This is a genomic window from Streptomyces corchorusii (genome assembly GCF_001514055.1).
GTDB classification, from domain to species: Bacteria; Actinomycetota; Actinomycetes; order Streptomycetales; family Streptomycetaceae; genus Streptomyces; species Streptomyces olivaceoviridis.
Genome location: NZ_KQ948364.1, coordinates 56,171 through 111,368 on the forward strand (window position 1 = coordinate 56,171; position 55,198 = coordinate 111,368).

The 55,198-nt window shown below is 74.0% G+C and carries 56 protein-coding genes and 2 pseudogenes (2 of these 58 cut by a window edge); 26 read left to right on the plus strand and 32 right to left on the minus strand.

Annotated features, from left to right (window positions below):
- Positions 1 to 1,470: the 5' portion of an apolipoprotein N-acyltransferase gene (gene lnt / locus AQJ11_RS31695; protein WP_014671368.1), read on the minus strand. It extends 105 nt beyond the left edge of the window; 1,470 of the gene's 1,575 nt are visible here — the first part of the coding sequence; the start codon lies at positions 1,468 to 1,470; the stop codon falls past the left edge of the window.
- Positions 1,471 to 1,633: 163 nt separating this feature from the next.
- On the minus strand, positions 1,634 to 2,098 hold the full coding sequence (locus AQJ11_RS31700; RefSeq protein WP_208616660.1) for a nuclear transport factor 2 family protein: 465 nt from the start codon (positions 2,096 to 2,098) through the stop codon (positions 1,634 to 1,636).
- A gap of 96 nt (positions 2,099 to 2,194) precedes the next feature.
- On the opposite strand from AQJ11_RS31700, the gene AQJ11_RS31705 reads away from it, so the two are divergent.
- The gene (locus AQJ11_RS31705; RefSeq protein ID WP_059265448.1) at positions 2,195 to 2,815 is read left to right on the plus strand and encodes a DUF4291 domain-containing protein; all 621 of its coding nucleotides are present in this window, start codon (positions 2,195 to 2,197) and stop codon (positions 2,813 to 2,815) included.
- A 54-nt stretch (positions 2,816 to 2,869) separates the two neighbouring features.
- Here AQJ11_RS31705 and AQJ11_RS46655 read toward each other — a convergent pair whose 3' ends face one another.
- From AQJ11_RS46655 to AQJ11_RS31715, 3 genes are all read right to left on the minus strand, one after another.
- Complete coding sequence (locus AQJ11_RS46655; RefSeq protein ID WP_078611701.1) at positions 2,870 to 3,049, minus strand: hypothetical protein; 180 nt, start codon at positions 3,047 to 3,049, stop codon at positions 2,870 to 2,872.
- A 195-nt stretch (positions 3,050 to 3,244) separates the two neighbouring features.
- Positions 3,245 to 4,120, minus strand: coding sequence for an undecaprenyl-diphosphate phosphatase (locus AQJ11_RS31710; protein ID WP_014671364.1), 876 nt, complete (start codon positions 4,118 to 4,120; stop codon positions 3,245 to 3,247).
- 96 nt (positions 4,121 to 4,216) lie between these two features.
- Positions 4,217 to 4,687, minus strand: a complete 471-nt coding sequence (locus AQJ11_RS31715) for a winged helix-turn-helix transcriptional regulator (protein WP_058079743.1) — start codon at positions 4,685 to 4,687, stop codon at positions 4,217 to 4,219.
- 106 nt (positions 4,688 to 4,793) lie between these two features.
- Here AQJ11_RS31715 and AQJ11_RS31720 point away from each other — a divergent pair, with 106 nt between their 5' ends.
- Positions 4,794 to 5,963 (plus strand): thiolase family protein, encoded by a 1,170-nt coding sequence (locus AQJ11_RS31720; RefSeq protein WP_059265449.1) that lies wholly within the window; start codon positions 4,794 to 4,796, stop codon positions 5,961 to 5,963.
- 516 nt (positions 5,964 to 6,479) lie between these two features.
- Here AQJ11_RS31720 and AQJ11_RS31725 read toward each other — a convergent pair.
- Both AQJ11_RS31725 and AQJ11_RS31730 read right to left on the minus strand, forming a co-directional pair.
- The gene (locus AQJ11_RS31725; RefSeq protein WP_041665008.1) at positions 6,480 to 7,247 is read right to left on the minus strand and encodes a TVP38/TMEM64 family protein; all 768 of its coding nucleotides are present in this window, start codon (positions 7,245 to 7,247) and stop codon (positions 6,480 to 6,482) included.
- A 147-nt stretch (positions 7,248 to 7,394) separates the two neighbouring features.
- A complete protein-coding gene (locus tag AQJ11_RS31730; protein WP_058083752.1) occupies positions 7,395 to 8,546 on the minus strand; it encodes a glutathione-independent formaldehyde dehydrogenase in 1,152 nt (383 codons plus the stop codon).
- Between the two features lie 371 nt (positions 8,547 to 8,917).
- On the opposite strand from AQJ11_RS31730, the gene tuf reads away from it, so the two are divergent.
- Positions 8,918 to 10,087, plus strand: coding sequence for an elongation factor Tu (tuf, locus tag AQJ11_RS31735; RefSeq protein WP_059265450.1), 1,170 nt, complete (start codon positions 8,918 to 8,920; stop codon positions 10,085 to 10,087).
- A gap of 33 nt (positions 10,088 to 10,120) precedes the next feature.
- Complete coding sequence (locus tag AQJ11_RS31740; protein WP_059265451.1) at positions 10,121 to 10,966, plus strand: spermidine synthase; 846 nt, start codon at positions 10,121 to 10,123, stop codon at positions 10,964 to 10,966.
- Here AQJ11_RS31740 and AQJ11_RS31745 read toward each other — a convergent pair.
- Positions 10,928 to 12,226 (minus strand): MFS transporter, encoded by a 1,299-nt coding sequence (locus tag AQJ11_RS31745; RefSeq protein ID WP_059265452.1) that lies wholly within the window; start codon positions 12,224 to 12,226, stop codon positions 10,928 to 10,930. The two genes, AQJ11_RS31740 and AQJ11_RS31745, sit on opposite strands and share 39 nt — an antisense overlap.
- 81 nt (positions 12,227 to 12,307) lie before the next feature.
- Positions 12,308 to 13,366: a DUF8017 domain-containing protein gene (locus tag AQJ11_RS31750; protein ID WP_059265453.1), complete on the minus strand. Its 1,059-nt coding sequence runs from the start codon at positions 13,364 to 13,366 to the stop codon at positions 12,308 to 12,310.
- A gap of 61 nt (positions 13,367 to 13,427) precedes the next feature.
- On the opposite strand from AQJ11_RS31750, the gene AQJ11_RS31755 reads away from it, so the two are divergent.
- A complete protein-coding gene (locus AQJ11_RS31755; RefSeq protein WP_244218434.1) occupies positions 13,428 to 13,889 on the plus strand; it encodes a DUF4442 domain-containing protein in 462 nt (153 codons plus the stop codon).
- A 114-nt stretch (positions 13,890 to 14,003) separates the two neighbouring features.
- Here AQJ11_RS31755 and AQJ11_RS51450 read toward each other — a convergent pair.
- Together AQJ11_RS51450 and AQJ11_RS31760 are read right to left on the minus strand one after the other, a co-directional pair.
- Positions 14,004 to 14,226: pseudogene (locus tag AQJ11_RS51450) on the minus strand (VOC family protein); the annotation flags it as partial.
- Positions 14,227 to 14,282: 56 nt separating this feature from the next.
- A complete protein-coding gene (locus AQJ11_RS31760) occupies positions 14,283 to 15,344 on the minus strand; it encodes a lysylphosphatidylglycerol synthase transmembrane domain-containing protein (RefSeq protein WP_059265455.1) in 1,062 nt (353 codons plus the stop codon).
- 250 nt (positions 15,345 to 15,594) lie between these two features.
- Between AQJ11_RS31760 and AQJ11_RS31765 the strand changes: the two genes are divergently transcribed.
- The gene (locus AQJ11_RS31765; protein WP_059265456.1) at positions 15,595 to 16,239 is read left to right on the plus strand and encodes a DedA family protein; all 645 of its coding nucleotides are present in this window, start codon (positions 15,595 to 15,597) and stop codon (positions 16,237 to 16,239) included.
- Positions 16,240 to 16,269: 30 nt separating this feature from the next.
- On the opposite strand, the gene AQJ11_RS31770 is transcribed toward AQJ11_RS31765, so the two are convergent.
- The gene (locus tag AQJ11_RS31770; RefSeq protein ID WP_059265457.1) at positions 16,270 to 16,797 is read right to left on the minus strand and encodes a gamma carbonic anhydrase family protein; all 528 of its coding nucleotides are present in this window, start codon (positions 16,795 to 16,797) and stop codon (positions 16,270 to 16,272) included.
- A gap of 109 nt (positions 16,798 to 16,906) precedes the next feature.
- Here AQJ11_RS31770 and AQJ11_RS31775 point away from each other — a divergent pair, with 109 nt between their 5' ends.
- Positions 16,907 to 17,671 (plus strand): acyltransferase, encoded by a 765-nt coding sequence (locus tag AQJ11_RS31775; protein WP_059265458.1) that lies wholly within the window; start codon positions 16,907 to 16,909, stop codon positions 17,669 to 17,671.
- Positions 17,672 to 17,682: 11 nt separating this feature from the next.
- Here AQJ11_RS31775 and AQJ11_RS31780 read toward each other — a convergent pair whose 3' ends face one another.
- Entirely contained in the window at positions 17,683 to 18,540 is an 858-nt protein-coding gene (locus AQJ11_RS31780) for an EamA family transporter (RefSeq protein ID WP_059265459.1), read from the minus strand.
- A 109-nt stretch (positions 18,541 to 18,649) separates the two neighbouring features.
- Here AQJ11_RS31780 and AQJ11_RS31785 point away from each other — a divergent pair, with 109 nt between their 5' ends.
- Both AQJ11_RS31785 and AQJ11_RS31790 read left to right on the plus strand, forming a co-directional pair.
- A complete protein-coding gene (locus tag AQJ11_RS31785; protein ID WP_058079731.1) occupies positions 18,650 to 19,222 on the plus strand; it encodes a helix-turn-helix domain-containing protein in 573 nt (190 codons plus the stop codon).
- A 33-nt stretch (positions 19,223 to 19,255) separates the two neighbouring features.
- Positions 19,256 to 19,813: a YbaK/EbsC family protein gene (locus AQJ11_RS31790; protein ID WP_059265460.1), complete on the plus strand. Its 558-nt coding sequence runs from the start codon at positions 19,256 to 19,258 to the stop codon at positions 19,811 to 19,813.
- A gap of 40 nt (positions 19,814 to 19,853) precedes the next feature.
- Here the strand turns inward: AQJ11_RS31790 and AQJ11_RS31795 are convergent, their stop codons facing one another.
- A complete protein-coding gene (locus AQJ11_RS31795; protein WP_059265461.1) occupies positions 19,854 to 20,909 on the minus strand; it encodes a cation diffusion facilitator family transporter in 1,056 nt (351 codons plus the stop codon).
- Between the two features lie 61 nt (positions 20,910 to 20,970).
- Between AQJ11_RS31795 and AQJ11_RS31800 the strand changes: the two genes are divergently transcribed.
- Positions 20,971 to 21,336, plus strand: coding sequence for an ArsR/SmtB family transcription factor (locus tag AQJ11_RS31800; protein ID WP_244218435.1), 366 nt, complete (start codon positions 20,971 to 20,973; stop codon positions 21,334 to 21,336).
- 5 nt (positions 21,337 to 21,341) lie between these two features.
- On the opposite strand, the gene AQJ11_RS31805 is transcribed toward AQJ11_RS31800, so the two are convergent.
- The 3 genes and pseudogenes from AQJ11_RS31805 to AQJ11_RS31810 form a co-directional block, all read right to left on the minus strand.
- Positions 21,342 to 22,562 (minus strand): 4-hydroxybenzoate 3-monooxygenase, encoded by a 1,221-nt coding sequence (locus tag AQJ11_RS31805; protein WP_059265569.1) that lies wholly within the window; start codon positions 22,560 to 22,562, stop codon positions 21,342 to 21,344.
- 200 nt (positions 22,563 to 22,762) lie between these two features.
- A pseudogene (locus AQJ11_RS51455) lies at positions 22,763 to 23,139 on the minus strand (hypothetical protein); the annotation flags it as partial.
- A gap of 134 nt (positions 23,140 to 23,273) precedes the next feature.
- On the minus strand, positions 23,274 to 23,681 hold the full coding sequence (locus AQJ11_RS31810) for a CoA-binding protein (RefSeq protein ID WP_059265463.1): 408 nt from the start codon (positions 23,679 to 23,681) through the stop codon (positions 23,274 to 23,276).
- A gap of 141 nt (positions 23,682 to 23,822) precedes the next feature.
- Here AQJ11_RS31810 and AQJ11_RS31815 point away from each other — a divergent pair, with 141 nt between their 5' ends.
- The 5 genes from AQJ11_RS31815 (at position 23,823) to AQJ11_RS31835 (ending at position 30,509) form a co-directional block, all read left to right on the plus strand.
- Positions 23,823 to 24,584: a hypothetical protein gene (locus AQJ11_RS31815; RefSeq protein ID WP_059265464.1), complete on the plus strand. Its 762-nt coding sequence runs from the start codon at positions 23,823 to 23,825 to the stop codon at positions 24,582 to 24,584.
- Between the two features lie 462 nt (positions 24,585 to 25,046).
- A complete protein-coding gene (locus tag AQJ11_RS31820; RefSeq protein WP_014671340.1) occupies positions 25,047 to 25,589 on the plus strand; it encodes a SixA phosphatase family protein in 543 nt (180 codons plus the stop codon).
- Between the two features lie 35 nt (positions 25,590 to 25,624).
- The gene (locus AQJ11_RS31825) at positions 25,625 to 26,251 is read left to right on the plus strand and encodes a YigZ family protein (protein ID WP_014671339.1); all 627 of its coding nucleotides are present in this window, start codon (positions 25,625 to 25,627) and stop codon (positions 26,249 to 26,251) included.
- Positions 26,252 to 26,358: 107 nt separating this feature from the next.
- Positions 26,359 to 27,522, plus strand: coding sequence for an exonuclease SbcCD subunit D (locus tag AQJ11_RS31830; RefSeq protein ID WP_014671338.1), 1,164 nt, complete (start codon positions 26,359 to 26,361; stop codon positions 27,520 to 27,522).
- Positions 27,519 to 30,509: an AAA family ATPase gene (locus tag AQJ11_RS31835; protein ID WP_059265465.1), complete on the plus strand. Its 2,991-nt coding sequence runs from the start codon at positions 27,519 to 27,521 to the stop codon at positions 30,507 to 30,509. Before AQJ11_RS31830 ends, AQJ11_RS31835 begins: the two co-directional genes overlap by 4 nt.
- Before the next feature lie 14 nt (positions 30,510 to 30,523).
- Here the strand turns inward: AQJ11_RS31835 and AQJ11_RS48500 are convergent, their stop codons facing one another.
- Together AQJ11_RS48500 and AQJ11_RS31840 are read right to left on the minus strand one after the other, a co-directional pair.
- Complete coding sequence (locus tag AQJ11_RS48500; protein ID WP_244218436.1) at positions 30,524 to 30,667, minus strand: hypothetical protein; 144 nt, start codon at positions 30,665 to 30,667, stop codon at positions 30,524 to 30,526.
- Between the two features lie 113 nt (positions 30,668 to 30,780).
- A complete protein-coding gene (locus AQJ11_RS31840; RefSeq protein ID WP_059265466.1) occupies positions 30,781 to 31,227 on the minus strand; it encodes an Lrp/AsnC family transcriptional regulator in 447 nt (148 codons plus the stop codon).
- 94 nt (positions 31,228 to 31,321) lie between these two features.
- Here AQJ11_RS31840 and AQJ11_RS31845 point away from each other — a divergent pair, with 94 nt between their 5' ends.
- The 5 genes from AQJ11_RS31845 (at position 31,322) to AQJ11_RS31865 (ending at position 35,086) form a co-directional block, all read left to right on the plus strand.
- Positions 31,322 to 31,801 carry a rhodanese-like domain-containing protein gene (locus tag AQJ11_RS31845; protein WP_059265467.1) on the plus strand — a complete coding sequence of 160 codons (480 nt, stop codon included), beginning with the start codon at positions 31,322 to 31,324 and terminating at the stop codon, positions 31,799 to 31,801.
- An 82-nt stretch (positions 31,802 to 31,883) separates the two neighbouring features.
- Entirely contained in the window at positions 31,884 to 32,387 is a 504-nt protein-coding gene (locus AQJ11_RS31850) for a GNAT family N-acetyltransferase (RefSeq protein WP_059265468.1), read from the plus strand.
- Positions 32,388 to 32,544: 157 nt separating this feature from the next.
- A complete protein-coding gene (locus AQJ11_RS31855; RefSeq protein ID WP_059265469.1) occupies positions 32,545 to 33,201 on the plus strand; it encodes a histidine phosphatase family protein in 657 nt (218 codons plus the stop codon).
- Between the two features lie 134 nt (positions 33,202 to 33,335).
- Positions 33,336 to 33,989, plus strand: a complete 654-nt coding sequence (locus AQJ11_RS31860) for a response regulator (protein WP_014671330.1) — start codon at positions 33,336 to 33,338, stop codon at positions 33,987 to 33,989.
- Positions 33,986 to 35,086, plus strand: a complete 1,101-nt coding sequence (locus AQJ11_RS31865; RefSeq protein WP_059265470.1) for a sensor histidine kinase — start codon at positions 33,986 to 33,988, stop codon at positions 35,084 to 35,086. Before AQJ11_RS31860 ends, AQJ11_RS31865 begins: the two co-directional genes overlap by 4 nt.
- Positions 35,087 to 35,099: 13 nt before the next feature.
- On the opposite strand, the gene AQJ11_RS31870 is transcribed toward AQJ11_RS31865, so the two are convergent.
- From AQJ11_RS31870 to AQJ11_RS31885, 4 genes are all read right to left on the minus strand, one after another.
- On the minus strand, positions 35,100 to 36,338 hold the full coding sequence (locus AQJ11_RS31870) for a cytochrome P450 (protein WP_059265471.1): 1,239 nt from the start codon (positions 36,336 to 36,338) through the stop codon (positions 35,100 to 35,102).
- Between the two features lie 36 nt (positions 36,339 to 36,374).
- Positions 36,375 to 37,766, minus strand: a complete 1,392-nt coding sequence (locus tag AQJ11_RS31875; protein WP_059265472.1) for an NAD(P)/FAD-dependent oxidoreductase — start codon at positions 37,764 to 37,766, stop codon at positions 36,375 to 36,377.
- Positions 37,756 to 37,986 carry a ferredoxin gene (locus AQJ11_RS31880; protein ID WP_014671326.1) on the minus strand — a complete coding sequence of 77 codons (231 nt, stop codon included), beginning with the start codon at positions 37,984 to 37,986 and terminating at the stop codon, positions 37,756 to 37,758. Before AQJ11_RS31880 ends, AQJ11_RS31875 begins: the two co-directional genes overlap by 11 nt.
- 161 nt (positions 37,987 to 38,147) lie before the next feature.
- Positions 38,148 to 38,822, minus strand: coding sequence for a hypothetical protein (locus AQJ11_RS31885; protein WP_059265473.1), 675 nt, complete (start codon positions 38,820 to 38,822; stop codon positions 38,148 to 38,150).
- 136 nt (positions 38,823 to 38,958) lie between these two features.
- On the opposite strand from AQJ11_RS31885, the gene AQJ11_RS31890 reads away from it, so the two are divergent.
- Entirely contained in the window at positions 38,959 to 39,801 is an 843-nt protein-coding gene (locus tag AQJ11_RS31890) for an SDR family oxidoreductase (protein WP_059265474.1), read from the plus strand.
- A 52-nt stretch (positions 39,802 to 39,853) separates the two neighbouring features.
- Here AQJ11_RS31890 and AQJ11_RS31895 read toward each other — a convergent pair whose 3' ends face one another.
- A complete protein-coding gene (locus tag AQJ11_RS31895; protein WP_059265475.1) occupies positions 39,854 to 41,545 on the minus strand; it encodes a DUF885 domain-containing protein in 1,692 nt (563 codons plus the stop codon).
- 53 nt (positions 41,546 to 41,598) lie between these two features.
- Entirely contained in the window at positions 41,599 to 42,084 is a 486-nt protein-coding gene (locus AQJ11_RS31900) for an Lrp/AsnC family transcriptional regulator (RefSeq protein WP_058083750.1), read from the minus strand.
- Between the two features lie 60 nt (positions 42,085 to 42,144).
- Here AQJ11_RS31900 and AQJ11_RS31905 point away from each other — a divergent pair, with 60 nt between their 5' ends.
- Positions 42,145 to 43,347: a trans-sulfuration enzyme family protein gene (locus AQJ11_RS31905; RefSeq protein WP_059265476.1), complete on the plus strand. Its 1,203-nt coding sequence runs from the start codon at positions 42,145 to 42,147 to the stop codon at positions 43,345 to 43,347.
- A gap of 111 nt (positions 43,348 to 43,458) precedes the next feature.
- On the opposite strand, the gene AQJ11_RS31910 is transcribed toward AQJ11_RS31905, so the two are convergent.
- The 4 genes from AQJ11_RS31910 to AQJ11_RS31925 form a co-directional block, all read right to left on the minus strand.
- A complete protein-coding gene (locus AQJ11_RS31910) occupies positions 43,459 to 44,871 on the minus strand; it encodes a GNAT family N-acetyltransferase (RefSeq protein ID WP_244218437.1) in 1,413 nt (470 codons plus the stop codon).
- Positions 44,872 to 45,015: 144 nt separating this feature from the next.
- Positions 45,016 to 46,602 (minus strand): alkaline phosphatase D family protein, encoded by a 1,587-nt coding sequence (locus tag AQJ11_RS31915; protein ID WP_059265478.1) that lies wholly within the window; start codon positions 46,600 to 46,602, stop codon positions 45,016 to 45,018.
- Positions 46,603 to 46,719: 117 nt separating this feature from the next.
- Positions 46,720 to 47,550, minus strand: a complete 831-nt coding sequence (locus tag AQJ11_RS31920) for an alpha/beta fold hydrolase (protein WP_059265479.1) — start codon at positions 47,548 to 47,550, stop codon at positions 46,720 to 46,722.
- A gap of 188 nt (positions 47,551 to 47,738) precedes the next feature.
- Positions 47,739 to 48,392 carry an NADPH-dependent F420 reductase gene (locus tag AQJ11_RS31925; RefSeq protein ID WP_059265480.1) on the minus strand — a complete coding sequence of 218 codons (654 nt, stop codon included), beginning with the start codon at positions 48,390 to 48,392 and terminating at the stop codon, positions 47,739 to 47,741.
- 121 nt (positions 48,393 to 48,513) lie between these two features.
- On the opposite strand from AQJ11_RS31925, the gene AQJ11_RS31930 reads away from it, so the two are divergent.
- Positions 48,514 to 49,398, plus strand: a complete 885-nt coding sequence (locus tag AQJ11_RS31930; protein WP_059265481.1) for an RNA polymerase sigma-70 factor — start codon at positions 48,514 to 48,516, stop codon at positions 49,396 to 49,398.
- A gap of 264 nt (positions 49,399 to 49,662) precedes the next feature.
- Positions 49,663 to 50,424 carry a GntR family transcriptional regulator gene (locus AQJ11_RS31935; protein ID WP_059265482.1) on the plus strand — a complete coding sequence of 254 codons (762 nt, stop codon included), beginning with the start codon at positions 49,663 to 49,665 and terminating at the stop codon, positions 50,422 to 50,424.
- 357 nt (positions 50,425 to 50,781) lie between these two features.
- Here AQJ11_RS31935 and AQJ11_RS31940 read toward each other — a convergent pair whose 3' ends face one another.
- The 3 genes from AQJ11_RS31940 to AQJ11_RS31950 form a co-directional block, all read right to left on the minus strand.
- Positions 50,782 to 51,939 carry an ROK family transcriptional regulator gene (locus AQJ11_RS31940; RefSeq protein WP_059265483.1) on the minus strand — a complete coding sequence of 386 codons (1,158 nt, stop codon included), beginning with the start codon at positions 51,937 to 51,939 and terminating at the stop codon, positions 50,782 to 50,784.
- 97 nt (positions 51,940 to 52,036) lie between these two features.
- Positions 52,037 to 52,693: a response regulator transcription factor gene (locus tag AQJ11_RS31945; protein ID WP_058079707.1), complete on the minus strand. Its 657-nt coding sequence runs from the start codon at positions 52,691 to 52,693 to the stop codon at positions 52,037 to 52,039.
- Between the two features lie 14 nt (positions 52,694 to 52,707).
- The gene (locus AQJ11_RS31950; RefSeq protein ID WP_059265484.1) at positions 52,708 to 53,862 is read right to left on the minus strand and encodes a sensor histidine kinase; all 1,155 of its coding nucleotides are present in this window, start codon (positions 53,860 to 53,862) and stop codon (positions 52,708 to 52,710) included.
- Positions 53,863 to 53,969: 107 nt separating this feature from the next.
- On the opposite strand from AQJ11_RS31950, the gene AQJ11_RS31955 reads away from it, so the two are divergent.
- Positions 53,970 to 54,890: an ATP-binding cassette domain-containing protein gene (locus AQJ11_RS31955; protein ID WP_059265485.1), complete on the plus strand. Its 921-nt coding sequence runs from the start codon at positions 53,970 to 53,972 to the stop codon at positions 54,888 to 54,890.
- 2 nt (positions 54,891 to 54,892) lie between these two features.
- On the plus strand, positions 54,893 to 55,198 hold the 5' portion of the coding sequence (locus AQJ11_RS31960) for an ABC transporter permease (protein WP_059265486.1). 405 nt of this gene lie beyond the right edge of the window; only the first 306 of its 711 coding nucleotides appear in the window; its start codon is at positions 54,893 to 54,895; its stop codon lies beyond the right edge, outside the window.

The window sequence follows — 55,198 nt, forward strand, 5'->3', positions numbered from 1 at the left end:
GCACAGCGTGGCCAGCACCAGCAGCGCCCCGTCCACCGGCCAGTCGCCGTAGCGGACGTACGGCGTGACGCCGTGCGCGAGCGGTACGTCGTACACGCGCGCTGCGCTCGCGTCGGCGGTGAGCCACGGGCCGAGGCGCTGCCCGGCCGGGCCGTACACCGCCGAGACGCCCGTGAGGGTGGCGTGCACCATCGGGCGGCCGGTCTCCGCGGCGCGCAGCGCGGCCAGCGAGGCGTGCTGCTCGGGCGCCCAGCTGTGCTGGAAGGACGAGGTGGACGACTGGCCGAGCAGGACGTCCGCGCCGTCCTCGGCGAGGTGCCGGCTCATGTCGGGGAACGCGGTCTCGAAGCAGATCAGCGGGCCGATCCGCAGCCCGTGCCCGACGTTCATCACGGTCTGTTCGGTGCCGCGGTGCCGGTCCTCGCCGGCCGCCCGGCCCACCGAGGTGGCCCAGCCGAGCAGCGAACGGGCCGGTATGTACTCGCCGAACGGGACCAGCCGCATCTTGTCGTACCGGTCGCCGGTCGGGCCGTCCGGGCCGACCAGCACCGAACTCTTGTAGATGCCGGGCCGGTCGGAGCGCCGGGCGTCCACGTTCACCAGCACATCGGCGCCGGTCTCGCGGGACAGAGCGGCGAGCCGCCGGGACAGGTCGGGGCGGTCGTCCAGGTCGAAGCCGACGCTGGACTCGCCCCACACCACCAGGTCGGCGCCCTGCCCGGCGAGCCGCCGGGTCAGCCGCTCCTCCTGGTCGAAGCGTTTGTCGCCGCTGTCCTGCCCGGCCACGATCCCCGGCTGCACGACGGCGATCCGCACCCGCCCGTCGACGTCCGGGCGCGGCGCCCAGGCCCACGCGGCCGAGGCCACGGCGGCCGTGGCGGCCAGCGAGGCCACGGCCGGCACCCGCGACGCGCGGACGGCGAGCAGCACCGCCACGGCCACGTTGACGGCCACCACCAGGAAGCTGAGCAGCCAGACCCCGCCGACCGAGGCCAGCCGCAGCGCCGGGCCCACCTGCCACTGGCTGGCGCCGAGCATGCCCCACGGCCCGCCGAGCCCCTGCCAGGACCGGACCAGTTCCACCGCCAGCCAGGCGGACGGGAGCACCACCAGCGCGGCGGCGCATCGGCCCGCCGACGGCACCCCGCCCAGGAACCGGCGCACCAGCCGGCCCCACGGCGCCCACAGCAGCCCCAGCAGGGCGGCGATCAGGAAGATGAACACGTGCAGGCTCGGCAGCAGCCAGTGGTGGACGGCTGTGAGGAAGCCGATGCCGCCCCACCAGCCGTCGTACGCGGCCCGCCGTCCGGTCGGCGCGGAGCGGGCGAGCAGGATCCACGGCACCAGCGCGATGTACGCGAACCACCACAGCGAGGGAGCCGGGAACGAGAGCACCGGCAGGGCACCGGCGAGGGCGGCGGCGGCCGAGCGGCGCCAGGGGGAGGTCAGCCAGCGGTTGATCGTCCTCATAGGGAGCCTCCCTACCCAGCGATAGGTCCAGTGTGCGCGGTGAGTGGGAGGCCGTGTGTCTTCCGGCCAGGGTGGGGCGGTCGTACGGCGTCCGTGGGCAGGCGGGGGCGCGCCGCCGGGCCGCGTGGCGGTGCGGCCCCGCGCCGCTCGGGGGCTCCCGGCGTTATGGGGCGCCCGGCCCCCGGCGCCACTTCTCGTGTACGACGACCTCGCTCAGGCGCCAGCCCTCGGCGGTGCGCAGGAGCCCGAAGTCGTAACGGCCGCCGCACACCAGGTCCGGGGCGGCCAAGCCGTCGGGGCCGGTGAAGCGCATGGGGTTGAGGTAGTCGGCGCGGACGCGGGCGGTGTCGCCGGTGTCCTGGTCCAGGACGCCGAAGCGGACCTGCCGGTTGACGATCAGGTGCTGGCGCACGGCGAACTGGGTCAGGCTTCCGGCCAGCCAGACGGCGACCTTCCCGGCGTCGCCCTCGATTCCGCCCGCCGAGCGGTAGTCGGCGCGTCCGTCCGTCGTGAACAGCCCTCGGTACCCCGTCCAGTCGCCGTCGTCCATCGCCACCGCGTACGCGGTGACCAGGTCGTCCACGGCCAGGCGGTCCCTCACGGTCGCGAACTCCGCACGCTGCGTCATCGGCACAGTGTTGGGCACGGCGGGCGCGGAGCCAAGAGGGCGTGCGGGGTGAATATTCGGTGGTGCCGGGCGGGCCGCTCGGCCGAACCTGTCCCGGTGAACGAACAGAACGAACAACTCGCCGGCACCGAGCCCAGGTTCCGCGTCCGCGCCCGGTACACGGAGAGCACGGTCACCGTCTACCAGGCCTACCGCCCGGAGATCGGCCGTGCCGCCGTCCGCACCGGACGCTTTCCGTCCGCCTGGAAGCGGGACCGGATGACGTGGATCAAGCCGTCGTTCCTGTGGATGATGTACCGCTGCGGCTGGGGCACCAAGGAGAACCAGGAGACCGTCCTGGCCGTCGAGATCGGCCGGGACGGCTTCGAGTGGGCCCTGCGCCACGCCTGCCTGTCCCACTACGTTCCCGCGCTCCACGCGGACCAGGCCGCCTGGAAGGCGGAGTTGGCGCGCTGCCCGGCCCGGGTGCAGTGGGACCCGGAGCGCGATCTGCGCTTCGCCCCGCTGCCGTACCGGTCGTTGCAGCTCGGCCTCGCCGGGGAGGCGGCGGCCCGGTACGCGGACGAGTGGATCGTCGGCATCGAGGACGTCACACCGCTGGCCGCGGAGATCCACGGGCTGGTGCGGGCGGGGGAGCCGGAGCGGGCGAAGGGGCTGCTGCCGAAGGAGCGGCCGTATCCGGTGGCCGACGAGGTGCTGGCGCACCTGCGGGCGTAGGCCGGTGGCGGGGTGCCCGCGGGGTGGGGCGCCGGACGGGGGAGCGGGGCCGGGTCAGGCCGCCTCGATGACCTGACCGCGGATCGCCTCGGCCCACTCGATCACCAACAGCTCGTACTCCGCGCGCTCCTGGGCCGACAGGGTGCCGCCCGCACGCAGCCACAGCGCCCGGATCTGCTCGTTCACCTCGGCAGCGGAGCGCACGGAACCAGGGGTCAGGGATTCGGGGGACATGCCGACCAGCCTAGGGGCAAGGTCTGACCGTGCGCTACCGCGCGGCTACGCAGAAGGTATGGGGTTGGTCACCAGCGCCGCCCGGTCATCCGTCCGTGGCCGCGAACAGCCCGGCGCCCGCGGGGAGTTGCCCAGGTCCTGGGCGGGCCGCCGCGGGCGCGAAGATGTCCGGAACAGAGGTGGTGGCGCGGGCCGTCAGCCCGCCGACTCCGCCGCGTGGGGGCTCAGCACGCCGGCGCCGACCAGGGCGATGATCGCCACGCCGAGGGCGATGCGGTACCAGACGAACGGCATGAAGCTCTTGTTGGAGATCCACTTCATGAACCACGCGATGACCGCGTATCCCGAGGCGAACGCGATCACCGTCGCGAACAGGGTGGGCGGCCAGTCCACATGGCCCTCGCCCAGCGAGTCCTTCACCTCGAAGGCGCCGGAGGCGAGGACGGCCGGGATGGCGAGGAGGAAGGAGTACCGGGCCGCGGCCTCGCGCCGGTAGCCCATGAACAGGCCGCCGCTGATGGTCGCGCCGGAGCGGGAGACGCCGGGGATGAGGGCGCAGGCCTGGCAGAGGCCGAAGATCAGGCCGTCCTTGACGCCGAGGTTCTCCAGGGTCTTGCGCTGCTTGGGCGCCCGGTGCCGGCCGCCGGTCTCGTCGCGGGCCGCCATCCGGTCGGCGATGCCGATGACCACGCCGATGACGATGAGCATGGTGGCGGTGATCCGCAGATCGCGGAACGGCCCCTCGATCTGGTCCTTCAGCGTCACGCCCAGCACCCCGATCGGGATGGAGCCGACGATCACCAGCCAGCCCATCTGCGCGTCGTGGTTGTGCCGCATCGCCTTGTCGAACAGCGAGCGGAACCAGGACGAGATGATCCGGCCGATGTCCTTGCGGAAGTAGATGAGGACCGCGGTCTCCGTGCCGATCTGCGTGATGGCCGTGAAGGCCGCCCCCGGGTCCTTCCAGCCCGAGAACGCCGCGGTCAGCCGCAGGTGCGCGCTGGAGGAGACGGGCAGGAACTCGGTCAGCCCCTGGACGAGTCCGAGGACGAGGGATTCAAACCAAGACATGGAGGTATGGCGTCCAAGCGCTGAGGGGAGAAGAGGTGATCATGTGACGGAGGAAGCGTAGCGGGCCCCGCCGACAGCGCGGCGGCGAGGTCCCTCCTATGCGGCCGACGGCCCGGTGACGCTCCAGCCCGGGGTCTGCGGACGGGCCGTCAGGTCCTCGTGGCGCACGGGATCGCCGCAGGCCCGGCACGTGACCACCGGCACCAGTTCCTCGCCGCAGCGGTGCTCGACGACCATGGGCAGGTCGACGCCCTGGCGCAGATGCCGGTCGCCCCACTCCTTGAGGGTCATCAGGACGGGCTCCAGCTCCAGCCCGGCCTGCGTGGGCAGGTACTCGAAGCGCTGGGGGCGCTCGCTGTAGAGGCGCTTGGTGAGGACGCCGGCCTCGACGAGGCGGCGCAGCCGGGTGGACAGGATGTCGCGCGGGGCGCCGGTGTTGCGCACGAGCTGGTCGAAGCGGCCGTTGCCCAGGCACACCTCCCGCAGGACGAGCAGGGAGTACTTCTCGCCGACGATCGCGAGGGCGTCGGCGATGGAGCAGGGGCGCGAATCCTTCGTGGCGGCCATGGGCCCCAGTCTAGAGGAGGGTTTGAATTTCCAACCCAAGGGGTTATGGTGAGTTCGCATTTCCTACTCACCGGTAGCTCGTCCGATCAAGCTGGAGGCCGGCGCCATGCGAGACGCGGTCATCGTCGAAGCCGTACGCACCCCCGTCGGCAAGGGCAAGCCGAACGGCTCCCTCGCCCACGTCCACCCCGTGCAACTCCTCGCCCACACCCTGCGCACCCTGGTCGAGCGCTCCGGCGTCGACCCGGCGTTGATCGACGACGTGATCGGCGGCACCGTCGACCAGGTCGGTGAGCAGGCCATGAACACCACCCGGTACGCCGTGCTCGCCGCCGGCCTCCCCGAGTCCGTCCCCGCGACCACCGTGGACCGCCAGTGCGGCTCCTCCCAGCAGGCCGTCCACTTCGCCGCGCAGGGCGTGATCTCGGGCGCGTACGACCTCGTGGTCGCCTGCGGTGTGGAGTCGATGAGCCGGGTGCCGATGTGGTCCAACGTCCCCGTCGGCAAGGACCCGTTCGGGCCCGGCGTCGCCGAGCGCTACCCGGACGGCCTGGTGCCGCAGGGGATCAGCGCCGAACTCATCGCCGCCAAGTGGTCCCTCACGCGCGCGCGGATGGACGAGTTCGCCGTCTCCTCGCACCACAAGGCCGCCGCCGCGTGGCGGGCCGGGCTCTTCGACGCCGAGGTCGCCCCGCTCGACGGCGTCGCCCGCGACGAGTGCGTCCGCCCGGACAGCACGCCGGAGATCCTCGCCGGGCTCAAGCCCGCCTACTACGACCCCGGCTTCGCCGAGCGCTTCCCGCAGATCGAGTGGAACGTCACCGCGGGCAACGCGAGCCCCATCAACGACGGCGCCTCCGCCGTCCTGATCACCTCCAGCGACACCGCGGCCCGGCTCGGCCTGCGCCCGCTGGCCCGCCTCCACAGCTTCGCCGTGACCGGCTCCGACCCGCTGCTCATGCTGACCGGGGTCATCCCGGCCACCGAGAAGGTGCTGCGCCGGGCCGGGCTGACGCTGGACGACATCGACCTGTTCGAGGTCAACGAGGCCTTCTCCAGCGTGGTGCTCGCCTGGCAGCAGGAGACCGGCGCCGACCTCGCCAAGGTCAACGTGCACGGCGGCGCCATCGCCCTCGGTCACCCCCTCGGCGCCAGCGGCACCCGCCTGACCACGACCCTGGTCCACGCGATGCGCGAACGCGGCGCCCGCTACGCCCTCCAGACCATGTGCGAGGCGGGCGGACTCGCCAACGCGATGATCCTGGAAGGCGTCTGAACCGGGACTCCGGCCGGGGGACCCGACGGGCGCAGGGCGGCGCCGAGCGGTGTCCCGGCGCCGCCGGGCGGCGTGCTGGCCACCGGGCCATGACCCGCCCGGCGGCGGCCACCGTCACGGCGCGGTGCGGCGAACGGAGTCACGGGGTCGAACACGGCGGGCCGCCTGCCCCGCCGGTCGGTCCGGGGCGCGCCGAGGGGCGGACCGCGACCAGGGAGCGGTCACCGGGGAGCGGGCCGCGTGGGACGCCGGCCGTGCCGCCTCGGTGGCGTCCTGGCTCGCGCCGTTCAGAGGCGACGAAGGTCCTCGCGGCGCCACAGGGCCGCCGGCGGTCACCCGGGGCCGCCACCAGCTCGTCCGGCGCCCCGTGCAGTGCCTCGGCCCTCGCCCGGCGCGGGCGGCCCGCTCACGCCGGGACCGGGGCAGTGCGGTGAACACGCCGCCGAGCGGCCTGCCGGGCACGGCGATGACGCCGGACCACATGAGGGGCCCTCCTCGGTGGACGGGTGGCCGTGCTCACCGTCCCCGCAGCTGGTGGCGTTTGCGCCAGGCCAGCGCCGTGCCCGCCAGCGCCGGTACGGCGATGCAGGCCATCGCGATCAGGAAGGCGGGGGAGGTCGGCGCCGAGGCGCGGGCGCCGGCCACGGCGTAGGCGGCGGTGTTCGGGACCGAGCCGAGACCGGTGGCCAGCAGGAAGGGCAGCCAGCCCATGCGGGAGACGGCCGCGCAGTAGTTCGCCGCCCAGAACGGCACCCCCGGGAAGAGCCGCAGGGCCAGCATGGACCGCAGTCCGTGCCGGCTGAGCTGCCCGTCGGCCGCGCGCAGCCAGCGCCCCCGCAGCAGCGGGCGCAGCGCGTCCTGCCCGAGCAGCCGGCCCAGCCCGAAGGCCACCCCGGCCCCGAGCACCGTGCCCGTCAGCGCCGTCGCCAGCCCCACCTGCGAGCCGAACAGCGCGCCCGCGGCCAGGTTCAGCAAGGGGCGCGGCACGAACGCCACGGTGCACAGCCCGTACGCCGCCGCGAACACGACGGCCGCCGCGGCCCCGCCGAGCTGCGGCGGCCAGCCGTGCGTCAGCAGCCGCTGCGGCTCGAAGAGCAGCACGCACGCGGCGGCACCCACGAGCAGGGCGACCAGCAGCGACAGCCGTGCGTACGGGGACAGCAGCACGCGGGTGCAGCGGGCGGCCAACCCCGTGGGGGGAAGGGGGAGAACGGGGGCGACGAGCTCCTGGGCGGCGGCCCGGGGAGAGGCCGTGGCGGTGCCAGAGCGGTTGGCATCGAGCATCCGTCGACAGTAACCGACGAACGTGTGTGATCGCCGTCAGCTGTGTCCCACGACCGTCACAGCACGGCACCTGCGTCCCCACGAGAAGGGTCCAGGCGTCCGTGACGCCTGGACCCGTGCCTCACGCGGCGAGCCGGACCGCGTGCCTCACGCGGCCAGGGCGTGACCAGGGTGCAGGACCACCTTGGTGTAGCCCTCGATCCGCTTGTCGAACTTCTCGTACGCCTGCGGTGCCTGGTCCAGCGGCAGCTCGTGGGAGACCACGAAGCTGGGCTTGGCCCGCCCGGCGATGATCATGTCGCGCAACTGGCGGTTGTACCGCTTGACGTTGCACTGACCGGTGCCCATCTGCTGGCCCTTCTCGAACATCCGGCCGATGGAGACCAGCAGCTGGCCGTGCTTGGCGTGCTCGTCGGGGCCGCCGGGGTCCGAGGGCACGTACAGACCCGGTACGCCGAGCATGCCCGTCGGCCGTACCGTCTCGACCAACTCGTTGAGGACGATGGCGGGTTCCTCGTGGCTGGCGTCGTGGCTCTGGGCCTGGTAGCCGACGGCGTCGACGCCCTTGTCGGTGCCCTCACCTCCGGTCTGTTCCTTGATCTGCTCCGCCGGGTCGCCCTTGGTGAAGTCGATGGGGATGGCTCCCATCTCCTCCGCCTTGGCCAGCCGCTCGGGCACCCGGTCGACGGAGAAGACCTTCGCCGCGCCGCGCAGCAGTGCCGAGTAGGCGGCCATCAGGCCCACCGGTCCGGCGCCGTAGACGGCCACGGACTCGCCGGGGGACACCTGGGCGAGTTCGCAACCGTGGTAGCCGGTCGGGAAGATGTCGGCGAGCAGCACGAAGTCCGTCTCGAACTCCTCGCCCGGCGGCAGCTTCAGGCAGTTGAAGTCGGCGTACGGCACCCGCAGCCGCTCGGCCTGGCCGCCGATGAACGGCCCCATCGCCACATAGCCGTAGGCCCCGCCGGCGAATCCGGGGTTGACCGTCAGGCAGAAACCGGTCTTTCCGACGAGACAGTTCTTGCAGAATCCGCAGGCGACGTTGAACGGCATCACGACGCGGTCGCCCTGGGACAGGGAGGTCACGCCGTCGCCGACCTCCTCGATGATGCCCAGGTTCTCGTGTCCGAAGACGATACCCGCCTGGGCCGCCGTGCGTCCCTCGTACATGTGCAGGTCAGAGCCGCATATGGCGGTCGAGGTGACCCGTACGAGGACATCGTTGGGGTGCTGGATCTGAGGGTCCTGGACCTCCTTCACCGTCACGCTGAAAGGCTCTTCGTAGACGACGGCTTTCACGTCTGTCACCTCCGCGTCGAGCGCCACCCCCTCTTCCAGGGAACGCCCGTCCGGAAGGGGTTGCAAGCCACGTCGAGAATGACCGGTGTATCGGGCATCGAAATCGCGGACCGCGAACGAATGGGAAAACCATTCGACGCCGGACGTGGCCGTCGGCGATGATCGACGGCATGTTCCGGTACGCCTTCCTCGTCGCTGCGTCCGCCGTCGCGGATGCTCCGAAGGCTGCCGTCCCGCACCTCGTGGCCGCCGTCGACGGCGCCCGAAGCTGACCCTCTCCGGATCGTCCGGCGGACCCCGCAGGGGGAGGGTCGGCCGGTTCCCGGGGTCCCGCGTCTTCTGTCACGGCTGAGAGGCTTCGAGGTACAGCCATGTCCAAAACGGCCTACGTGCGCACCAAGCCGCACCTGAACATCGGCACCATGGGTCACGTCGACCACGGCAAGACGACCCTGACCGCCGCCATCACCAAGGTCCTCGCCGAGCGCGGCACCGGCACCTTCGTACCGTTCGACCGCATCGACCGCGCCCCGGAGGAGGCCGCCCGCGGCATCACCATCAACATCGCCCACGTCGAGTACGAGACCGACACCCGGCACTACGCCCACGTCGACATGCCGGGCCACGCCGACTACGTCAAGAACATGGTCACCGGCGCCGCCCAGCTCGACGGCGCCGTCCTGGTCGTCTCCGCGCTCGACGGGATCATGCCGCAGACCGCCGAACACGTCCTGCTCGCCCGGCAGGTCGGCGTCGACCACATCGTGGTCGCGCTGAACAAGGCCGACGCGGGGGACGAGGAGCTGACCGACCTGGTCGAACTGGAGGTCCGCGACCTGCTCACCGCCCAGGGGTACCCGGGCGACGCCGTCCCCGTCGTCCGCGTCTCCGGGCTGAGGGCACTGGAGGGCGACCCGCGCTGGACGGCGTCCATCGAGGCGCTGCTCGACGCGGTGGACACCTACGTGCCGGTGCCGGAGCGGTATCTGGACGCGCCGTTCCTGCTGCCGGTCGAGAACGTGTTGACCATCACCGGGCGGGGCACGGTCGTGACCGGCGCCGTGGAGCGCGGGACCCTTCGGCTGGGCGACCGGGTGACGGTGCTGGGCGCGGACACCGAGACCGTGGTCACCGGGATCGAGACCTTCGGCAAGCCGATGGAGGAGGCGCAGGCCGGCGACAACGTGGCGCTGCTGCTGCGCGGGGTGCCCCGGGACGTCGTCCGGCGCGGACACGTGGTCGCGGCGCCGGGCAGTGTGGTGCCGGGCCGGCGGTTCACGGCGCGGGTGTACGTGCTGTCCGCGCGCGAGGGGGGCCGTACGACGCCGGTCGTCAGCGGCTACCGGCCGCAGTTCTACATCAGGACGGCGGACGTCGTGGGCTGCGTCGACCTCGGCGAGGTGGCCGTGGCCCGGCCCGGGGACACGGTCGTGATGAGCGTCGAGCTGGGACGGGAGGTGCCGTTGGAGCCGGGGCTCGGCTTCGCGATCCGTGAGGGCGGGCGGACCGTGGGAGCGGGGACCGTCGTCGCCGTGGGGTGAAGGGACGGGGACGCGGACACCGACAATGGAGAAGTGAACGCATCGATACCCGTCACCCGCACCACCGACCACGGCACCGCCAAGCTGATGCCCGACGTCGACCGTGAGCGGGCCTGGCTGCTCACGGTCGACGGGGCACCGCAGTCGTACGTCGACCTCGACGACCCGCGGTACCTGGAGTTCGAGTACGCGCGCCGGCTCGGGTACGTCCTGGACACCGTCGCCGAGGCCGGGCGGGCGGTGGACGCGGTGCACCTGGGCGGGGGCGCGCTCACGCTGCCGAGGTACCTCGCAGCCACCCGCCCCGGTTCCCGGCAGGACGTCGTCGAGGCCGACCGGGGGCTGCTGGAGCTGGTCACCGAGCGGCTGCCGCTGCCGGACGGCTCGGGCATCGCGCTGCACGCCGCCGATGCCCGGGCCTGGCTGGAGGGCGCGCCGGACGACCACGCCGATGTGCTGATCGCCGACGTGTTCGGCGGCTCCCGGGTGCCGGCGCACCTGACCACGCTCGCCTACGTCCGTGAGGCCGAGCGGGTGCTGCGGCCCGACGGGTTGTATCTGGCCAACCTGGCGGACGCGGCGCCGTTCGCGTTCCTCCGGTCCCAACTGGCGGCGCTGGCGGCCGTGTTCGAGGAGCTGGCGCTGATCGCCGAGCCGGGCGTGCTGCGCGGTCGGCGGTTCGGGAACGCGGTGGTCGTGGCCTCGCACCGGCCGCTGGACACCGCCACACCGGCCCGGCGCGCCGCGGCGGACGCATTTCCGGCGCGGGTCGAACACGGGGCGGCGGTGCGGGAGTTCATCGGCGCGGCGCGGCCGGTCGAGGACATCGACGCCGTGCCGTCACCCGAGCCCCCCGACGGGGCGTTCGGCATCGGCTGACGGCGCCGGGGAGCCGGCGACCGGGTGCGTGCGGCGGGTGAGGTCGCGGACGTCCGGGACCAGCAGCACCAGGGCGGTCACCAGGACCACCAGACCGGCGCAGCCCCACAGGGCGGCCGTGCGGCCGACGGCGGCCTCGGCCGGGCCGGCCAGGGCCGTGGCGAGCGGCATGAGGGAGACCGAGCCGAACCAGTCGTAGGCCGAGACCCGGGAGAGCTTGTCCTCGGGGATCTCCTGGTGCAGCGCGGTCATCCAGGAGACGCCGAACACCTCCACCGTCGTACCCGCGACGAACATCACCCCGTACAGCACGCCCGCCGGCACCGGCACGGCCAGCGCGGCCCCCGGCAGGGCCAGCGGGAAGACGCACAGCGTGCCGGCGAGCAGCAGGCGGCGGGGCTTCCAGCGGGTCATCAGCAGGGCCCCGGCCACCGTGCCCGCGCCGAACGCGGCCAGGGCCAGGCCCCACGGGCCCGCGCCGCCCAGGCTGTCCCGGGCGACGAGGGGGCCGTAGACCGCGTCGGCGGCGCCGACCACCGCGTTGGCGATCGAGAACTGCACGACGATGGCCCACAGCCAGGGTCGGCCGGTGACCTCCCGCCAGCCCTCGCGGAGATCGGCCAGCATGCCCCCGCCCGGCGCGCGCGGCGGGATGTGGCTGACGTCGAGGAAGGAGCGCAGTGCCGCGGCGACGGCGAAGGCCGCCGCGTCGAGGGCGAGCACCCAGCCGGGGCCGACGGCCGCGACCAGGGCGCCGCCCAGTGCCGCGCCGCCGAGGGCCGCGCCCTGGGTGGCCATGCGGAACACGGCGAACGCCCGGCCCGCCTCTTCGCCCGCCACGGAGGACATCAGCATGCCCTCCGCGGCGGGGCCGAAGAACGCCTGACCGGTGCCGCCGAGCGCGGTGAGCAGCATCATCTGCCACAGCCGGGGCTCACCGGCGAGGACGAGGGCCGCGAACGCCGCCTGGGAGAGGCAGTTGAGCGTGTTGGCGGCGACCATCACCCGGTGCCGGGGGAGCCGGTCCGCGACCGCGCCGCCGATGAGCAGGAAGACCACCAGCGGCAGGGTCCGGGAGGCGGCGACCAGGCCGACGTCCCCGCCGTCGCCGCCCGCCTCCAGCACGGCGAACGCGGCGGCGATCAGCGAGCCGTTCGCACCGAGGCCCGTCACGATGGCCGCCGCGGTCAGCAGGGAGTAGTTGCGCCCCGCCCAGGCGGGTCCGCGGGGGCGGGCGGGGGAGCCGGAGGTCTTCGTCACCGGCCGACTATCCCCGCCCGGCCTTTGCCGTGCCAAGTGGTTTCGCGGACGCCGTGAGGCGGGTCGCGGACCGCGTGGTGGTCAGTCCACGATCGGGTCGCCGTGCAGCCGCACCGTGCTGAGGATCTTGTTCATCGTCGCGTCGGGCACTTCGTCCTTGACGCCCTTCGCGCCGTAGAACGTCCACGAGACGAAGCTGCCCGTGGAGTTCTTGAAGGCGAAGGTGGTGGCCTTGCCGTCGGTGTCGCACTCGTTCTTCTTCGGCACGCCGATGACGTACGACGTCGCGACGCTGCCCTTCACACCCGACGCCGTGGTGAAGGACTTCGCCTTGCCGATGCGCAGGTACTTCTTGGCGGCCTCCGACTGGTCGGTGTAGCCGCCGAAGGCGAAGGCGGCCGAGTCGCCGCGGGCGATGCTCGCGGTGTCCTTGGCGCCGTTCTCGCCCTTCGTGCCGCCGGCCGCGAGCGCGTGCGACTCCTTGGTGCCGCTGTCGTCGGAGGTGCAGTAGTCCGGCTTCAGCAACGTGGAGCCGGAGAAGCCGATGTACGCGGAGCCGTCGCCCTTCGTCTCGTCCTCGAAGAAGGAGAAGACGCCGGGCCGCTCGACCTCCCAGTCGGCGGGCACGTCGAAGGCCGTGCCGTACTTGGGGTTGACCACGACCTTCCAGCCCGCCACGGTCGGCTTCTCGGTCTCGTTGCCGCGCGGGTCGCCGGTCGCGGACGACGCGGGGGAGCCGGACCCGGTGGCCGTCGGCGACGGGCTCGTGTGCTGTCCGCCCTTGCCGTCGTCCGCCTCGTCGTCCTTCGAACCGCCCAGCACCAGGTAGCCGGTCACGGCGGCGGTGACGACGACCGCCGTGGCCGCGACGATCGCGACGAGCTTGGTGCGACCGCCACCGCCCTGCGGGGGCTGGGGCACGGGCGCGCCGGGGGGCTGCCCCGGCTGCCCCCACTGCGGCTGCTGTCCGTACGGGCCGCCCTGCGGCTGCTGTCCGTAGGGGCCGGCCTGCGGGTACTGCTGGTAGCCGGGCTGCTGGTACGGGTTCGGCTGCTGGTAACCAGGCTGCTGGTACGGGTTGTTCTGCTGGTTGTCCTGCGGGTTGGGCGCGCCCCCTGGCGGCTGCTGATCTGGCCACATGGCCAGTAACCCTAGTGGCTTCCCTGGTCAGGCTCGGCTACTCATGAGTAACATGACGGCCATGAGCGCAGACCAGATGTCGATCGGCGACATGCTCGCCGCCACCGTGCCCATGGCCCGGACCCTCAACCTGGAGTTCCTTCAGACCGCGCCCGACAAGGCCGTGGTCTCCCTGCCGGACCAGAGCGCCTACCACAACCACGTGGGCGGCCCGCACGCCGGTGCGATGTTCACCCTCGGGGAGTCGGCCAGCGGTGCCATCGTGCTGGCCGCCTTCGGAGACCAGCTCTCGCGTGCCGTGCCGCTCGCCGTGCGGGCCGACATCGCCTACAAGAAGCTGGCCATGGGCGTCGTCACCGCGACCGCGACGCTGGGCCGCCCGGCCGCCGAGGTCGTCGCCGAACTGGACGCCGGGCAGCGCCCCGAGTTCCCGGTGTCGGTCGAGATCCGGCGCGCGGACGGCGCCGTGACCGGCGAGATGACCGTCGTGTGGACGCTGCGCCCGGCCGACCCGCAGAAGTGAGCACCGCGCCCCCGCGGAAGGTGGCGCGGCAGGCGCTGGGCGACGTGCCCAGCGCCGGGTGGACGTGCTGCCGCGGAGGGGCGCGGGCCTCTTCAGACCCTTGATGCAAGCCGCTCAGTCGAGGCGGAACTCGTCGCCCTCGATGTCCCGCATGCCGATGCACGCGTCGGTGCCGTCGTACAGGAGCCGCTCGCGTACCGCGCCGAGCGCGACCAGTCGTGCACACTCCGCCTCAAGCGCGGCCAGGCGCTCTTCACCCGAGCCCGGTACCGACCCGCACGTCGAGATGCACCCGGTTCTTGACGACCTTGCCTTCGGGGCTTCGGAAATACCGACGGCAATTCTCGTGCCGAGGTGAGCCGGCCCGGAGGGTGCCTGAGTGGGAAGGCCGGTTCACAACACCTTCGCCCGGATCAGCGCCGACAGCACCAACGCCCCGGGCAGCAACGGCATCCAGTCCGACAGCACCCGGTACCCGATCACCGTGGCCGTCGCCGCCGCAGGCGCCGCGCCGAACGTGACCAGCGTCCACACCAGCGCCGCGTCGACCGCCAGCCCGCCCGGCGCCGGCACCGCCCCGACGGCCGTGCCCGCCGCCAGATGGGCGAGCACCACCTGCTCCCACGGCAGCCCCAGCCCGAGCGAGGCCCCGACGCAGGCCAGCGTGCCCGCCTGCACCAGCGGCATCGCGACCGCCCCGCCCCACAGGGCGAGCACCCGGCAGGGCCGGGAGTGCACCGCGCACACGTCGGCCAGGGCGGAGCGCAGCAGCCCGGTCACCGGCCGCCGTAACGGCCGTACGACCGTCAGCAGCACCCCCGCCACCGCGACCGCCCCGCCCGCGACGGCGGCGAGCGGCACCACCAGCCGGCCGTCCGGGACCAGGTCCCCGAGGCGCCGCCAGGCCGGGGACACCGCCAGGAACACCAGCAGGACCAACGTCTTCGCCGTGGACCTGGCCAGCGAGTACAGCCCGATCGACGCGGTCGCCCGCTCCAGCGGCACCCCCCGCCCGCGCAGGAAGCGCAAGGTGACCGCGTGGGCGCCGAGCCCGGCGGGCAGCGCGTGATTGGCGGCGCCGGCCGCGAACTGCGAGGCCAGCAGCAGCCCCGGCGGCAGCCGGTCGGGCAGGGCGCCCTGCCGGACACAGGAGGCGGCCACCCAGGTCAGACAGGTGAAACCGGCTCCGGCCAGCAGCCACCCCGGGTCGGCCGCGACCAGCCGCCGCACCCCCTCGTACACCATGGGCCGGTTGGCCACGGCCCAGCCGGCGGCGAGCAGCAGAGGAGCCAGGCACAGGGCCAGCCGTACCGGCCGGGCGGACCTGCGGGACGCCGGCCGGGCCGTGGCCGTGGACCCGGGACACGCCCCGGTGACCGACGGGGCCGGTGCGGCGCCCTCGGGGCGGGCAGCCGCGCCCGGGGGCAGCGAGCCGGACGGGGACGGTGAGGGCACGGGGACGTCGTCCTTCCGCGGCGGGCCCCACGGGGGGCCTGGGGGGAGGCGGGCCGGGCGGAACCGCGGAGAGCCTTCCCCTCCCCAGTGACACCGGGATGGCCGGAAACGTAAGAGGCGGGGGCGGGACGGTGCCGCGGACCGGGCGCGGGCAAGCGGCCGTTCACCGCCGACCAGGTAGCCTTCCCTTGGGACGCGCTTTACATGCGGCGACCCGACGGGCAGGGACAGCGACAGGGGAGGACCGGCGGTGCACGTCCAGGAATGGCTCGACTCGGTGCCGGCGGTCGCCGTCTACGCCGTGGTGGCTCTGGTGATCGGTCTGGAGAGCCTGGGCATCCCGCTGCCGGGGGAGATCATCCTGGTCTCGGCGGCGCTGCTGTCCTCCCAGCACTCGGGTGTCAACCCGGTCGTCCTCGGCGCCTGCGCGACCGCGGGCGCGGTGATCGGCGACTCCATCGGCTACGCCATCGGCCGCAAGGGCGGACGCCCGCTGCTGGCGTGGCTCGGGAAGAAGTTGCCACGCCACTTCAGCGCGGGCCATGTGGCCACTGCCGAGCGGTCCTTCGAGAAGTGGGGCATGTGGGCGGTCTTCTTCGGCCGCTTCGTCGCCCTGCTGCGCATCTTCGCCGGTCCCCTCGCGGGCGTCCTGCACATGCCGTACTGGAAGTTCCTCGTCGCCAACGTCCTCGGCGGCATCTGCTGGGCCGGCGGCACGACGGCCGTCATCTACTACGTGGGCATCGTCGCCGAGGACTGGCTCAAGCGCTTCTCGTACGTGGGCCTGGGAGTGGCGGTGCTGATCGGCCTGGCCTCCATGCTGATCATCAGGCGCAAGGCGAGGAAGGCCCAGCCGGACCAGCGAGAAGCGGAACCGGTGGGCGCCGGGGAGTGAAGCACCCGGCACCCGCCGCCGCGCCCGCTCCTACTGGTGCACGTCCTTGTGCGCCTTGCCCAACTCCGCGTACAGGGTGCCGTTGAGGGTGACCCCCTCCCGCTCCTCCTCGGTAAGGGGCCGCTTCACCTTCGCCGGCACCCCCGCCACCAGCGAGCCGGCCGGCACCACCATCCCCTGCGGCACCAGCGCCTGCGCCGCGACCAGCGATCCCGCGCCGATCACCGCCCCGTTGAGCACGGTCGCCCCCATCCCGATGAGGCAGTCGTCCTCGACGGTCGCCCCGTGCACCACCGCGTTGTGCCCGATGGACACCCGCTCCCCGATGGTCACGGGGAACCCGGCATCGGAGTGCAGGGTGACGTTGTCCTGCACATTGGCCTGCGCCCCCACGGTGATCCGCTCGACGTCACCGCGCAGCACGGCCCCGTACCAGACACTGGCCTCCGGGAGCAGGACGACGTCCCCGATCACGGATGCCGTGGGCGCCACGAACGCCTCCGGATCGACCTGCGGCTCCTTGCCCCCGATAGCCACGATCAGCGCCTTGTGCGTCATCACCGTCTCCTTGTGTCAGCGGTACACGGCACCGTACGGCACCCGGTGGGGCAAAGATCACAGCAGCCCGCACTCTCCGCCGGAAGCAACCGATGAGTAACGTGACCCCGTGCCGAAGCGCAAGAACACGTTCTCGTCCTGGCGACAGGGCCTCGCCCAGCGAGCCGTACACGCGGCCTGGTCCTGGATGCAGCGCAACGGGTCCGTCACGGCCGAGCGCCCCGCGGGCTTCCGTTTCGGCTCCATCGGCGAGGCCACCCGGCTGGCCTTCCCGCTCGGCACGGTCTTCGGCGAACCCTGGATCCGGCTCGGCTCCCACTGCATCATCGGCGAGCAGGTCACCCTCACCGCCGGCCTGATGCCCGACCTGGACCTCGGCCCGGAGCCGATCCTGCGCATCGGCGACGGCGTGGTCCTCGGCCGCGGCAGCCATGTCATCGCGGACACCACGGTCACCATCGGCAGCGACTGCTACTTCGGCCCGTACGTCTACGTCACCTCCACCAACCACTCCTACGACGACCCGCACGAGCCCATCGGCAGGCAGTGGCCGCGGATGGAGCCGGTCGAGATCGGTCCGGGCTGCTGGATCGGCACGGGCGCGGTGATCCTGCCGGGCGCGCGGATCGGCCGGAACGTGGTCGTGGCGGCCGGCGCGGTGGTGCGGGGCACGGTGCCCGACCACGCGGTGGTGGCGGGCGCGCCCGCCAGGGTCGTACGGCGCTGGACGCCCGACGAGGGCTGGCAGCCGCCGCTGCGGACTCCCGCGCCGGTGCCGATCCCGGACGGCATGACGCCGGGGCAGTTGCGGGTGCTCGCCGATCTGGACGAGGACGCGGTGGCCCGGCTCGCCGCGCTGGAGCCCGAGGGCTGACGGGGGCCGGGTCAGCCGGTCGCCAGCAGCAGCGTGCCCAGCAGGGCCAGACCCGCTCCCGCCGCCTGGACCGCGCGCAGCCGCTCGCTGAGGAAGCCGCGCGCGGCCAGCGCGGTCACCACCGGGTACAGCGAGGCGAGCACGGCCGCGACGGTGACCGGGCCGCTCCGGGCGGCGACGGCGTACGTGCCGTTGGCCGCCACGTCGGCGAGTCCGACGAAGGCCAGCGCGGGCAGCGAGGCCCAGGGGAAGCCGCCCTCCGGGAGGGCGGTGCCGCCGCGCCGGACCGAGACGGCGAGCGCGGCCCCGCCCACCGCGACATTGGTCAGCCGCTGTGCGAACAGGGCGAGGAACAGACCCGTGACATTGGTCGAGGCCTCCGTGATCAGCGCGAACACCGTGCCGAAGCCGAGCGCCGCGACCAGCGTGAGCAGGATCGCGCGCCGCTGCACGGCCGCGCCCCGCAGTTGCGGGCCGCCGGCCAGGACGACCCCGGTGACGGCGACCGCGATGCCCGCGACCTGGAGCAGCCCCGGCCGCTCGCCGAGGGCGAGGCCGACCCCGAGGGGGACCGCGACACTGAGGGTGGCGAGGGGGGAGACGACGCCCATGGGGCCGAGGGCGAGGGCCTGGTAGAAGGAGAGCAGGGCCACCGGTCCGACCAGGCCCGCCGCGAACGCGAACCACAGCCGGGGTCCGGCCTCGCCCCAGCCGCCCGTGGCGAGCACGATCGCGCCCAGGACGGCCGCCGCGATGGCCTGCGAGACCACCACGACCGTGAGCGCCGGGGTACGCCGGGTCAGCAGTCCGCCGCCGAAGTCGGCCAGCCCCCACAGCAGGCTGGTGGTCAGGGCGAAGAATGCTGTCACGGCCGGCCTCGCAGTACAGTGCGGTGAACGATCAGGTGCACCTCACCGTAATGCAGTTCATTGAACTGATTCATCAATTATATTGAACTTCCCGGATATTGGACCCCACGTGTCGGACCTCGACCTGCTGACCCAGTCCCTGGCGCGCAACGTCAAACGGTGGCGCGCCGAGCGCGGCTTCACCCTGGACACGCTCGCCGCCCGCGCGGGGGTCAGCCGCGGCATGCTCATCCAGATCGAGCAGGCCCGGACGAACCCCAGCATCGGAACCGTCGTCAAGATCGGCGACGCGCTCGGCGTCAGCGTCACCACGCTGCTCGACTACGAACAGGGCCCCAAGGTCCGCATCGTCCCCGCCGAGCAGGCCGTACGGCTGTGGCACACCGAGGCCGGCAGCTACAACCGCCTGCTGGCGGGAACGGAGGCGCCCGGCCCGCTGGAGATGTGGGACTGGCGGCTGATGCCCGGCGAGCAGAGCCCGTCCGACCCGCATCCGCCGGGCACGGTGGAACTCGTCCACGTCACCGCCGGTGAACTGACCCTCACCGTCGACGGGGTGAAGCACCTGGTCCCGGCCGGGGCGAGCGCCACGTTCGAGGCGAGTGCGCCGCACACGTACGGCAACGAGGGTGCGGAACCCATGGAGATGGTGATGGCCGTCTCGGTGCCCCCGGTGCGCTGAACCGTGCCGGAAGGGGGCTGCTAGCGTCTGGCCATGCGCGCACCCATCGGAGACTTCGACACCGCCGTTCCGGCGCCGCACTGCCTGGACGAACTGACCGCTTCCGTCGCCGACGCCGTACGCGACTGGCAGGGCGCGGTCCCGGCCGACCGGATCCTGTACGTCGACACCGAGCCGCAGTGGGCCGACACGGCCGTCTTCGTGGAGCACTACGGCCGGGACCTGCTGGAGCGGTCGGCGAACTGTGTCGTCGTCGCGGGCAAGCGGGCCGGCGAGACCACGCTGGCCGCCTGTGTGGTGCTCTCCACCACCCGGGCCGACGTCAACGGGGTCGTCCGGCGCCAACTGGGCGCCCGCAAGGCTTCGTTCGCCTCGATGGAGACGGCGACCGGCGAGACCGGCATGGAGTACGGCGGCATCACCCCGCTCGGCCTGCCCACGGGCTGGCCGGTCCTGCTGGACCCGGCCGTCGTCGACCTGCCCTACGTCCTGGTGGGCAGCGGCCGTCGCCGCGGCAAGCTCCTGGTCCCCGGCAAGGCCCTGGCCGAGCTGCCCGGCGCGGTGGTGCTGGAGGGCCTGGGCATCGCCTGACCGCTCGGCCGGCCCGTCGCCCGGTCCCCGCCGGCGCGGCTCATGTCGTCGCGTGGTGGGCCAGGGCCAGGTGCGGGTCCGCCTCCCCGGGGAGCGGCGCCGGGTCGGCGTGGACCAGGGCGGCCGTCAGGCGGGGTACCGCGTGGAGCAGGGCGTGTTCGGTCTCGACGGCGATCGCGTGGGCCTGGCGCAGTGTCGCCTCGCCGTCCACCACCACCGTCAGCTCGGCCCGCAGGCGGTGCCCGATCCAGCGCAGGCGCAGCTCGCCCACCGCACGCACCCCCGGTACCTGGCGCACCGCGTGCTCGGCCCGGTCCACCAGTGCCGGGTCGACGGCGTCCAGCACCCGCCGGAACACCTCCCGCGCCGCGTCCCGCAGCACCAGCACGATCGCGGCCGTGATCGCCAGCCCCACGAGCGGGTCGGCCAGGTGCCACCCCAGCGCCGACCCGCCGGCGCCCAGCAGCACGGCCAGCGAGGTGAACCCGTCGGTACGCGCGTGCAGCCCGTCGGCGACGAGCGCGGCCGAGCCGATCTCCCGGCCCACCCGGATCCGGTACCGGGCCACCCACTCGTTGCCGGCGAAGCCGAGCAGCGCGGCCAGCGCGACCGCCGGCACCTGCGTGACCGGGCGCGGGTCGAGCAGCCTGCCGACGGCCGCCCACGCGGCGAACGCCGCCGACGCGGCGATGGTCAGCACGATCACCAGCCCCGCGAGGTCCTCGGCACGGCCGTACCCGTAGGTGAACCGGCGGGTCGCCGCCCGGCGGCCCAGCACGAAGGCGATGCCGAGGGGTACGGCGGTCAGCGCGTCGGCCGCGTTGTGCACCGTGTCCCCGAGCAGCGCCACCGATCCGGACGCGGCCACCACGACCGCCTGGGCCAGTGCGGTCGCCCCCAGCACGGCCAGCGACACCCACAGCGCGCGCATGCCGCGCGCCGAGGACTCCAGCGCCGGATCCAGTTTCCCGGCGGTCTCGTGGGAGTGCGGGGTGAGGAGGTGGGCCAGGCGATGGCGCAGGCCGGGGGTGCCGTGCGCATGCCCGTGCGGGCCGTGCTCGTGCGGGCCGTGCTCATGAGGGTGCCGGTCGCTCACGTCGATCCCCTTCCGGTGGGCGGGAGTGGACGCACGGCGCCCACGGAGCCATTATGTGCGTATGAGCGCATGCATGCACCTGTCACCTGCGCACCATGCGCACGAGCGCAGCCCGGGCGAGGAGCAGTTCGCGCTCGCCGCCGAACTCCTCGCCCTGCTCGGCGACCGCACCCGGCTCGCCCTGCTGCACACCCTCGCGGCCGGCGAGGCCGATGTCGGCACGCTCACCGACGCGTGCGGCGCCGCCCGGCCGGCGGTCAGCCAGCACCTGGCCCGGCTGCGGCTGGCCGGAGTGGTGGACACCCGCAAGGAGGGCCGCCGGGTGATCTACTCACTGCGCCACGGACACGTGCGGCGCCTGGTGGAGGAGGCTCTCAGGGCGGCCGACCACCGCCTCGCCGAACGGAGCGGCGGGGCGGCGCGCTGACCGGATCAGAACGCGCCGGCCGTCCCGAGGTACTGCTCGGCGAAGGCCGCCGCCGCGACCGGTGAGGTGAATATCCGGCGCAGCCGGGCCAGCGCGGTGCCGGCGCGGTAGGGGTCGCCGCAGGAGGTGCCGTGGTAGATCTCGGACAGCCACTCCGAGAACTCCTGGTAGTCCCACACCCGCCTCAGGCACGCGTCCGAGTAGCCGTCCAGTCCCGTGGAGTCGCCTCCGGTCAGCTGGGCGACGAGGCCGTCACCGAGCAGGAACGCGTCGTGCAGGGCCAGGTTCATGCCCTTCGCGGCGATCGGCGCGACGAGGTGCGCGGCGTCTCCGGCCAGGAACAGCCGGCCGAAGACCATCGGCTCCACCACGTAGGTGTGCATGTCCAGCACACGCTTCTCCAGCAGCCGGCCCTCCGTCAGCGGCGGGCGGTCCGCCGCGCGCAGCCGCCGCTGGAGCTCGGCCCAGACGCGCTCGTGCGACCAGGAGTCCGGGTCGTCGCCGGGCGGGCACTGGAGGTAGTAGCGGGTCAGCTCGGGGCTGCGCGGCATGTGCCCGGCGAACCCGTCCGCGTGCATGCCGAACAGCACCCGGTCCGAGGACGGCGGCGCCTCGGCCAGCAGCGCCAGCCAGCCGATGCCGTAGTCGTGCCGGGAGATCCGCGCCCACGACGGCAGCGCGGCCCGGCTCGCCCCGCGCGCCCCGTCGCAGCCGGCCACGAACTCGCAGGTCACCAGGTGCCGTTCCCCGCTGTCCGGGTCGGTGTACGAGACGGCGGGCCGGTCCGAGTCCAGGTCGTGCAGGCGTACGTCCCGCACGCCGAAGCGGATCTCCCCGCCGCGTATGTCGGCGTACTCGCGCACGAGGCCGGTCACGAGCAACGGCTGCGGGTAGACCCAGTGGTGGTACCCCGTCAGCTCGGTGTAGGCGAAGCGGTGGCCACGGCCGTCGAAGCGGAACTCGCACCCGGTGTGCCGCTCGGCACGCTTCGGCAGGTCACCGGCCAGGCCGCGCTGTTCGAGGCCGCGTACGACCCACTCCTCGACCACGCCGGCGCGCGGCCGCTGTTCGATGAAGGCTCTGCTCTCGGTCTCCAGGACCAGGCAGTCGACACCGGCGGCGCGCAGGATGTTGCCGACGGTCAGGCCGGCCGGTCCGGCGCCGATGACGACGACCGGACAGTGCGCGGCGGAAGGGGACTCGGGATGGGGGGAAGGAGGCGTCACGCGGGGCATTATGACCGTGTCCCGTCAGCCAGTCGGCCGACAGGACACCGTGGGGGGCGGTGGGCGCGGTCAGTGCGCGGACACGGTTTGTGCGCGGACACGGTCAGTGCGGGGGCGCGTCCGTCACCACGACCTCGTCGATGCTCCACGAAGGACAGCGAAGAGACGATCTTGCCGCCGGGCAGCCGGTGCGGGCGTTAACGGTGCGGCAGCCGGTCGGCGAACACGCCGTAGGCCGGCGGCGCGCCCGCGTACATCAGCACGCTCGCCGAGGTGATGGACCCGACCGGCGTCTGCCGGCTCGGGGAAGTCCAGGTGGGCCCAGCCGTGCGCGAAGAACGTGTGCGGCAGGGCGGCGATGAAGACGATCTGGAGCAGGATGCAGATGGCGGCGCCGGTCGCGACCGAGCCGAGGGCCGCACGCGGCAGGTCCCGCTGCGGAGTGCTTGGCGTAGCCGATCATGGCCTCGACCGCGATCGGGGCCGCCGTCGCCGCTTGGAGCCAGGAGAACCAGCCGAAGGACATGCCGGCCAGCCCGCCGAGCGCGTAGTGCGGGTGGCGGGCCGTGCCTCCCGCCTTCCCGGCGCCGGAGAGCCGGCCGGATCCGATGACTCGGGATCTCCGGTGTCTTGGTCGAGTCTTCGCACAGGTCAGCGCGGTACGGGACTGCCAATATTCAGCGCCGAATCGCGAGAAGAAGGTGGGACAGGCTAGTTCAGGCGCGGAATTTCGATCGCCGGGCACCGGTCCATCACCATCTCCGCGCCCGCCGCCCGGGTCCGCTCGTAGGCGGCCTCGTCGACGACCCCCAGCTGGAACCACACCGCCCGCGCGCCCTTCGCCACGGCCTCGTCCGCCACCCCGCCCGCCAGGTCGCTGTTGACGAAGACGTCGACCACGTCCACGTCGAAGGGGATGTCCGCGAGGGAGGCGTAGCCCTGCTCCCCGTGCACCGTCTCGGCCTTGGGGTGCACCGGGACGATCCGCTTGCCGAACTGCTGGAGCACCCGCGCCACCCGGTAGGCGGGCCGGTTCTGGTTCGAGGACAGGCCGACCACCGCCCAGGTGTCGCCCAGCTCGGTCAGGATCCTGCGGATCGTCGCTTCGTCGCCGTACATCGGCCGCCTCCTCGGGCTGCGGGGAACTGTGCGTCGGGGCAACATCGCCGCGACGGGTGTGGATTCCCGCGCATCCCGCCACGCTGTCCGGAATCGGCGCAAGCCGCTGCATACGGCCGCCCGCCCGCCTACGCTCGCCCCGTGCTGCGCATTCTCGACGCCCGAACCGGTGAGCCCGTCCCCGCCGCGCCCGCCCGCCGCGGCCTGACCCGCATCGAGGCCCACGCCTCCGGCCTCGACCCGACGGCCCTGCGGGTGCTGCTCACCGCGGACCTGCTGGTACGGGCGCTGGAACTGGGCGGCACCCCGGTCTGGACGATCCTCACGGCCCCCCGCGACCAGCCGGAACTCCGCACAGCCGCCACCCACCTCGCCATCCGCCCCTTCGAGGAAGACCGCGACGTCGCGTCCGGCCTGGGCGAGGCCCAGGTCATCCACGTCGCACGATGGCCTACGACGGGCGGGCGGGGGGTGGCGCCGGGGGAGCGGGGCGAGGGGCCGCTGGCCGCTGTCGCCCCGGTTCAGTGGGCCGGGTCGCAGCCCTCGCTTCCGGTCCTGCTCGCCGACCCCGCCGCGCTGCGGCTCGCCCTGCTCAGCGTCCCCCGGAACCAGCCCGCGCGGCTGGACGGCAGCGCCCTGGAGCGGGCCGCCGGGCAGCTCGCGGACTGGCGGCGGGCCGTGGCCGGATGGGCGCGGCAACCCTCACGGCCGGTGCCGGAACCGGTGCGCGGACGGTTGCGGGACGCCTGGGAGAACGATCTCGACCTGCCGGGGGTGCTGGACGTGCTGCGGGACGTGGCGTGCGCCCCGGACCTCACCGACGGCGCCCGCTTCGAGACGTACGCCTACGCCGACCGCCTGCTCGCCCTCGACCTGGCGCACGACCTCGGGAGCCCCGCGTGAACGCGCCGACCGGTGCTGTGACGGCGGGCCGAGTCCGGGTGGCCTGGGGGTGCTGTGGGTCGGTTCACGCCGCGTGGTCTCGGGAGCTCCGCGTGAACGCGCCGACATCCGCGGGTCGGCCGCGGCGGTGGGCCGAGTTCGGGTGGCCTCGGGGTGCCGGGGGGCTCGGCGGGTCACTGGTGCCGCGTGGTGTCGGGAGGTGCGCGTGAACGGGTCGGCGGGTGCGGTTCGGCTGGGGTGGCTCGTGGTCGTGCGGTGGGCCGAGTCCGGGTGGTCCGGGGGTGCTGGGGGCCGAGGTGGGTCGGTTTGTGCCGCGGGGCGTGGGGAGGTCCGCGTGAACGCCCCGGCGGCTGCGGGTCGGCTGCGGCGGCTGGTGGTGGTGCGGTGGGCCGGCTCCGGATGGCCTCGGGGTGCCGGGGGACCCGGCGGGTCACTGGTGCCGCGTGGTGTCGGGAGGTCCGCGTGAACGCCCCGGCGGGTGCCGGTCCGCTGCGGCGGCTGGTGGTGTTGCGGCATGCGAAGTCCGCGTGGCCCGAGGGCGTCGAGGACCACCGCAGGCCGCTCGCGCCGCGGGGGCTGCGGGACGCTCCGGCCGCCGGGCGCGCCCTCGCCGCCGGCACGCTGCCCGACCTCGCCCTGTGCTCCACCGCCGTACGCGCCCGCCGCACCTGGGAGCTGGCCTCCGCCGAGTGGGCCACGCCGCCGCCGGTGCGCTACGACCGGCGGCTGTACGCGGCCGGCGTACCCGAGCTGCTGGAGGTCGTGCGCGAGGCGCCGCCGGAGGTCCGGACGCTGCTGCTGATCGGCCACAACCCGGGCCTGGAGGAGCTGGTCCTGACGCTGGCCGCGGACGGTCTCGACGACTCCCTGGACCGGGTACGGGCGAAGTTCCCGACCAGCGCCATCGCCGTGCTCGCCTGGCACGGCGCCGACTGGCCGGCCCTCGCCCCGGGCACGGCCCTGCTCACCTCGTTCACGGTCCCGCGCGGGAAGAAGAAGCGCTGACCGGGGGTGTCCGGGCGCTCGCATAGGCTGGCGGGATGCAGGACGAGTACCGCACAGTCGCCCGCGCGGGCGTGCACGAGACCGAGATCAACCGCTCCCGCTTCCTGTGCGCCCTCGCCCCGGCCGCCACCGAGCAGGAGGCCCAGGACTTCATTGCCGCCGTGCGCAAGGAGCACGCCGACGCCACCCACAACTGCTGGGCGTACGTCATCGGCGCCGACGCCTCCGTGCAGAAGGCCAGCGACGACGGCGAACCGGGCGGCACCGCCGGCGTGCCCATGCTCCAGATGCTGCTGCGCCGCGACATGCGGTACGTGGTGGCCGTCGTCACCCGCTACTACGGCGGCGTGAAGCTCGGCGCCGGCGGACTCATCCGCGCCTACGGCGGCTCGGTCGGCGAGGCCCTGGACGCCCTCGGCACGATCACCCGGCGCCGCTTCCGGCTGGCCACCGTGACCGTCGACCACCAGCGCGCGGGCAAGGTCCAGAACGACCTGCGCGCCACCGGACGCGAGGTCCGGGACGTCCGCTACGGCGAGGCCGTCACCATCGAGATCGGCCTGCCGGACGCCGACGTGGACGCCTTCCGCGCCTGGCTCGCCGATGTGACGGCGGGCACGGCCGGCTTCGAACTCGGCGGCGAAGCCTACGGAGACGCCTGACAATTGGAGTGAATCGGTCATAACGGGCATGTGTTGTGCGGGGGGTGACGGGCTGGTACGGGAGTAACCACCCGTGATGTCAGACCCGGCCGTTAGTCTCGGGGATCATGAGAGTCCTGCACACGTCCGACTGGCACCTCGGCCGGGCCTTCCACCGGGTGAACCTGCTCGGGGCCCAGGCCGAGTTCATCGGTCACCTCGTCGCCACCGTGCGTGAGCGCGAGGTGGACGCGGTGGTCGTGTCGGGCGACGTGTACGACCGCGCGGTGCCCCCGCTCGCCGCGATCGAGCTGTTCGACACCGCCCTGCACCGCCTCGCGGACCTCGGCGTGCCCACGGTGATGATCTCCGGCAACCACGACTCGGCCCGCCGCCTCGGCGTCGGCGCCGGGCTCATCGACCGCGCCGGCATCCACCTGCGCACCGAGCCGTCCGCCGCCGGCACCCCGGTCGTCCTCAGGGACGCCCACGGGGACGTCGCCTTCTACGGCCTGCCGTACCTGGAACCGGCCCTGGTCAAGGACGAGTTCGGCGTCGACAAGGCCGGCCACGAGGCCGTGCTGGGCGCCGCCATGGACCGCGTCCGCGCCGACCTCGCCACCCGCGCGCGGGGCACGCGTTCCGTCGTCCTCGCCCACGCCTTCGTCACCGGCGGCCAGGCCAGCGACAGCGAGCGGGACATCACCGTCGGCGGGGTGGCCGCCGTACCGGCCGGCGTCTTCGACGGCGTCGACTACGTGGCGCTCGGGCATCTGCACGGCTGCCAGACCATCACCGAGCGCGTGCGCTACTCCGGCTCGCCGCTCGCCTACTCCTTCTCCGAGGCCGACCACCGCAAGAGCATGTGGCTGATCGACCTGGACGCGGACGGCTCCGTCACCGCCGAACGCGTCGACTGCCCGGTGCCCCGCCCGCTCGCCCGCATCAGCGGCGCCCTGGACGACCTCCTCGCCGACCCGGAGCTGACCCGGCACGAGGACGCCTGGATCGAGGCCACCCTCACCGACCCCGTCCGCCCGGCCGACCCCATGGCCCGGCTCACCGAGCGCTTCCCGCACACCCTCAGCCTGGTCTTCGCCCCCGAGCGCCCCCCGGACGACCCCCAGGTGTCGTACGCCCGCCGCCTCGCCGGCCGCACCGACCAGCAGATCGCCCAGGACTTCGTCGCCCATGTGCGCGGCGCCGGACCCGACGAGCACGAGGCGACCGTGCTGCGCGAGGCGTTCGACGCCGTGCGCGCCGACGACGCCGTGCGGGAGGTGGCCCGGTGAGGCTGCACCGGCTCGACATCACCGCCTTCGGGCCCTTCGGGGGCGCCCAGAGCGTCGACTTCGACGCGCTGTCCGCCGCCGGACCGTTCCTGCTGCACGGCCCCACCGGCGCCGGCAAGACCTCCGTCCTGGACGCCGTCTGCTACGCCCTCTACGGCTCCGTCCCCGGCGCCCGGCAGAGCGGCCAGGGCATGACCCTGCGCAGCGACCACGCCCGGCCGGGCACCCGCACCGAGGTCCGCCTCGAACTGACCGTCGCCGGACGCCGGCTGGAGATCACCCGGCAGCCCCCGTGGGAGCGCCCCAAGCTGCGGGGCACGGGCACGACCGTCGACAAGGCCCAGACCTGGCTGCGCGAGTACGACGGCACGGCCGGCGTCTGGAAGGACCGCAGCCGCTCCCACCAGGAGATCGGCGAGGAGATAACCCAGCTGCTCGGCATGAGCCGGGAGCAGTTCTGCCAGGTCGTCCTACTGCCCCAGGGCGACTTCGCCCGCTTCCTGCGCGCCGACGCCGAGGCCCGCGGCAGGCTCCTCGGCCGCCTCTTCGACACCCAGCGCTTCGCCGACGTCGAGAAGCGCCTCGCCGAACGCCGCCGCGCGACCGAGGCACGCGTGCGCGAGGGCGACACGGCGCTGCTCGCCGACGCCCACCGTATGCAGCAGGAGGCCGGCGACGCCATGGAGCTGCCCGACCTGGCCCCGGGCGACCCGGGACTGGCCGGGGCCGTCCTCGGCGCCGCCGCCGTGGCCCGCAGCACCGCCCGGGAACGCCTCACCGTCGCCCACTGCCGGCTCTCCGCCGCCGAGTCCGCCCACGCCGCGGCCCGCCGCGCCCTGGACGACGCACGCGAACTCGCCCGCCTCCAAGCCCGGTTCACCGAGGCCCGGCAGCGTGCCGAGCGCCTCCAGGAGCGGTCCGGCGCCCACCGCGAGGCCCAGCAGCGCATGGAGCGCGCCCGCAAGGCGGAGGCGGTCGCGCCCGCCCTGGAGCTGCGGGACGCCACCGAGGCGGAACACCGCCGGGCCGCCGCGGCCGAGGCACACGCGCGCGCACTGCTGCCCGACTCCTACGCCGACGCGGGCGCGGGCGGACTCGCCGCCGCAGCCCGCCGCGCCGCCGAGGAACTGGGCGGCCTGGACGCGGCCCGGCGCGCCGAACGAAGGCTCGCCGAACTCGCCGAGGAGCGGGCCGGACTCGACCGGCAGGAGCGCGCCGACGAAGACGTCCTGCGCGAGGCCGAGGCCTGGCTCGCCGACTGGGACGCCGTCCGCGCGGCCCTCCAGACCCGCGTCGACGCCGCCCAGGAGGCCGCCACCCGCGCCGAACAGCTCGCCGTCCAGCGCGCCCCCATGCGGCGCCGGCTCGACGCGGCCCGCACCCGCGACCAGCTCGCCGCCGACCTCGAACAGGCCCGGCAGCAGGCGGATGCCGCGCGGCAGCGTGCCCTCGACGCCCGCGCCCACTGGCTCGACGTGAAGGAACAGCGCCTGAACGGCATCGCCGCCGAACTGGCCGCCCACCTCACCGACGGCGAGCCCTGCGCGGTCTGCGGAGCCACCGAACACCCCGCCCCCGCCCGCAAGGTCGCCGGACACGTCGACCGCGAGGCCGAGGACCAGGCACTCGCCGTGTGCCGGCGGGCCGAGGAGCGGCACACCGAGGACGAGCGGCGTCTCGGCGTGGTCCGCGAGGCCCTGGCCGCCGCCACCGCCGAGGCCGGCGACACGCCCACCGGCGAACTCGCCACCGAGGCGGACCGACTGGAGCAGGAGTACGCCCGCGCCCGCAGCGCGGCCTCCGCGCTGCACCCCGCCCAGGAGGAGCTGCGGCGCGCCGAGCGGGAGCGCGAGCAGCGGCTCGCCGACCGCCAGCAGGCCGCCGTACGGGCCGCCTCCCGGCTCACCCGCCGCGACACCCTGGAGCGTGAACAGGCACAGCTGCAAGCGGAGCTGGCGCAGGCCCGGGGCAGCGCCGACAGCGTGGCCGCGCGTGCCGCCCAGCTGGAGCGGCGGGCGGCCCTGCTCACCGAGGCCGCCGACGCCGTGCGCGCCGCCGAGGACGCCGCCCAGCGGCTGAAGGACGCCGACGCCCGCCTCGCCGACGCCGCCTACCGGGCCGGTTTCGACACCCCGCAGGCCGCCGCCGCGGCCCTGCTGGACCCGGCCGCCCACCGTGAACTCCAGCACCGCCTGGACGCCTGGCAGCAGGAGGAGGCCGCCGTCCGCGCGGTCCTCGCCGAGTCCGGCACCGCGGCGGCGGCCCAGCAGCCGCCCGCCGACCCGGCCTCGGCCGAGCGGACCGCGTCCGCCGCGGAACGGCGGCTGCGCGAGGCGGCCTCCGCGCGTGACGCCGCCGCCCGCTGCTGCGCGCAGCTCGACCGCCTCTCCGCCCGGGCCGCCCAGGCCGTACGCCGGCTCGGCCCGCTGCGCGAGGAGTACGACCGGGTGGCTCGGCTCGCCGCCCTCACCGCGGGCACCTCCGCCGACAACGAACGCCGGATGCGCCTGGAGTCGTACGTCTTGGCGGCCCGTCTGGAACAGGTCGCCGCCGCCGCGACCGTCCGCCTCCAGCGCATGTCGTCGGGCCGCTACACCCTCGTCCACTCCGACGACCGCACCGGGCGCGGGCGCTCCGGGCTGGGGCTGCACGTGGTCGACGCCTGGACCGGACGGGAACGGGACACCGCCACCCTGTCCGGCGGCGAGACCTTCTTCGCCTCCCTCGCGCTCGCGCTCGGCCTCGCCGACGTCGTCACCGACGAGGCGGGCGGCGTCCGCCTGGACACCCTCTTCATCGACGAGGGCTTCGGCAGCCTGGACGACCAGACCCTGGACGAGGTCCTGGACGTCCTGGACTCCCTGCGCGAACGCGACCGCAGCGTCGGCATCGTCAGCCACGTCGCCGACCTGCGCCGCCGGATCCACGCCCAGCTGGAGGTCGTCAAGGACCGCTCGGGCTCGACGCTCCGACAGCGGGGCGCCTGACGGCTCGCCGAGATTCACATGCTCGGAATCAGGTTCGCGGCGACGAGGCTGTTGTACGCGGCGTCGAGGTGCGAAGTCCGGGTCCGGGCGGGGTTGCTGCCCTTGGAAACGGGGACGAGGACATCGGACAGCGGATCGTCGTCGCGTGGTTGTTCCACCTAAACACCTGCTACGACCGCGGAACTTCACATGATCCGTGTCCGTCTCCCCGAACGATCACACCGCGCACCGGGCCGGCCCCCGCCCGGCCGTCGCGGCGGCGGGGACCGGGCTAACGGCCCAGCGGGCGCCGGGGGAGCGGAGACGAGTACACGACGCTGGTAGTGACCGAGCCCAGCGCGCCGATCCGTCCCGAGATCTCCTCCAGGTGGGACATCGACCGCGCGGCGACCTTGATGACGAAGCAGTCGTCGCCCGTGACGTGGTGCGCCTCCAGGACCTCGGGCGTCGCCGCGACCAGGTCGTGGAACGGCTTGTAGTTGCCGTTCGGATAGCGCAGCCGCACGAACGCCAGGATCGGCAGGCCCAGCCGCTCGGGGTCGACCACCGCCGCGTACCCCTGGATCACGCCGGCCTCCTCCAGCCGCCGGACCCGCTCGGTGACGGCGCTGGGCGACATGGACACGGCCCGCGCCAGATCGGCGTAGCTGGCCCGTCCGTCGCGCTGGAGGACGTCGAGGATGCGCCAGTCGGTGGCGTCCGGGGAATGCGCGGTCATCCCGGATGGATAGCAGGGGAATCCCCGGCCGGGCAAGGGCGATCCCGGGGATCGTCCCTTCAGGGGGCGGCCGTCGGACCGTAGATTTCCCCACGTGATCAACACCGTTGCCGAGAACCCCGTCCTGCGCGTCGCCCCGGCCGCTCCCGCACAGGCCGCCGCCTACTTCCGGGCGAGCCTCGCCTTCCACGCCGACGTCTCCGACGTCGCCGCCGCGCTCGCGGCCGGCGGCGGCGACCCCGGCTTCGTCGTCGTGGACTCGCGCTCCACCGAGTCCTGGGACCAGGGCCACATCCCCGGCGCGCTCCACCTGCCGACCGCGCTCATCCCGGAGCAGGCCGCACGGCTCCTCGACAGGGACGTGCCGGTGGTGACGTACTGCTGGGGCCCCGGCTGCAACGGCGCCACCCGCGCCGCCCTCGCCCTCGCCGAACTCGGCTACCGGGTCAAGGAGCTGCTCGGCGGCTTCGAGTACTGGGCCCGCGAGGGCTTCCCCTACGAGACCTGGCAGGGCCCGGCGCGCCGGGACGCCGACCCGCTGACGGCACCCGTGGCGGGCGAGTGCGGCTGCTGAGGCGCGCCCACGCGCCGCGCCGCTCTCGACCGGTCGGCGCAACGCGGGTGGCCCCGGCACCCCGTCCGGGTACAGTCGGGCAGTGCCCGAGCTGAAGCGGCTGCACGCCAGCCACGCCCCCGCGGTCCTGGACTTCGAGCTGTCGAACCGCGCCTACTTCGCCGCCTTCGTCTCCGACCGCGGCGACGACTACTTCGAGCAGTTCACCGACCGCTACAACGCCCTGCTGGCCGAGCAGGAGGCCGGCAGCTGCGCCTTCTACGTGCTCCTCGCCGAGGACGGATCGGTCCTCGGCCGGTTCAACCTGGTCAACATCGAGAACCGCACCGCGGAACTCGGCTACCGGGTCGCCGAGCACGCAGCCGGCCGCGGCGTCGCCACCGAGACCGTCCGGGAGCTGTGCCGCCTGGCGGCACGCCGGCACGGACTGCGCGTCCTGCGGGCGGCCACCTCCCACCAGAACGTCGCGTCCCACAGGGTGCTGACCAAATCGGGGTTCGTCCCGATCGGACCGGCCGACCCGGCCGAGCTCGGCGGCAAGCCGGGCACCTGGTACCAGTGCGACCTGGCCACGCTCCCGCCGTAGACCGGTGGGACGACCCGCCGACCGGCGGGGGTGGTCCGGCCACCTGCCGGAGGTTGCGGGAGCGCCTTCCCTGGAACCTTGTGACCAAGGGAAACGGCTCTGCCCCGGCTGGTCCGCCGGCCGCGTGGCCCTCCCGATCGGAGAAGGAGGTCGGACAGTGACGGTGCGACTGACGATGCTCTGCGCGACCACCGCCGAAGGCGGCCTCGGCCGGGTCTTCGGGGACGGTGCCGTGAGCGAGCACCGCCGGCGTGAGCTGGCAGCCATGACAGCGACCCTTCCGCCGTACGCGGTGGCCCTGCGGGGGCCCTCCGACCGTTGCGCGCAGACCGCCGAGGCCCTCGCCGTCGCCGCCGCGCCCGAGTACGCCCTGCGCGACCTGGATCACGGCACCTGGGACGGCCGTACACCCGAGGACATCGCCGCCGTGGACCCCCATGGCCTGTCCGTCTGGCTGACCGATCCCGACGCCGCGCCGCACGGCGGCGAGACCGTCCGCGAGCTCTGCCGCCGGACAGCCGCCTGGCTGGGCACCCTGCCCGCCGACACCGGACGCGTCCTGGTGATCACCGAGGTGTCCGTCATCAGGGCCGCGCTGGTCCACGCCCTGTCCGTCCCCGTCCGCTCCTTCCGGCACCTCCACATCCCGCCCGCGTCCGCGGTCACGCTGACGCTGCGCGACGGCCTCTGGAGCACCCGGATCGACCGGCTCACCGTCCCCCGGCGCCGGAAGCCGGCCGACTGCGTCCCCACCGTCGCGGTGCCGGCCATGCCCACCACGCGCCAGCGCGTGTGCCTCACCGGCCGGCCCTGACACGGCCGGGGGGACGCGCCCCCTCCTGATCACGGCACCGACAGCCATGGCGCCTGTCCGTACGGCGTCCGGCGGCGAAACCGCCCCGGACGTGGTACGAATCGGACAGTGGTTCCATACAGGCTGGAGCGCACGTGATCCGGGTACTGGTGGTCGATGACGAAGCCCTGATCCGCACGGGCTTCCAGCGCATCCTGGCCGCCGCCGACGACATCGAGGTCGTCGGCGCGGTGTCCGGCGGCCAGGCCCTGCGGACGGTGCGCGAGAAGCGCCCCGACGTGGTGCTGCTGGACATCCGCATGCCGGACGTGGACGGGCTCACCGTCCTGGGCGAGATCCGCCGGCTGCGGGAGCCCCCCGTGGTGGCCATGCTGACCACGTTCGACATGGACGAGTACGTGGAGACGGCACTGCGCTCGGGCGCCGCCGGATTCCTCCTCAAGGACACCGATCCCGAGGCGCTGCCGCTGGCCGTGCAGAGCCTCGCCCGTGGCGGCACGGTGCTGTCGCCCAAGGTCACGCGCACGGTGGTGGACGGCTATCTGAGCGCCGGGGCGCCGGAGCGCCCGCCCAAGGCCCTCGCACGGCTCACCGGCCGGGAGCGTGAGGTGCTGCTCCTCATGGCCGAGGGCCTGTCGAACGCCGAGATCGCGTCCCGGATGCACCTGAGCACCGGCACGGTCAAGGACCATGTCAGCGCCATCCTCACCAAGCTGGAGGTCAGCGGCAGGGTCCAGGCCGCCCTCTTCGCCCAGCGGGCCGGGCTCCTCGCGGAGGAGTCGGGATGACCCGCCGTCCGTCCCCGCTGCTGCTGGACTGCGTGGCGATGGCCATGGCCCTCCTCGACGTGTGGGCCCACTGGGACATCGCCGAGCCGTTGCGGATGGCCTGCGCCCTGGGCGCCGCCGTCGTCCTGCTGCTGCGCCGGCGGCAGCCGCTGCTCACCTTCCTGCTGACCCTCCCGGCCGTCCTGCTGTCCGACGCGGTCGTCGCCTGCCTGGCCGCGCTGTACACGCTCGCTTCCCTCAGCCGCCCCCGGACGCTGCTGCTCCTGTGCGTCCTGGCCTTCGCGTTCAGCGACACGACGGCCCTGCCGTCACCGAACCTGGACCTGACCCGGCTCGCGAGGCTCATCCCGTTCGGCTACAGCGCCGCCACCGCCGCCGCCGCCGTGTTCCTCGGGCAGCTCGTACGGACCCGGCGCGACCTGTCGCTCAGACTGACCGAGATCTCCGAGGCGCGCGACCACCAGCAACTGCTGACGGCCCAGGCCGTCCTGGCCAAGGAGCGCGCCCAGCTGGCGCGGGAGATGCACGACGTCGTCTCCCACCAGGTCAGCCTGATCGCCGTGCGCGCCGGAGCCCTCCAGGTCGGCACGGACGACGCGGACACCAAGGAGGCCGCGGCGACGATCCGGCGGCTGAGCGTGCAGACGCTGGACGAGCTGCGCCACATGGTCGGCGTCCTGCGCGCCCCCGGCGGCCACCCCAAGGAGCTGACCCCGCAGCCGGCGCTCACCGACATCCAGCGGCTGGCCGACAGCTGCGGCATCGAGACCGAGTTGAAGACGGACCTGCCCGAAGGACTTCCGGCCACCGTCCAGCGCGCGGTCTACCGCACGGTCCAGGAAGCGCTGACCAACACCCGCAAACACGCTCCCGGCGCGAAGGCGCGCATCGACCTGCTGCACGCCGACGGCTCCGTCCGGGTCCGGGTCACCAACACCGCGCCGACCCAGCCGCCGCTGCCGCTGCCCGGCGCCCACCACGGCCTGATCGGGCTGCGCCAGCGCGCCGAACTCCTCGGCGGCACCATGACCGCGGGCCCGACGAGCGACGGCGGTTACGAGGTCTGCGTGGTGCTGCCGGCGGACATCACGGGGTGAGCGGACGAGGTGCTCAGCGCAGCCCGTCGAAGGCGACGCCCAGGTGCCGGGGGCCGCGCAGCACGGCGTTGCGCCGGTACGGCGGCGGGTCCTCGACCAGGCGGGGGCCCTCCAGCCGCCGGGCCAGCTCGGACAGCGCGATCTGGGCCTCCAGCCGGGCCAGCGGGGCGCCGAAACAGCTGTGGATGCCGCTGCCGAAGCCGAGGTGCTGGATGTCGCCGCGGTCCGGGTCGAACCGCTGCGGGTCCGTGAACCGCTCCGGGTCCCGGTTGCCCGCGGCGAGCACCAGCCAGATGCGCGAGCCCTTGGGGATCGTGACCCCGCGCACCTCGATGTCGGTGATGCAGGTGCGCTGCGGCACCAACTGCACGGGCGGTTCGTAGCGCAGCAGCTCCTCCACGATGTTGACCGACAGACCCGGGTCCGCCCGCAGCCGCTGGAGGATCTCCGGGTGGCGCAGCAGGGTGAGCATGCCGTTGGTGATCAGGTTGACCGTCGTCTCATGACCGGCGATCAGCAGCAGCACCGAGGTGCTGAGCACCTCCATCATCGACAGGGAGCCGTGCGGGCCCCGGCCGGCGGCCAGGTCGGACAACAGGTCGTCCCGCGGCTCCTTGGTGCGCTCCTCGACCAGTCCGGCCAGGTACATGCCGAGCTGCATACGGGCTTCCCGCGCCCTCTTCCGGGCGTCGCTGTCCCCGTCCGGGCCGGCCGCCGGGTCGAGGCTCGCGACCAGCGGGTCGACCCAGGTGCGGAACCGCGGCTCGTCCTCCCGGGGAACCCCGAGCAGCCGGCAGATCACCGTCACGGGGAACGGGTAGGCGAACTGGTCGACCAGGTCGACCTGGCGCGCGTCGCCGAAGGCGTCGATCAGCCCGGTGACGATCTCCCGCATCTCGCCCCGCATGTTCTCGATCCGCCGCGGCCGGTGCGGCGGTCCGAAGGCGCTGTTGGCGATGCGCCGCAGCCGGTCGTGCTCGGGCGGGTCCAGACGCAGGAACGACGGCGGCAGTCCGCCGGTCTCCTCCGTCTGGTCCAGCTCGTCGTCCCCGGCGGCGGCCACGTTGGCGGCGTCGGAGCTGATCCGCGGATCGTGGAGGAGGGCCTTGATGTCGTAGTACGAACTGATGAGGTACGGGCCTCCCTCCTCCTCGTGCAGCACCGGCGTCCTGCGGAGCTCCTCGTAGACCGGGTACGGGTTGGCGCGGTTGGCGTAGTCGGTGATCCGGCGCGCGATCGAGGCGTGCGGCATGGCGGGTCCTTGGGGGCGTCGGGGCCGTGGGCGGGGTCAGTGGCGGGCGGGGTGGAAGACCAGCTGCTGGTCGGCCGGCGAGTAGCCGCTGAGGGTGACCATGGGGCCGTGCGTCGGCAGGGACGGGTCCGGGAAGCCCGCCGGCACCGGCCGGCGGCCCTCGGGACGCCGGTCCACCGTCGGGTACTCCACCGGGAACGGCGCCCCCCGCTCGATCTGCCCCCGGTAGAACTCCAGCCACCGGGTGTTGTCGAAGCTCACGGCGGCGACGACCCGGCCCTGGTAGCCGTAGACCCCGACGAACCGGCGCTCGGCCAGTGAGCCCTGCGTGATCATGAGCTGTTCGCCCATGGGCGGCACCCCGACCGACTTGATGTTCACACCGAACATCGACGACCAGAAGGCGGGCATCCACAGGTGCGGCCGCCGGTCGGCGCCGTGGCAGACCATGTTGTGCGCGGCGGTCTCCGCCTGGGCGACCGCATTGCCCCAGTGCTCCAGCGACAGGAACTGGTACCCGAAGAGCGCGTGCGGGGAGCGTGCCACATCGCCCGCCACGAAGACGTCGTCCGTGACGATGCCCCGGAAGTCGAAGGCCCGGCAGCCCGCGTCACAGGCGATGCCCCGGGGCCCGGCACCGAGCCCCGACCCGGTCAGCCACTCGGTGTTGCGCAGCGAACCCAGCGAGACCACGACCACGTCCGCCTCGACCACGCTCTCGTCGGACAGATGGACGGCCCGCACCCTGCCGACCGCGTCACCCTCCAGCGCGGTCACCGTGACATGGGTGCGCAGATCGACGCCGTTCTCGGTCTGGAGGTCCGCCGCGACCGCGCCGACGACCCCGCCGAGCGCGCCCACCAGCGGCGCGCCCGCGCGCTCCGCCACGGTCACGGGCAGGTTCATCTCCCGGCACGCCGAGGCGACCTCCGAACCGGCGAACCCGGCGCCGATGACGAACACCCGGCGCGGCCCCGCCCTCAGCCGCCGGTACAGGTCCGCCGCGTCCTCGCGTGTGCGCAGCTGACAGACGCCGTCCAGCCGGGCCTCCCCCTCCTTCGGCCACGGCCGGGCCCGCACGCCGGTCGCGATGAGCAGCCGGTCGTACTCCACCTCGTCCCCGTCGGCCAGCCGGACCCGCTTCGCCGTCAGGTCCAGGTCGGTCGCCGCCACGCCGAGGCGCCACTTGGCGTCGATCTCCCGGCGGTGCGGCAGCTCGGTGTGGTGCGGTGACGCCTTGCCCAGCAGCACGGACTTCGACAGCGGCGGCCGGTCGTACGGCTCGTGGGGCTCGTCACCGACCAGCGTCAGCTCACCGGCGAAACCCTCCGCGCGCAGCGTCTCGGCGGCCCGCAGACCGGCCAGCGAGGCACCCACGATCACGATCCGGCCCTCGCGCCTGAGCCACTCCACGTAGTCAGCGGCCATCGGAGGCCTCCCGCGCCCCTCCCGTGCGGTCCAGGCCGTCGGCCGTGATCGCCTGCACGGGGCACGCGGCCACGGCACGCGCCACCCGCTCCCGCTGCTCCTCGTCCGCGCGCGGGTCGTAGATCAGCGCCTCCTCGCCGTGCATGGCGAAGACGTCGGGTGCGAGGAACGCGCACTGCGCGTACCCCTGACACTTGTTGAGATCGACGACGAGCCTCATCGACGCTCCGCCCTTCCCATGGCCAGGTCCGGACGCACCGCGCGGCGAGCGCGGGCGGTTCCGGACGGCGGTCGGCCCCCGCCCGCCAGCATGCGAGCCCGGACGGGGTGACCGCGCGCCGGGCACGCCGATCGAGTGAGCGGCCGGCGCCCCGGGCGTCGTCAGGCGACGGCGGGCCGGGGACCGTCCCGGCGGCCGGCCACGAGGATGTGCACGCTGAGCAGCAGCGACCAGGCCGGGAAGACGAGTTCCGCCCACGGCACGTTGGACGACAGGAACAGCAGCGTCACAGCGGTGAGGAGGCCCAGGACCGTGAGCCAACGAGGCAGCACACCGAGGCGGTGGCCGATGACCGACATGGACGACACGAAGACGGCCGCCATCCGCATGGCGTACTCCGTCAGCAGCGTGTACGCGAGGTGGCGGCCGAAGTCCCAGGTCGCCGCCGGCGGTGACGCGCCGGCCGGGTGGGCCGCCACGAGCACGGCACTCGCCGCCGCCGCCGCGCCGAACAGCGTGGCGGTGAAGACCAGCCCGCTGCCCAGGAAGACCGTCGCGACGAACTTGTCCTCGCCCGCGCCGACGTGCGCACGGATCACGCCGATGAACCACAGGAAGAAGATGCCGGCGAACGGCACCAGCGCGAGGGCCGTCCGCACCGCCCGGCGCTGCGCGGAGTCCGTGAAACCGTGCGGGGCGACCGTATCGGCCCCTTCCGGGATCCCCAGCCTCACCAGGACGATCGCCGCCGCCAGGAGCAGCGCGAAGACGACCCCGGCCAGCCCCGCGGCGCGCGGTGTCCGCAGCGCCCGCTGTCCCGGCCCCGTCTCCCGCATGCCCGGCCCGCCTTCCGCATCGGCCCCGGGCACCAGCTAGCCGTCCGGGGCCCGCCCGCGCCACCGGAGGCGGCCGTACGGCCGAGCGGGAAAACCGCTGGCGCCGCCCGAGCCGTGCTTCCTAAGGTGTGCGTTCATGCCCACACCCACGCAGCCGACCCCGGCCGAACTGCGCCGCGACCCCCTGCCCCTGCGCGGCCGTACCGCACTCGTCACCGGCGCGAGCCGGCGGGCCGGGATCGGGCACGCCGTGGCCCGGCGGCTGGCCGCCTACGGCGCCAGTGTCTACCTGCACCACCACGTGCCGCACGACGCCGCCATGCCCTGGGGCGCGGACGACCCCGACGCCGTCGCCGACTCCGTGCGCGAGGCGCTCGGCGACCCCGGGGCGCGGGTCGTGCCGGGCCCCGGTGACCTCGCCGACCCGACGGAACCGGCCCGGTTGGTCGCCACCGCGGTGAAGGAGTTCGGCCGCCTCGACATCCTCGTCGCCAACCACGCCCTCAGCGGCTCCGACGGCACCCTGGACGACATCGACGCCGCGATGCTCGACGCCCACTGGGCCGTGGACACCCGCTCGGTGCTGCTGCTCGTCCAGGCGTACGCCCGTTCGCGCGCCGCCCTGCCGCCGGGCACGCCCGGCGGACGCGTGGTGCTGATGACGTCCGGACAGGACCTCGGCGGCGGCATGCCCGGCGAGATCGCCTACGCCCTCCAGAAGGGCGCCCTCGCCTCGATCACCCGCTCCCTGTCCACGACGCTCGTGGAACGGGGGATCACGGTGAACGCCGTGAACCCCGGCCCCGTCGACACCGGGTACGCCACCGGCGAGGTCCACGCGGCCGTCGCCGAGCGGTCCCCCGCCGGACGCTGGGGCGCGCCCGACGACCCGGCCCGCCTCATCGCCTGGCTGGCCACCGACGAGGCGGGCTGGATCACGGGGGAGGTCATCACCTCGGAGGGCGGCTTCCGGCACTGACGCGGGCGGTCACCGCAGGGTGCGGAGGGTCACAGCCGGACGGCGCGAGCGGTCACAGCCGGGACAGTTCGTCCACCAGGTCGTCCAGGCCGAGGGAGCCCTGCGACAGCGCCGCCATGTGCCAGGCCTTCAGGTCGAACGCGTCGCCGTGCCGCTCGCGCGCCTTCTCCCGGCCCAGCAGCCAGGCCCGCTCCCCGAGCTTGTAGCCGATCGCCTGGCCCGGGATCGTCAGGTACCGGGTCAGCTCGCTCTCCACGAAGTCCGCCGGGCGGCTGCTGTGCGCGCCGAAGAACTCCTGGGCCAGCTCCGGCGTCCACCGCTCCCCGGGGTGGAACGGCGAGTCCGCCGGGATCGGGAGCTCCAGGTGCATGCCGATGTCCACGATCACCCGGGCCGCCCGCATCATCTGCGCGTCCAGGTACCCGAGCCGCTCCTCCGGGCCCGTCAGGTAGCCGAGCTCGTCCATGAGCCGCTCCGCGTACAGCGCCCAGCCCTCCGCGTTGGCGCTGACCCCGCCGACCGTCGCCTGGTAGCGGGAGAGGTTCTCGGCCACGTGCGCCCACTGCGCGAGCTGGAGGTGGTGGCCGGGCACGCCCTCGTGGTACCAGGTCGAGACCAGGTCGTAGACCGGGAAGCGGGTCTGGCCCATCGTGGGCAGCCAGGTGCGGCCGGGCCGGGAGAAGTCCTCCGACGGGGCGGTGTAGTAGGGGGCCGCGGCACCGCCGGGCGGGGCGATGCACGACTCCACCCTGCGCACCCGCTCGGCGAGTTCGAAGTGGGTGCCGTCCAGCTCCTCGATCGCCTTGTCCATCAGGCCCTGGAGCCACTCCCGGACCTCGTCCACGCCCTCGATGTGCCGGCCGTGCTCGTCCAGGTGCGCCAGCGCCACCCAGGGCGTCTCCGCGCCGGGCAGGATCTTCTCCGCCTCCTCCTTCATCTCGCCGAGGATGCGGTGGAACTCCGCCCAGCCGTACGCGTACGCCTCGTCCAGGTCCAGGTCCGTGCCGTTGAAGTAGCGGGCCCAGCGCGCGTACCGCTCCCGGCCGACCACGTTCGGGGCGCCCTCGATCGCCGGCGCGTACACGTCCCGCAGCCAGTCCCGCAGCTCCACCAGGGCGCCGGTCGCCGCACGCGCCGCCTCGTCCAGCTCCGCGCGCAGCGCCTGCGGGCCCGCGGCGGCGAAGTCCTCGTACCAGCCGCGGCCCGTGCCGTCCGTGTCCGTCCACTCGGTGAGCTGCTCGATGTAGGTGGCGGTCGGCCGGGGAGCGGCGAACAGTTTGCGCTCCAGGCCGAGTCGGAGCGAGGCGCGGTAGCCCGCGAGCGCGCCGGGCACCGCGCGCAGGCGCTCCGCTATCGCCGCCCAGTCCTCCTCCGTGTCCGCCGGGGTGACCGTGAAGATGTCCCGCACCGAGTGGCCCGGCGTGCTCATGTTGCCGATCGCCCGCAGGTGCTCGTCCGCCTCGTGCACGGCGAGTTCGGCGGTCAGCCGCTCCCGCAGCAGCCGCGCGCAGCGCCGCTCGACGTCGCTGTCGGCGCCGGGCCGCCGCTCGGCCTCGTCCAGCTTCGCGAGGGTGGTCCGGGCCAGTGCGGCCAGGGCCTCCTGACCGGCCGGCGAGTAGTCGGGCAGCCTGCTCGAACTCTCCTTCACACCGAGGTACGTACCGGTGACCGGGTCGAGGGCGATGAGGTCGTCCACGTAGGCGTCGGCGACCTGACGGGGCAGCGGGCTTAGGGTCTCAGACATGCGGCCCATCCTCGTACGAGGACGATCGCCGCGTCATCCGTGTTTGCCGGGATTCAGCTCTGGGCGTGGCCGGGCGGCAGCAGCGGCCCGCACTCCCACTGCTGGAAGATCAGCCGGGTCTCCACCCGGGCCACCTCGCGCCGGGCCGTGAACTCGTCCAGCACCAGCCGCTGGAGATCGGCCATGTCCGCGACGGCCACGTGCACCAGGTAGTCGTCGGGCCCGGTCAGATGGAACACCGACCGCGCCTCCGGCAGCGCCCGGATCCGCTCCACGAACGGTCCCACCAGCTCCCGCCGGTGCGGCCGCACCTGCACCGACAGCAGTGCCTGGAGGCCGCGCCCGAGCTTGGCCGGATCGAGCCGCAGCCGGTGCCCGAGGATCACGCCCGAGCGGCGCAGCCGCGTCACCCGGTCCAGACACGTCGACGGCGCCACGCCCACCTGCGCGGCGAGGTCGCGGTAGGTGGTCCGGGCGTCGTTCTGCAACAGCCGCAGCAGATGCAGATCGACCGGATCCAGTACGACGGAATCGGCCACCGGCCGAACGTAGCACGGCATCCGGCCTCCAGGAACCGTTCGCTGTTCACCCTTCCGGCCATGGACACATCGAGCCCGAGTGCCTACGACGACGTACGCACCGCATCGAGAGCGCTGGCCACCGAGGCCGTGCACGCCGGCCGCGACGACCTCGCCCGCCAGGGCCTGCACGCCCCGCCGATCGACCTGTCCACCACCTACCCCTCCTACGACAGCCGCGCCGAGGCCGCCCGCATCGACGCCTTCGCCACCGACGGCGCCGACCCGGTCGGACCGCCCGTCTACGGCCGCCTCGGCAACCCGACCGTCGCCCGCTTCGAGACCGCGCTCGCCCGCCTGGAGGGCACCGCGTCCGCCGTCGCCTTCGCCAGCGGCATGGCCGCGCTCAGCGCGGTCCTGCTCGCCCGGTCCGCCATGGGCCTGCGCCACGTCGTCGCGGTACGGCCGCTGTACGGCTGTAGCGACCACCTGCTCACCGCCGGGCTGCTCGGCACGGAGGTCACCTGGACCGACCCGGCCGGCATCGCCGACGCGCTGCGCCCGGACACCGGTCTGGTGATGGTCGAGTCCCCGGCCAATCCGACCCTCGCCGAACTGGACCTGCGGGGCATCGCGCACGCCTGCGGTTCGGTGCCGCTGCTGGCCGACAACACCTTCGCCACGCCCGTGCTGCAACGCCCGGCCGAGCAGGGCGCCCGGCTGGTGCTGCACAGCGCCACCAAGTACCTGGGCGGCCATGGCGATGTGCTGGCCGGGGTGGTCGCCTGCGACGAGGAGTTCGCGGGCCGGCTGCGGCAGATACGGTTCGCCACCGGGGGAGTCCTGCATCCGCTCGCGGGCTACCTGCTGCTGCGGGGGCTGTCCACGCTCCCGGTGCGGGTGCGGGCCGCCTCCGCGAACGCCGCCGAGCTGGCCCGCCGGCTCGCCGCCGACCCACGGGTGGCCCGGGTGCGGTACCCGCGGCTCGGCGGCGCGATGATCGCCTTCGAGGTGCACGGCGACCCGCACGAGGTGATCTCCCGGGTCCGGCTCGTCACCCCCGCGGTGAGCCTGGGCAGCGTCGACACGCTCATCCAGCACCCCGCCTCCATCAGCCACCGCATCGTGGACGCCGAGGACCGCCGCGGGGCCGGGGTGAGCGACCGGCTCCTGCGGTTGTCGGTGGGCCTGGAGGACGTCGACGACCTGTGGGCCGACCTGGACCAGGCCCTGGGCGCTCCCCGCGAACGCCGGGTGACGCCGCTGCGGGAGGCGGTGCGCTGAGCAGGAGGCCCCTCGGGCGGTCCGCGCAGGGCACGGCACCGCCGGTGACCGCCGAAGAGCCCCAGCGTCGCTGGGGCTGGGCGGACCGCCCGAAGGGGCGCGAGGGGGCCGTCAGCCGAGGCGGGGCGGCTGGGGGCCAGGCGCGGTGGCGACCGGTGTGGGATCCAGCCGGGCCGTGATGACCAGGGTGCCCTCCTCCACCTGGTAGTCCAGCGGCAGACCCAGGCCGCGCATCGCGGCGACCATGCCGGTGTTGGACGCCTTCGTCACGGCGTACACGCTGTCGCAGCCGGCCTCCGCCGCCAGCGCCACCAGCCGGCCGAGCAGCTCCCCGCCGACGCCGCGCCGCTGCCAGTCGTCCTCGACCAGCAGCGCGACCTCGGTCTCGTCGCCGTCCCACAGCAGGTGCCCGAGGCCGACGATCCGGCCGGAGGCGGTCTGCGCGGCCAGCGTCCGGCCGAAGCGGGGGCTGAGCAGGTGGTTCAGATAGCGGTCCGCGTCCCCGACGGGGCCGTGGTAGCGCAGGCCGAGGGTGTGCGGCGAGCACCGGTCGTGCATCGCCCGGGCCGCCGCCAGGTCCCCGGTGTCGACCCGGCGCACGGTGATGTGGTCGCCCTCGGGCAGGGTCAGCACATCGTGACCACGGGGGATCCGGGGCCCGAGCCGGGTGTCCAGCTCCACGAGCGCCCGGGCGCGGGCGAACTCGGTCGGGGTGAACGGCAGATACGGCCGCTCCACGGTCAGCACACCGCCCTCGGGCGCCGGCAGCCGCATCACGGTGTCCTCCAGGACCCCTTCGACCGGCACCGGCTCGGGGCCCCGGCCGCCCCCGGCCGGCGTGCCGGGCAGCGTCCGGATCGTGCAGCGACCCAGCAACTGGCGCAGCGCGAGGGGCAGTTCGGCGGTGTCCAGGGCGGTGCGGGCGGCCAGCCCGAGCACCCGGGTGGGCGCGTCGACCAGGTCATGGGCGTCGGCCCGCTCGATCCACGTGTCCGTGCCCCCGGCCAGCGCGACCGCCCGGGTGATCTCGGCCGCGGCGAGCGCGCCCGGTGCCCGCAGCAGGAACTCGTCCACCGTGCCATCGGCCAGTGGGTGCGTCTGGAGGCTCAGGATGTCCACCCGGCCCTCGGCGAGCGCCGTGCACAGGGCGGCCAGGGAGCCCGGCTCGTCCTTCACCGTCGTCCGCATCCGCCACAGCACGTTCGTGATCTCGTCGGCGCCGGGCTGCTCGGAAGGCCCGGCCGGCCGCTTCTCGGCGGCCGGCCGGGCACCGGTATCGCTCACCGGCGGCGCATGTCCGTGGTGGCGTGACCACCACACGTGGAAGCCCGCCGTCGCGGCCAGCACGATGGCCGAGATCACCAGCAGGGCCGGGCCGTCGGGCCCGTGTCCGATCAGGTTGGCCACCGCGTCCGCGACGGCCACGGCGGTGAAGAGCGCGGCGAGTTCGACGACGTCCCGCCGCCAGTGGTGCACGGGCCGCCCGTGCCTCGCCCGGGTCACATCAGGCATGTCTGGAGTCATGCAGCCACTGTGAAGGAACGGTGTTGCGTGATCACGAACTGATTGTGACCGATGGGTAAAGCATGCTGCTTCCGTCCACTTTGTTGCATTTTCTACTGTTGAGGGGAACGGGAGCGGGTGCGGGCGGCGGTCCCGCGCGTGCCCCTACTGGCCGACCCGGCCCGGCTGGAGCGTCTGTGTGAACAGCACGGTGCCGTCCTGCTCCCGCAGCCGTACCGTCAGCTCGCCGCTGTCCCCGTCGATGTCGACCTCGCCGAAGAACTGGTAGCCGCCCGCGGGCGAGACGTTCGACGCGGTCGGCGCCTTCACGAACACCCGCTCCGGGCCGAACGTGCCGTCCAGCGCGCTGGCCGGGAACGCGCCGGCGTTCAGCGGTCCCGAGACGAACTCCCAGAACGGCTCGAAGTCGGTGAACGCGGCCCGTGACGGCTGGTAGTGCTGGGCGGAGGTGTGGTGCACGTCCGCCGTCAGCCACAGCGTCCCGGTGATCCGCCGGTGCTTGATGAACCGCAGCAACTCGGCGATCTGCAACTCACGGCCGAGCGGGTCGCCCGGGTCGCCCTGGGCCACCGCCTCGAAGTTCGGCTTGTTCTCCACCGGGTCGGGGACGACCAGGCCGAGCGGCATGTCGGCGGCGATCACCTTCCACACCGCGCGCGACCGGGCCAGCTCTCGCTTGAGCCACTCCAGCTGCTCCCGGCCGAGGATGCCCTGCGGGTCCACGGTCTGGTCGTCGGGGGAGTTGGCGTTGCGGTAGGTCCGCATGTCGAGCACGAACACGTCCAGCAGCGGGCCCTGGCGCAGCACCCGGTAAACGCGGCCCTCCTTGGCGCCGGGGCGCAGCGTGGAGAGGGGGAAGTACTCGCTGAACGCCCGCCGGGCCCGCGCGGCGAGGACGTCGATGCTCTTCTCGGTGTAGCGGGTGTCCGTGGAGGCGATCACCTCGCCTGGGTACCAGTTGTTGCGCACCTCGTGGTCGTCCCACTGGATGATCGACGGCACCTGGGCGTTGAACCGGCGCAGGTTGGCGTCGAGCAGGTTGTAGCGGAAGTTGCCCCGGTACTCGGCGAGGGTCTCGGCGACCTTGGACTTCTCCTCGGTGGTGATGTTCCGCCAGGTGCTGCCGTCGGGCAGGGCCTGGGTGGCGGTGATGGGGCCGTCGGCGTAGATGTTGTCGCCGCTGCACAGGAAGAAGTCCGGGTCCAGCTTCGCCATCGCGTCGTAGATGCGGTAGCCGCCGAGGTCGGGGTTGATGCCCCAGCCCTGGCCGGCCAGGTCGCCCGACCACAGGAACCGCACGCCGTCCCGGCGGCGCCGGGAGACCGTGCGGAAGGTGCCGGTCACGGGCTCGCCGGTGCGGCGCGGGTCGTCCGGGTCGGCGAGCAGCACCCGGTAGTGGATCTGCTCGCCGGAGGGCAGGCCGTGCAGCCGGGTGGTGCCGGTGAAGTCCGTGCCGGCGCCCAGCAGCGGACCGTGCCACCTGCGGGGGTTGCGGAACGACTCGGTGGCCGAGGTCTCCACGATCATCCGGGCGGGCCGGTCCGAACGCACCCACACCAGACCGGAGTCGGCGGTCACGTCACCGGTCTGCACGCCCCAGCCGGCCGCGGGCCGTCCGGAGCGGGCGAACGCCGGGGCCGCGCCGAGGCCCACGGGCAGGGTCAGGGCCGCCGACGCGGCGAGGGAGCCGCGCAGAACGCTGCGGCGACCGGGGAGCGGACGGTGGGACATGGCTGCGCCTCCAGGGACGGGATCCGGCCAGTGTGCAGAGCCACACCTACTGGGGCGCTGCGGCGCGCACACGAACCGGAAGTGAACTCCAGTCGGCCGGAGGGCGGTCAGCGGTGCTCAGCGGCTGCCGTCCAGGATGACCCGCGCGACCAGCGCCGGGTCGTCGTTCATCGGGCAGTGGCCGCAGCCGGGCAGCCGCACCAGCCGGGCGTGCGGGATGAGCTGCTTGGCGCGGACGCCCTGGCGGCGCATGAGGATCCGGTCCAGGGTGCCCCAGGCCACGGTGACCGGCAGGCCCGACAGGTCGTCGGTGAACCGGACGGTGGTACCGGCGCGTAGGGTCGCCTCGAAGCCGGTGGCGCCGACGAGCGCGAGCGTCTCGGCGACCACAGCCTGAGGCGAACGGCGCGCGGGACGGGCGTAGATGGTGCTGGTCAGCGCGGTACGGCCGGCCGCCGTGCGGGACAACTGCTCCACCAGCGGGAGCGGGAGCCGCTGGGCGATGCCCCGCATCGCGAGCAGCACCGTGAACGCGTACCGCCGCTCGGCCTCGGACCAGAAACCGGCGGGGGACAGGGCGGTGACGGACCGTACGAGCTTCTCCCGGCCCAGCTCCAGGGCGAGCAGGCCGCCCAGCGAGTTGCCGGCGACGTGCGGACGCTCCAGTTCCAGCGCCTCGAACAGGGCGCCGAGCACGGAGTTGGTGGTGGGCAGGTCGTAGCTCAGGCCGTCCGGGAGTCCCGGGGAGGCGCCGAAGCCCGGCAGGTCGACGGCGATCACCTCCCGCTCGGTGGCGAGGATGTCCGCGACCGGGTCCCAGGCCTGCCGGTGATGGCCGATGCCGTGCAGCAGGACCAGGGGTTCGCCGCGGCCCGCGCGCGCGTAGGACACGGTCACATCGCGCGGGCCGTGCGGGGTGGGGACCTCGAAGGAGACGGTGGCGGACATGGGGTGCTCCTCGGCTGGGCTGCTGACGGACGCCGTAGACAGCTTGTCAGCAATTACTACCGGCCGGTAGCCCCCGGTGTCGTCCCCGTGACACGACCCCGTGGCACGGTCCCTTCGCGAGGCCCTGTCGTCCGCCCCTTCGCGCGGCCCTGTCGTCCGCCCCTTCGCGCGGCCCCGTCGTACGGTCCTCAACGCGCCCGGCGCACCTCGACGTTGAAGTCGGCGTTCCCGAAGCGGCCGAACAGCGCGAGCCACAGCGGCAGGTACATCTCCACCGCGCGCGCCGACCGGATGCCGCCCAGGTCCAGCACCCGCCCGGCCGGCCAGCCGAACTCCCCGAGCAGCGCCGTCACCTGCTGCTTGGCGCCGGGGTCCGCCCCGCACACGAACACGTGGTGGTCGCCCGGGACCCGCCGCGGGTCCACCATCACCTGGCAGTTGACCGTGTTCAGCGTCTTGACCACGCGCACGTGCGGGAACGCCCGCTGGATCCGCTCGGCCACGCTGTCCGACTCCACCGGGTCCAGCCGCGGCCGACCGTCCTCGAACGCCAGCGGATTGGAGACGTCCACCAGCACCTTGCCGTCCAGGTGCTCCGCGCCCGCGGCCGCCAGCGCGTCCAGCGCCACCCGGCCGCCCACCGCGTTGACGACCACCTCGCCCGCCGCGGCGGCGTCCGCGAACGTCCCCGCGTGCGCCCGGCCGGCCGCGGCCGTCGCCCACTCCGCCGCCACCGGGTTGTCCCGGGAGCGGGAACCCAGGGTCACCTCGTGCCCCAGTTCCAGCAGCCGGCCGGCCAGCGTGCGGCCCACCTCGCCCGTGCCCAGCACCGCGTACCGCATCGCCCACCTCACGGTCCCCGGCCGCCGACCGCCGGCGGCCCGCGGTCATTGTGATCCGGACCGCTCCTGGAGCCGGGCATTCCGGGTGGACAGCGCACAACGTGTCGGCTGGGATGGACCCGTGACCGCCGACCTCGCCACCGATGTCTTCGAAGAGCACCGGCCCCTGCTCACGGGGGTCGCGTACCGCATGCTCGGCCGGGTCGCCGACGCCGAGGACGTGGTCCAGGAGGCCTGGCTGCGCTGGTACCAGGCCGACCGCGCGGCGGTCCGCGAACCGCGCGCCTACCTGGTGCGCGTCACCACCCGGCTGGCCATCGACCGGCTGCGCCAGGTGCGGTCGCGCGGCGAGGCGTACGTCGGGCCGTGGCTGCCGGAGCCGTACCTCACCGAGTTCGTCGAGACCGCACCGGACTTCGCGGAGCGCGCGGTGCTCGCCGACACGGTCTCCCTGGCCGTCCTGGTCGTCCTGGAATCGCTGTCCCCGCTGGAACGGGCGGTGTTCGTGCTCCGGGAGGCGTTCGGCTACCCGTACGCCGAGATCGCCACGCTGCTCGACCGCGCCGAGCCGGCGGTACGCCAGCTCGCCGGGCGTGCCCGCCGGCACGTGGCGGAAGGGCGCCCCCGGTACGAGGTCGACCCCGTGCGGCGCCGGGACCTGACCGAACGTTTCCTCGCCGCCGCGTCCGGGGGAGACCTGGAAGGGCTGATGTCGCTGCTCGCCCCGGACGTCCGGCTGGTCGGCGACAGCGGCGGCAAGGCCAAGGCGCCGGTGCGCGTCCTGCACACCGCCGACAAGGTCGCCCGCTTCCTCGTCGGCGCCGCGCGCTCGGTCCCGGCGGACATCTCCTACCGCCTCCTGGAGACCAACGGCGGCCCGGCCCTGCTCGTCCTGTCCGGCGACAAGCCCGACAGCCTCTTCCAGGTGGACATCGCCGACGGCCGCATCACCGCCGTCTACATCGTCCGCAACCCCGACAAGCTGCGGCACCTCACCGGCCACTGAGCCGCCGCCCCGCCGCGCGCCCGAGCCCCCGTCGTCCGGCGGGGGCTCCGTCGTGCGACAGGCGCGTTGCCGCGATGTCACACGCACCGCCGCACACGAACGCCGGGTGAACGCCGCGCGGGGGCCGCCCGTCCGTTCACGCAGGCACCGAGGATTGGTCTTGACCAAGGGTGACGGCCGCCCTATCGTCGCAGAGAAGTGCAACAACCTTTAATAAACAAGGGCGCTAAAAACCGCCGGACCACGGCTCTTGCGGAGGACAGGGTGGGGACCACGCAGCTGGAATCGGTACCGGAACCGAAGTACTGGCATCTGAAAACCGTGCTCACCGAGGCACTGGACTCCGAGTTCTCGGTCGGCGAGATCCTGCCCAACGAGCGTGATCTCGCGGCCCGCTTCGGCGTGGCCCGCGCCACGCTCCGCCAGGCACTCGAACAGCTGGAACTGGAGGGCCGGCTCCAGCGCCGCCGCGGGGTCGGTACGACCGTCGCGCCCCCGCGCGTGGGCGTGGCCGTCGGCACCGAGCAGCACACCTGGCCCGGCGCCGCCGGAGACGCCTGGCAGCCCGTCGACAGCGTCCAGGCGCCACCGCCCGCCGCCGTCGCCGCGGCCCTGGAGACCGGCGCGGACGAGCCCGTCCACACCGTGCGCCGCTCCCGCATGTCCCACGGCCAGCAGGTCGCCACCGAACTGCTCTACGTCCCGGCGGCCTCCATGCCCGGCCTGACCGCGATCGACGCCCCGTCCGGCGCGGCACGCGCGCGTGCGGTGCTGCGCGAGTTGCAGCACCTGCCGCTGGAAGGGGAGGACCGCGCCGTCGAGCTGGGCTCCGCGCGCGCGGACGACGCCAAGGAACTGGACCGGCTCCCCGGCTCACCCGTCCTCGTCGTCACCACCCGCTTCTTCGTCCAGGGCCGTACGGCGGCGCTCTCGGTCGCGACCTACCGCGCCGACACCTGCCGGCTCACCTTCGGCGAGTCGGCCGGGGTGGAGATACACCACGACCCGGAGAAGCGAGCCTCCTGACGCCGGGCGGACAGCCGACCCGGGGCGCGGGGCCGCATTCAGGTGCGGCTCCGCGGTGCGGGCGCGACCCGCGACGAGGCGTGCGCCGCACCTGGCGGGGTCACCGCGCCTGGCGGGGCTGTCGCGCCTGGCGGGACCGCCGCACACCTGGCGGGGTCACCGCGCCTGGCAGGGCCGCCGCACCTGGCGGGGTCACCGCGCCTGGCGGGGTCACCGCGCCTGGCAGGGCCGCCGCACCTGGCGGGGTCACCGCACCTGGCGGGACCGCCGCAGCGGCAAGAGCGCCGTAGCGGCAGCAGCGCCGCACCAGGCAGGATTCGCCGGCCCCGGCGCGACCGACGCACCCCGGCGCCCTGGTCACCGGCGGGCGGTCACCGTGCCGTCGACCGCGAACAGCTGCTCCTCCACATGGTCGAGAGCCAGCCGCAGTGCCCCCGTGGCCACGGCCGCCTCCCCCAGCATGGACAGCGCCACCCGGGGCGGCCGCAGGCAATAGCGGGCCAGCTCGCACCGCAGCGGCTCCAGGACCCCGTCCAGACCGGCCGCCCACCCCCCGATCACAACCAGCTCCGGATCGAGCGCCAGCACCAGCGCGGCCACGTCGTGCACCAGCCGCTGGATGAACCGCTCCACGGCCGCCCGGGCCCGCTGGTCGCCCTTGCGCGCCAGCGCGAACACCTCGGCCACCGCCTGCTCGTCCAGCGGGTGCAACGGCTCGTCGGTAGTGGACAGCAGCGCCTCCGGCGTCGCCTCCCGGCCCAGCAGGTGCAGCGCGCCGATCTCCCCGGCCGCCCCGCCGTAGCCCCGGTGCAGCCGCCCGCCGATCAGCGAACCGGCCCCCGGGCTCAGCCCGGCCAGCACGAACACCACGTCGTCCGTCTCGGCCGCCGCGCCCTTCCAGTGCTCGGCGACCGCCGCCGCGTTGGCGTCGTTCTCCACCAGCACCGGACACCGGAAGGAACGGCTCAGCCGCTCGCCCAGCTTCAGTCCCGTCCACTGCGGCAGCGCCGTACTCAGCCGCACCGTACCGTCCGCCTCCACGATGCCCGGCGTGCCCACGCCCACGGCCCGCAGCGAGCTGCGCGCGACCCCGGCCCGGCGCAGCAGCTCCGCGACCGCGCCGCGCAGCCGGTCCAGCCGCTCGTCCGCCGGCGCCGTCTCGCCGACCTCCTTGGCCTGCGCGCCCAGCACCCGCCCGTCCAGGTCGGACAGGAGTGCGGCGACCCGGTGCGGACCGATCTCCAGGCCCAGCAGATGCCCCGCCTCGGCCCGGAACCGGAACCGCCGGGCGGGCCGCCCCTGCCGCCGCGCACCGCCGTCCTCGGCCGCCGTCTCCACCACCAGGCCACCCTCGATGAGGCCCTCCACGACGCCCTCGACGGTCGGCCGGGACAGTCCGGTGACGCGGGTGATCTCGGTGAGCGTCGCGCAGTCCGTGGTACGCAGCGCGTGCAGGACCACCGCGGAATTGATCCTTCGCAGCAGCGAGGGATCGCCACCGGTCAGCTGCCCCACCGTCCGTCCTCCCAGCTCGCGGGCGTGTTGGCCGGATCGTACTCGGCCCGGTCCACCCCCGGCGAGTGCCGGGCCCCGCTCGTGGCCGGCCTCTTCGTCACCCAGATTCCATGAACCCGGACTCGTAGGCCGCGATCACCGCCTGGGTGCGGTCGCGCGCGCCGAGCTTGGCCAGCACGGCGCTCACGTGCGACTTCACCGTCTCCGCGCCCACCACGAGCCGGGCGGCGATCTCCGCGTTCGACAGCCCCCGCGCCATCAGCCGCAGCACCTCCGCCTCCCGCTCCGTGAGCCGGGCGTGCGCCGGTGTGGTCGGCGCCGGCCGGGCGCCGTCGCCGTACCGGACGGCGAGGCGTCGCACGGACGCCGGGAACAGCAGCGACTCGCCCTCCGCGACCAGCCGCACCGCGTGCACGATCTCGGCCGGGCGGGCCCGCTTCAGCAGGAACCCGTCGGCACCCGCGCGCAGCGCCTCGTACACGTACTCGTCGTCCTCGAAGGTGGTCACCACGAGGATCTTCGGCGGTTCCGCCACGGTGCGCAGCACCGCGCGCGTGGCCTCGATGCCGTCCATCAGGGGCATCCGCACGTCCATGGCGACCACGTCCGGCCGCAGTTGCCGCACGAGCGGGATGACGGCCGCGCCGTCGGCCGCCTCGCCCACCACCTCGATGTCGGGCTGCGCCTCCAGCACGGCCCGCAGACCCGCGCGGACCAGGGGTTCGTCGTCGACGAGGAGTACGGTGACCGGCATCCGGCCAGCGTAGATCAGCCGACCGGCAGCTCCGCGCGGACCTGCCAGTCGCCCTCGTCCGGGCCGGTCCGGGCGGCGCCGCCGAGCAGCGCCGCCCGCTCCCGTATGCCCCGCAGGCCGCTGCCCCGCCCGGCGCCGGGTATCGCTCCCGGCAGCGGATTGCGGACCTCCAGGGCGAGCGTCCCGTCGCCGACCGTGACCCGGACCCGCACGGGCACGGCCCCCGCGTGCCGCAGCACATTGGTGAGCGCCTCCTGGAGGATGCGGTAGCCCTCGCGGGACACTGGGCCCGGCAGGGCCTCGACCGGACCCCTCACCTCGGCGTCCACCTTCGCCCCCGAGGCCCGCGCCGACTCCAGCAGCCGGCCCGCGTCGGCCAGCGTGGGCCGCGCGCTCACCGGCCGCTCGGCCTCCCGCAGCACGCCCAGCACCCGCTCCAGATCCTCCAGCGCGGCCCGGCCGGTCTCCTCGATGGCGCCCAGCGCCCGGCCGGTGAACTCGGGATCGCCCGCCGCCCGCGCCGCGCCCGCCTGCACCACGGCCACCGTCAGGGCGTGCCCGATCGAGTCGTGCAACTCCCGCGCGATCCGGGTGCGTTCCAGCAACTGCTCGGTGCGCTCCTCCAGCGCGGCGAGCCGCTCGGCCGCCGACGGCCCGAGCAGCCGGCGCGCACCGGCGGTGACCAGCTCACCGAGCCCGACGACCAGCCCGTACAGGGCGAGCAGCGGCAGCGGCGCCAGCAGCGCCCAGGCGCGGTGCGCCGGCAGCCGGTCCAGCAGCGGGACCCCGTCCGGCGCCTCGCCCCAGGCGCACCGCGCCAGTTCGAAGCAGAGGACGGGCAGCCACACCGAGGCGAACACGGTCACGGCGCCGAGCAGCATCCGCAGCTCCAGCCACAGCACCGTGCGCAGCCGGTCCCGCCAGGTCGCCGCCGGCGCCTCGGAGATGCCCGGCTCCGGCTCGCCGGGCGTGAGCAGCAGCCGCGCCTGCACACCCTCGCCCCTGCGCACCGCGGGCACGAGACCGAGCGGGACGAGGAACAGCGCGGGCACCCAGGGAGTCGACGGGACGACGAAGAGCCAGACGCTGACCACCAGCATCGGCACCCACAGATGCAGCAGACGCGTGTACGTCGTCCCGCGCAGCAGCGGGCGCAGAAGGCGAGGCATGACCTCATCGTCGCAGGCGGCACCGACAACGGACCTCCCCCGCACGGGGGAGACGGTCCCCACCGGCGGGGGAGGAGCCGACCGCCGTTCCCGGCGAGGCTGTTGCCATGACCAGCATCGACGTACGAGACCTCACCAAGGACCACGGCGGCCGGCGCGCCGTCGACCACCTCACCTTCTCCGTGCGCCCCGGCCGGGTCACCGGCTTCCTCGGCCCCAACGGCGCCGGCAAGTCCACCACCCTGCGCCTCGTCCTCGGCCTCGACCGGCCCACCGCCGGCACCGCCACGATCGGCGGCCACCCCTACCCGCGGCTCAGTGAACCCCTGCGCCGGGTGGGCGCCCTGCTCGACGCGGGCGCCGCGCACGGCTCCCGCACCGCCCGCGACCATCTGCTGGCCCTCGCCGCGAGCAACCGCATCCCGGCCCGCCGGGTCGACGTGGTCCTGGAGGAGACCGGGCTGGCCCCCGTGGCACGGCGCAGGGTACGGACGTACTCCCTCGGCATGCGCCAGCGGCTCGGCATCGCCGCCGCCCTGCTCGGCGACCCCGAGGTCGTCCTGCTCGACGAACCCGCCAACGGCCTCGACCCCGAGGGCATCGTCTGGATCCGCACACTGCTGCGCCGGCTCGCCGCCGAGGGCCGAACGGTCCTGGTCTCCAGCCATCTCATGGGCGAGACCGCCGCCTTCGCCGACCACCTGCTGATCCTCGGCCGGGGCCGCCTGCTCGCCGACACACCGGTGCGGGAGTTCATCCACGCGCGCGTACGGCCCCACGTCCGCGTCCGCACCACCGACCCCGCAGCCCTCGCCGACCTCCTCGCCCGGCACGGCCACGACGCCTCCAGGGACGAGGACGGGACCTGGACGGTACGGCACGCGCGCGTGGACGACCTGGGACGGCTGATGTCCGAGGCGGGCGTCCCCGTCCTGGAACTCTCCGCCCACGAGGCCACCTTGGAGGAGGCCTACCTCGATCTGACCGCGGCCGAGGCCGAGTTCACCGCACAGCCCCAGGAGGCCTGACCATGTCCTTCGTACCCGCGCTCCACGCCGAGTGGATCAAGATCCGTACCCTGCGCTCCCTGCTGGGCGCGCTCGCCGCCGTCCTCGTCGCCACCGTCGCGTTCTCGGCGCTCGCCGCGGCCGGCACCGACGACGCCGATCCGCTGTTCTCGGTGTTCTTCGGCATCAACTTCGGGCAGATCGCCGCCATCGCCTTCGGTACGACGGCCGTCGCGTCGGAGTTCCGCGGCGGCGCGCTCCGGCTGACGCTGTCGGCGGTGCCCGACCGGGGACGCTGGTTCGCCGCGAAGACGACGGCGATCGCGCTG

Coding starts and splice junctions, on each gene's coding strand:
- AQJ11_RS31880 (WP_014671326.1), bottom strand. CDS start 37,986: ATGAGGCTCGTCGTCGATCTCAACAAGTGTCAGGGGTACGCGCAGTGC.
- AQJ11_RS31875 (WP_059265472.1), bottom strand. CDS start 37,766: ATGGCCGCTGACTACGTGGAGTGGCTCAGGCGCGAGGGCCGGATCGTG.
- AQJ11_RS31725 (WP_041665008.1), bottom strand. CDS start 7,247: ATGCTCGATGCCAACCGCTCTGGCACCGCCACGGCCTCTCCCCGGGCC.
- AQJ11_RS31910 (WP_244218437.1), bottom strand. CDS start 44,871: ATGACTCCAGACATGCCTGATGTGACCCGGGCGAGGCACGGGCGGCCC.
- AQJ11_RS31840 (WP_059265466.1), bottom strand. CDS start 31,227: ATGACCGCGCATTCCCCGGACGCCACCGACTGGCGCATCCTCGACGTC.
- AQJ11_RS31720 (WP_059265449.1), top strand. CDS start 4,794: ATGCGAGACGCGGTCATCGTCGAAGCCGTACGCACCCCCGTCGGCAAG.
- AQJ11_RS31920 (WP_059265479.1), bottom strand. CDS start 47,550: ATGTCCGCCACCGTCTCCTTCGAGGTCCCCACCCCGCACGGCCCGCGC.
- AQJ11_RS31945 (WP_058079707.1), bottom strand. CDS start 52,693: ATGCCGGTCACCGTACTCCTCGTCGACGACGAACCCCTGGTCCGCGCG.
- AQJ11_RS31915 (WP_059265478.1), bottom strand. CDS start 46,602: ATGTCCCACCGTCCGCTCCCCGGTCGCCGCAGCGTTCTGCGCGGCTCC.
- AQJ11_RS31890 (WP_059265474.1), top strand. CDS start 38,959: ATGCCCACACCCACGCAGCCGACCCCGGCCGAACTGCGCCGCGACCCC.
- AQJ11_RS31825 (WP_014671339.1), top strand. CDS start 25,625: ATGCAGGACGAGTACCGCACAGTCGCCCGCGCGGGCGTGCACGAGACC.
- AQJ11_RS31715 (WP_058079743.1), bottom strand. CDS start 4,687: ATGGCCGCCACGAAGGATTCGCGCCCCTGCTCCATCGCCGACGCCCTC.
- AQJ11_RS31870 (WP_059265471.1), bottom strand. CDS start 36,338: ATGCCGCACGCCTCGATCGCGCGCCGGATCACCGACTACGCCAACCGC.
- AQJ11_RS31700 (WP_208616660.1), bottom strand. CDS start 2,098: ATGACGCAGCGTGCGGAGTTCGCGACCGTGAGGGACCGCCTGGCCGTG.
- AQJ11_RS31755 (WP_244218434.1), top strand. CDS start 13,428: ATGAGCGCAGACCAGATGTCGATCGGCGACATGCTCGCCGCCACCGTG.
- AQJ11_RS31770 (WP_059265457.1), bottom strand. CDS start 16,797: ATGACGCACAAGGCGCTGATCGTGGCTATCGGGGGCAAGGAGCCGCAG.
- AQJ11_RS31885 (WP_059265473.1), bottom strand. CDS start 38,822: ATGCGGGAGACGGGGCCGGGACAGCGGGCGCTGCGGACACCGCGCGCC.
- AQJ11_RS31790 (WP_059265460.1), top strand. CDS start 19,256: ATGCGCGCACCCATCGGAGACTTCGACACCGCCGTTCCGGCGCCGCAC.
- AQJ11_RS31810 (WP_059265463.1), bottom strand. CDS start 23,681: ATGTACGGCGACGAAGCGACGATCCGCAGGATCCTGACCGAGCTGGGC.
- AQJ11_RS31710 (WP_014671364.1), bottom strand. CDS start 4,120: ATGTCTTGGTTTGAATCCCTCGTCCTCGGACTCGTCCAGGGGCTGACC.
- AQJ11_RS31750 (WP_059265453.1), bottom strand. CDS start 13,366: ATGTGGCCAGATCAGCAGCCGCCAGGGGGCGCGCCCAACCCGCAGGAC.
- AQJ11_RS31800 (WP_244218435.1), top strand. CDS start 20,971: ATGAGCGCATGCATGCACCTGTCACCTGCGCACCATGCGCACGAGCGC.
- AQJ11_RS31955 (WP_059265485.1), top strand. CDS start 53,970: ATGACCAGCATCGACGTACGAGACCTCACCAAGGACCACGGCGGCCGG.
- AQJ11_RS46655 (WP_078611701.1), bottom strand. CDS start 3,049: ATGTCCCCCGAATCCCTGACCCCTGGTTCCGTGCGCTCCGCTGCCGAG.
- AQJ11_RS31905 (WP_059265476.1), top strand. CDS start 42,145: ATGGACACATCGAGCCCGAGTGCCTACGACGACGTACGCACCGCATCG.
- tuf (WP_059265450.1), top strand. CDS start 8,918: ATGTCCAAAACGGCCTACGTGCGCACCAAGCCGCACCTGAACATCGGC.
- AQJ11_RS31950 (WP_059265484.1), bottom strand. CDS start 53,862: ATGCCTCGCCTTCTGCGCCCGCTGCTGCGCGGGACGACGTACACGCGT.
- AQJ11_RS31895 (WP_059265475.1), bottom strand. CDS start 41,545: ATGTCTGAGACCCTAAGCCCGCTGCCCCGTCAGGTCGCCGACGCCTAC.
- AQJ11_RS31865 (WP_059265470.1), top strand. CDS start 33,986: ATGACCCGCCGTCCGTCCCCGCTGCTGCTGGACTGCGTGGCGATGGCC.
- AQJ11_RS31925 (WP_059265480.1), bottom strand. CDS start 48,392: ATGCGGTACGCGGTGCTGGGCACGGGCGAGGTGGGCCGCACGCTGGCC.
- AQJ11_RS31830 (WP_014671338.1), top strand. CDS start 26,359: ATGAGAGTCCTGCACACGTCCGACTGGCACCTCGGCCGGGCCTTCCAC.